The organism is Chryseobacterium sp. 2987 (genome assembly GCF_031456375.1).
Classification (GTDB): Bacteria; Bacteroidota; Bacteroidia; order Flavobacteriales; family Weeksellaceae; genus Chryseobacterium; species Chryseobacterium vaccae.
The window spans coordinates 173,014-230,684 of record NZ_JAVDUN010000004.1; the positions used below are offsets into that span (position 1 = coordinate 173,014).

General features: G+C 36.9%; 45 protein-coding genes (2 of these 45 only partly in view). 31 read left to right on the forward strand and 14 right to left on the reverse strand.

Features of this window, described 5'->3' with window-relative positions; genetic code table 11:
- Both J2Y40_RS13525 and J2Y40_RS13530 read right to left on the reverse strand, forming a co-directional pair.
- Nucleotides 1–268 carry the 5' end (the start) of an amino acid permease gene (locus J2Y40_RS13525; protein WP_309999453.1) on the reverse strand. 1,157 nt of this gene lie to the left of the window's left edge, so 268 of the gene's 1,425 nt are visible here — the first part of the coding sequence; the start codon lies at nucleotides 266–268; the stop codon falls past the left edge of the window.
- A gap of 118 nt (nucleotides 269–386) precedes the next feature.
- Nucleotides 387–680, reverse strand: a complete 294-nt coding sequence (locus tag J2Y40_RS13530) for a helix-turn-helix transcriptional regulator (RefSeq protein ID WP_309999455.1) — start codon at nucleotides 678–680, stop codon at nucleotides 387–389.
- Between the two features lie 186 nt (nucleotides 681–866).
- On the opposite strand from J2Y40_RS13530, the gene ccoN reads away from it, so the two are divergent.
- From ccoN to J2Y40_RS13555, 5 genes are all read left to right on the forward strand, one after another.
- Entirely contained in the window at nucleotides 867–3,146 is a 2,280-nt protein-coding gene (gene ccoN, locus J2Y40_RS13535) for a cytochrome-c oxidase, cbb3-type subunit I (RefSeq protein ID WP_309999457.1), read from the forward strand.
- Between the two features lie 18 nt (nucleotides 3,147–3,164).
- A complete protein-coding gene (locus J2Y40_RS13540; protein WP_309999458.1) occupies nucleotides 3,165–4,052 on the forward strand; it encodes a cbb3-type cytochrome c oxidase N-terminal domain-containing protein in 888 nt (295 codons plus the stop codon).
- A gap of 292 nt (nucleotides 4,053–4,344) precedes the next feature.
- Nucleotides 4,345–9,372 (forward strand): translocation/assembly module TamB domain-containing protein, encoded by a 5,028-nt coding sequence (locus J2Y40_RS13545; protein ID WP_309999461.1) that lies wholly within the window; start codon nucleotides 4,345–4,347, stop codon nucleotides 9,370–9,372.
- Nucleotides 9,372–11,699, forward strand: coding sequence for a BamA/TamA family outer membrane protein (locus J2Y40_RS13550; protein ID WP_153395564.1), 2,328 nt, complete (start codon nucleotides 9,372–9,374; stop codon nucleotides 11,697–11,699). Before J2Y40_RS13545 ends, J2Y40_RS13550 begins: the two co-directional genes overlap by 1 nt.
- 1 nt (nucleotide 11,700) lies before the next feature.
- Nucleotides 11,701–12,636 carry a YihY/virulence factor BrkB family protein gene (locus J2Y40_RS13555; protein WP_153395565.1) on the forward strand — a complete coding sequence of 312 codons (936 nt, stop codon included), beginning with the start codon at nucleotides 11,701–11,703 and terminating at the stop codon, nucleotides 12,634–12,636.
- Between the two features lie 68 nt (nucleotides 12,637–12,704).
- On the opposite strand, the gene argS is transcribed toward J2Y40_RS13555, so the two are convergent.
- The 6 genes from argS to J2Y40_RS13585 all read right to left on the reverse strand — a co-directional run bounded on the left by argS (nucleotide 12,705) and on the right by J2Y40_RS13585 (nucleotide 25,033).
- Nucleotides 12,705–14,789 carry an arginine--tRNA ligase gene (gene argS / locus J2Y40_RS13560; protein ID WP_309999463.1) on the reverse strand — a complete coding sequence of 695 codons (2,085 nt, stop codon included), beginning with the start codon at nucleotides 14,787–14,789 and terminating at the stop codon, nucleotides 12,705–12,707.
- 245 nt (nucleotides 14,790–15,034) lie between these two features.
- Nucleotides 15,035–15,490 (reverse strand): lipocalin family protein, encoded by a 456-nt coding sequence (locus J2Y40_RS13565; protein ID WP_153395569.1) that lies wholly within the window; start codon nucleotides 15,488–15,490, stop codon nucleotides 15,035–15,037.
- Between the two features lie 49 nt (nucleotides 15,491–15,539).
- Nucleotides 15,540–17,000 carry a SusD/RagB family nutrient-binding outer membrane lipoprotein gene (locus J2Y40_RS13570; RefSeq protein ID WP_153395571.1) on the reverse strand — a complete coding sequence of 487 codons (1,461 nt, stop codon included), beginning with the start codon at nucleotides 16,998–17,000 and terminating at the stop codon, nucleotides 15,540–15,542.
- Nucleotides 17,001–17,004: 4 nt separating this feature from the next.
- The gene (locus J2Y40_RS13575) at nucleotides 17,005–19,959 is read right to left on the reverse strand and encodes a SusC/RagA family TonB-linked outer membrane protein (protein WP_153395573.1); all 2,955 of its coding nucleotides are present in this window, start codon (nucleotides 19,957–19,959) and stop codon (nucleotides 17,005–17,007) included.
- A 418-nt stretch (nucleotides 19,960–20,377) separates the two neighbouring features.
- Entirely contained in the window at nucleotides 20,378–22,012 is a 1,635-nt protein-coding gene (locus J2Y40_RS13580; protein ID WP_153395575.1) for a SusD/RagB family nutrient-binding outer membrane lipoprotein, read from the reverse strand.
- 12 nt (nucleotides 22,013–22,024) lie between these two features.
- A complete protein-coding gene (locus tag J2Y40_RS13585; protein ID WP_153395577.1) occupies nucleotides 22,025–25,033 on the reverse strand; it encodes a SusC/RagA family TonB-linked outer membrane protein in 3,009 nt (1,002 codons plus the stop codon).
- Nucleotides 25,034–25,334: 301 nt separating this feature from the next.
- Between J2Y40_RS13585 and J2Y40_RS13590 the strand changes: the two genes are divergently transcribed.
- Complete coding sequence (locus J2Y40_RS13590; protein WP_309999468.1) at nucleotides 25,335–25,919, forward strand: ribonuclease HII; 585 nt, start codon at nucleotides 25,335–25,337, stop codon at nucleotides 25,917–25,919.
- 87 nt (nucleotides 25,920–26,006) lie between these two features.
- On the opposite strand, the gene yidC is transcribed toward J2Y40_RS13590, so the two are convergent.
- Together yidC and J2Y40_RS13600 are read right to left on the reverse strand one after the other, a co-directional pair.
- On the reverse strand, nucleotides 26,007–27,806 hold the full coding sequence (gene yidC, locus J2Y40_RS13595; protein WP_309999470.1) for a membrane protein insertase YidC: 1,800 nt from the start codon (nucleotides 27,804–27,806) through the stop codon (nucleotides 26,007–26,009).
- Nucleotides 27,807–27,992: 186 nt separating this feature from the next.
- Nucleotides 27,993–29,600, reverse strand: coding sequence for a CTP synthase (locus J2Y40_RS13600; protein WP_153395583.1), 1,608 nt, complete (start codon nucleotides 29,598–29,600; stop codon nucleotides 27,993–27,995).
- A gap of 153 nt (nucleotides 29,601–29,753) precedes the next feature.
- Here J2Y40_RS13600 and J2Y40_RS13605 point away from each other — a divergent pair, with 153 nt between their 5' ends.
- The 6 genes from J2Y40_RS13605 to J2Y40_RS13630 all read left to right on the forward strand — a co-directional run bounded on the left by J2Y40_RS13605 (nucleotide 29,754) and on the right by J2Y40_RS13630 (nucleotide 36,324).
- On the forward strand, nucleotides 29,754–30,356 hold the full coding sequence (locus tag J2Y40_RS13605) for a CDP-alcohol phosphatidyltransferase family protein (protein WP_309999473.1): 603 nt from the start codon (nucleotides 29,754–29,756) through the stop codon (nucleotides 30,354–30,356).
- Nucleotides 30,346–31,149, forward strand: coding sequence for a phosphatidate cytidylyltransferase (locus tag J2Y40_RS13610; protein WP_153395587.1), 804 nt, complete (start codon nucleotides 30,346–30,348; stop codon nucleotides 31,147–31,149). Before J2Y40_RS13605 ends, J2Y40_RS13610 begins: the two co-directional genes overlap by 11 nt.
- A 3-nt stretch (nucleotides 31,150–31,152) precedes the next feature.
- Nucleotides 31,153–32,190 (forward strand): patatin-like phospholipase family protein, encoded by a 1,038-nt coding sequence (locus J2Y40_RS13615; RefSeq protein WP_309999476.1) that lies wholly within the window; start codon nucleotides 31,153–31,155, stop codon nucleotides 32,188–32,190.
- A 394-nt stretch (nucleotides 32,191–32,584) separates the two neighbouring features.
- Nucleotides 32,585–33,343 carry an SDR family oxidoreductase gene (locus tag J2Y40_RS13620; RefSeq protein WP_153395591.1) on the forward strand — a complete coding sequence of 253 codons (759 nt, stop codon included), beginning with the start codon at nucleotides 32,585–32,587 and terminating at the stop codon, nucleotides 33,341–33,343.
- Nucleotides 33,325–34,626, forward strand: coding sequence for a phosphatase PAP2 family protein (locus J2Y40_RS13625; RefSeq protein WP_309999477.1), 1,302 nt, complete (start codon nucleotides 33,325–33,327; stop codon nucleotides 34,624–34,626). The genes J2Y40_RS13620 and J2Y40_RS13625 overlap by 19 nt, the downstream gene beginning before the upstream one ends.
- Before the next feature lie 3 nt (nucleotides 34,627–34,629).
- Nucleotides 34,630–36,324, forward strand: coding sequence for a bifunctional alpha/beta hydrolase/class I SAM-dependent methyltransferase (locus tag J2Y40_RS13630; RefSeq protein ID WP_309999478.1), 1,695 nt, complete (start codon nucleotides 34,630–34,632; stop codon nucleotides 36,322–36,324).
- A gap of 588 nt (nucleotides 36,325–36,912) precedes the next feature.
- Here J2Y40_RS13630 and J2Y40_RS13635 read toward each other — a convergent pair.
- Both J2Y40_RS13635 and J2Y40_RS13640 read right to left on the reverse strand, forming a co-directional pair.
- Nucleotides 36,913–37,479 carry a YceI family protein gene (locus J2Y40_RS13635; protein ID WP_309999479.1) on the reverse strand — a complete coding sequence of 189 codons (567 nt, stop codon included), beginning with the start codon at nucleotides 37,477–37,479 and terminating at the stop codon, nucleotides 36,913–36,915.
- Between the two features lie 72 nt (nucleotides 37,480–37,551).
- Complete coding sequence (locus J2Y40_RS13640; RefSeq protein WP_309999480.1) at nucleotides 37,552–37,962, reverse strand: hypothetical protein; 411 nt, start codon at nucleotides 37,960–37,962, stop codon at nucleotides 37,552–37,554.
- A gap of 56 nt (nucleotides 37,963–38,018) precedes the next feature.
- Here J2Y40_RS13640 and radA point away from each other — a divergent pair, with 56 nt between their 5' ends.
- The 5 genes from radA (at nucleotide 38,019) to J2Y40_RS13665 (ending at nucleotide 42,539) form a co-directional block, all read left to right on the forward strand.
- A complete protein-coding gene (radA, locus tag J2Y40_RS13645; RefSeq protein ID WP_153395601.1) occupies nucleotides 38,019–39,368 on the forward strand; it encodes a DNA repair protein RadA in 1,350 nt (449 codons plus the stop codon).
- Nucleotides 39,369–39,380: 12 nt separating this feature from the next.
- Nucleotides 39,381–40,502 carry a helix-turn-helix domain-containing protein gene (locus J2Y40_RS13650; RefSeq protein WP_309999482.1) on the forward strand — a complete coding sequence of 374 codons (1,122 nt, stop codon included), beginning with the start codon at nucleotides 39,381–39,383 and terminating at the stop codon, nucleotides 40,500–40,502.
- Nucleotides 40,503–40,573: 71 nt separating this feature from the next.
- Nucleotides 40,574–41,242 (forward strand): class I SAM-dependent methyltransferase, encoded by a 669-nt coding sequence (locus J2Y40_RS13655; RefSeq protein WP_309999483.1) that lies wholly within the window; start codon nucleotides 40,574–40,576, stop codon nucleotides 41,240–41,242.
- Nucleotides 41,239–41,946 (forward strand): VanW family protein, encoded by a 708-nt coding sequence (locus J2Y40_RS13660; RefSeq protein ID WP_309999485.1) that lies wholly within the window; start codon nucleotides 41,239–41,241, stop codon nucleotides 41,944–41,946. The genes J2Y40_RS13655 and J2Y40_RS13660 overlap by 4 nt, the downstream gene beginning before the upstream one ends.
- Entirely contained in the window at nucleotides 41,943–42,539 is a 597-nt protein-coding gene (locus tag J2Y40_RS13665; protein WP_309999486.1) for an ACP phosphodiesterase, read from the forward strand. The genes J2Y40_RS13660 and J2Y40_RS13665 overlap by 4 nt, the downstream gene beginning before the upstream one ends.
- Before the next feature lie 637 nt (nucleotides 42,540–43,176).
- Here the strand turns inward: J2Y40_RS13665 and J2Y40_RS13670 are convergent.
- A complete protein-coding gene (locus J2Y40_RS13670) occupies nucleotides 43,177–43,677 on the reverse strand; it encodes a DUF6702 family protein (RefSeq protein WP_309999487.1) in 501 nt (166 codons plus the stop codon).
- 70 nt (nucleotides 43,678–43,747) lie between these two features.
- Here J2Y40_RS13670 and J2Y40_RS13675 point away from each other — a divergent pair, with 70 nt between their 5' ends.
- The 10 genes from J2Y40_RS13675 to J2Y40_RS13720 all read left to right on the forward strand — a co-directional run bounded on the left by J2Y40_RS13675 (nucleotide 43,748) and on the right by J2Y40_RS13720 (nucleotide 53,094).
- Complete coding sequence (locus J2Y40_RS13675; RefSeq protein ID WP_309999882.1) at nucleotides 43,748–44,326, forward strand: HupE/UreJ family protein; 579 nt, start codon at nucleotides 43,748–43,750, stop codon at nucleotides 44,324–44,326.
- 58 nt (nucleotides 44,327–44,384) lie between these two features.
- The gene (locus J2Y40_RS13680) at nucleotides 44,385–46,769 is read left to right on the forward strand and encodes a M1 family metallopeptidase (protein ID WP_309999488.1); all 2,385 of its coding nucleotides are present in this window, start codon (nucleotides 44,385–44,387) and stop codon (nucleotides 46,767–46,769) included.
- A gap of 57 nt (nucleotides 46,770–46,826) precedes the next feature.
- On the forward strand, nucleotides 46,827–47,546 hold the full coding sequence (locus tag J2Y40_RS13685) for a hypothetical protein (RefSeq protein ID WP_153395613.1): 720 nt from the start codon (nucleotides 46,827–46,829) through the stop codon (nucleotides 47,544–47,546).
- Between the two features lie 166 nt (nucleotides 47,547–47,712).
- Nucleotides 47,713–47,865, forward strand: a complete 153-nt coding sequence (locus J2Y40_RS13690; RefSeq protein ID WP_309999489.1) for a bacteriocin-like protein — start codon at nucleotides 47,713–47,715, stop codon at nucleotides 47,863–47,865.
- A 145-nt stretch (nucleotides 47,866–48,010) separates the two neighbouring features.
- Nucleotides 48,011–48,289 carry a co-chaperone GroES gene (gene groES, locus J2Y40_RS13695; RefSeq protein ID WP_153395615.1) on the forward strand — a complete coding sequence of 93 codons (279 nt, stop codon included), beginning with the start codon at nucleotides 48,011–48,013 and terminating at the stop codon, nucleotides 48,287–48,289.
- A 34-nt stretch (nucleotides 48,290–48,323) separates the two neighbouring features.
- Nucleotides 48,324–48,683 carry a four helix bundle protein gene (locus J2Y40_RS13700; RefSeq protein ID WP_153395617.1) on the forward strand — a complete coding sequence of 120 codons (360 nt, stop codon included), beginning with the start codon at nucleotides 48,324–48,326 and terminating at the stop codon, nucleotides 48,681–48,683.
- A gap of 54 nt (nucleotides 48,684–48,737) precedes the next feature.
- Entirely contained in the window at nucleotides 48,738–50,363 is a 1,626-nt protein-coding gene (gene groL, locus J2Y40_RS13705; RefSeq protein ID WP_309999491.1) for a chaperonin GroEL, read from the forward strand.
- Between the two features lie 232 nt (nucleotides 50,364–50,595).
- Nucleotides 50,596–51,291: a hypothetical protein gene (locus J2Y40_RS13710; protein WP_309999493.1), complete on the forward strand. Its 696-nt coding sequence runs from the start codon at nucleotides 50,596–50,598 to the stop codon at nucleotides 51,289–51,291.
- A gap of 206 nt (nucleotides 51,292–51,497) precedes the next feature.
- A complete protein-coding gene (locus J2Y40_RS13715) occupies nucleotides 51,498–52,124 on the forward strand; it encodes a hypothetical protein (protein WP_309999494.1) in 627 nt (208 codons plus the stop codon).
- Between the two features lie 115 nt (nucleotides 52,125–52,239).
- The gene (locus J2Y40_RS13720; RefSeq protein WP_309999496.1) at nucleotides 52,240–53,094 is read left to right on the forward strand and encodes a hypothetical protein; all 855 of its coding nucleotides are present in this window, start codon (nucleotides 52,240–52,242) and stop codon (nucleotides 53,092–53,094) included.
- 192 nt (nucleotides 53,095–53,286) lie between these two features.
- Here the strand turns inward: J2Y40_RS13720 and J2Y40_RS13725 are convergent, their stop codons facing one another.
- Nucleotides 53,287–53,544 (reverse strand): XRE family transcriptional regulator, encoded by a 258-nt coding sequence (locus J2Y40_RS13725; RefSeq protein ID WP_110367960.1) that lies wholly within the window; start codon nucleotides 53,542–53,544, stop codon nucleotides 53,287–53,289.
- Between the two features lie 511 nt (nucleotides 53,545–54,055).
- Here J2Y40_RS13725 and J2Y40_RS13730 point away from each other — a divergent pair.
- From J2Y40_RS13730 to J2Y40_RS13745, 4 genes are all read left to right on the forward strand, one after another.
- Nucleotides 54,056–54,589: a hypothetical protein gene (locus J2Y40_RS13730; protein ID WP_309999498.1), complete on the forward strand. Its 534-nt coding sequence runs from the start codon at nucleotides 54,056–54,058 to the stop codon at nucleotides 54,587–54,589.
- Between the two features lie 151 nt (nucleotides 54,590–54,740).
- A complete protein-coding gene (locus tag J2Y40_RS13735) occupies nucleotides 54,741–55,835 on the forward strand; it encodes a hypothetical protein (protein ID WP_153395627.1) in 1,095 nt (364 codons plus the stop codon).
- 238 nt (nucleotides 55,836–56,073) lie between these two features.
- The gene (locus J2Y40_RS13740) at nucleotides 56,074–57,006 is read left to right on the forward strand and encodes a kelch repeat-containing protein (RefSeq protein WP_309999501.1); all 933 of its coding nucleotides are present in this window, start codon (nucleotides 56,074–56,076) and stop codon (nucleotides 57,004–57,006) included.
- Between the two features lie 141 nt (nucleotides 57,007–57,147).
- Nucleotides 57,148–57,671, forward strand: partial view of an HTH domain-containing protein gene (locus J2Y40_RS13745; RefSeq protein ID WP_309999503.1) — the 5' portion only. The gene runs 433 nt beyond the window's last position; the window shows 524 of its 957 coding nt (coding positions 1–524); its start codon is at nucleotides 57,148–57,150; its stop codon lies beyond the right edge, outside the window.

Sequence of the window (57,671 nt, forward strand, 5' to 3'; positions counted from 1 at the left end):
AATATTTATAGGCAAAATAGCTGAAACTTCCTGAAACCGGCTCATGAACCACCATTTCGCCCAGCTGGCGCATGATAAAAAAAGCAATGATCCCTGCCAAAGCATACCCAAGAATAACGGAAGGGCCAGCCAATACAGCTGCAGGACCTATCCCGAGAAATAATCCGGTACCAATGGCACCTCCGAGGGCAATTAATTGAATGTGTCTGTTCGTTAAACCTCTTACCAGAGTACCATCATTAGGTCCGGTTTTATTTTCGCTGCTCATAGAATGAATTATGCCTTAAATATATAAAACTTTACAGAAATTCACGTTCTATGACGCTTACCGAACATACAAAATACTCAGTATTAAATAATTAAAAAGAAAAAAAAGGCAGATTTCCTTATAAAAACTCTTTTGGAACTGCGATATTATTCTTTTTCATATACTCTAAAAGTCCCTGATAACGGTCTTCATACCCATCTGTTCCGCATTTATGCGAAATACTGCATATATCGGAAGGCTTAATTTCCAGAATATCGGAAATCTTGGTCAGTATTTCCAGATTGATTTTCACCTTGGAATTTTCAATATCAGAATAAGCTTTCTGGGAAATTCCCATTTCAAAAGCCATATATTCCTGCGTAAGATCTCTACTCCGCCTTATTTTCCTTATGTTTTGGCCACATACTTTCATCCTTTTTGTTTTTAGTAGTTTTTGGTATAGTTTAGAAGATTATCTACTAGCCTCTAACAAAGTTAATAAATACCTTTGGCAAAACATTATACACGTTACATGATATTTATTTTTTCACATTAATTCATGCTGCTCAAGCCGGATTTCGGAGAATAAATATCACTTCAGTACAACACACTTGGAATTATGGAGACGCAAAAATTTAATTATGACAATAATATTGTCAGAGCATTCCTCTATGCTACAATCGTATTCGGGCTGGTAGGTTTCCTGCTGGGACTTACGGCCGCACTGATGCTTTTCTATCCTGAACTTCCTGAATTTTTATTCGGAACAGATGACACCACCATCCAGAGTTTGAGAAGCGGTAATATCCAGGGGCTGATCAATACACAGGGAGCCATGGGCTTCGGAAGAATCAGAATGCTTCATACGAGTGCTGTTATTTTTGCTTTTGTGTGTAACTCGTTTTTCTGCGGTGCTTACTACAGTATGCAGAGGCTGCTGAAAACAAGGATGTACAGTGATACCTTATCCTGGATCCATTTCTGGTCATGGCAGTTTATGATTGTTACTGTAGTAATCACGTTCTTAATGGGAATCAACACTTCCAAGGAATATGCTGAGCATGAATGGCCTATCGACATTCTGATCACGTTCTCATGGGTGGTTTTCGGAATCAATATGTTCGGAACTATTGCCAAAAGAAGGGTAAGACACCTTTATGTAGCGATATGGTTTTATCTGGCAACATGGATTGCTGTAGCCATGCTGCATATATTCAATAATCTGGAAATTCCTTTATCATTTACAAGCTGGAAATCCTATTCTGTATATGCGGGAGTAAAAGATGCCCTTGTGCAGTGGTGGTACGGCCATAATGCAGTAGCATTCGTACTGACCACTCCCGTACTGGGTCTGATGTATTATTTCATGCCGAAAGCGGCTCAACGACCGGTCTTTTCATACAAATTATCTATTATTCACTTCTGGTCACTAATTTTTGTATACTTATGGGCAGGCCCTCACCACCTTCAGTATACAGCGCTTCCGGCATGGGCTCAGGCCGTTGGTACAGGGTTTTCTATTATGCTTATTGCTCCGTCATGGGGTGGAATGCTGAACGGTCTTCTTACGTTAAGAGGAGCCTGGGATAAAGTAAGAGAGAATCCGATCCTTAAATTCTTCGTGGTAGCCGTTACCTGCTACGGGATGGCCACTTTTGAAGGACCACTTTTAGCCACAAAATCTTTAAATAAAATCGGGCATTATACCGACTGGGTAATCGGGCACGTACACTTAGGAGCTCTTGGATGGAATGGTTTCATGGCATTCGGAGTAGTTTATTACCTCGTGCCAATCATGTGGAGAACTCCGCTCTGGTCTAAAAAATTAGCCAACTGGCACTTCTGGCTGGGAACATTAGGAATTATTTTCTACGCAGTTCCGATGTATATTTCAGGATTCACTCAGGGATTAATGTGGAAACAATTCAATCCGGACGGAACTTTATTATGGAAAAACTGGCTGGATACGGTAACTGCGATTATTCCTTACTTTAAAATGAGATTCCTGGGAGGTGTTCTTTATCTTACCGGAGCGATCCTGATGGTGGTGAATGTAGTGAGAACTGTAAGAAAAGGATCATTCCAGAAAGAAGTTCCTGCTGAAGCGCCTGCCCTTGCAGATATTGGCAGCACAAGAAAAGAAGGCGAAGGTGTACACCTTTGGCTGGAAAGAACTCCCGCCCTGCTTTCTATCCTTGCATTCATTACGATAGCTATTGGAGGGCTGGTAGAAATTGTTCCAACACTCTCGCTTAAACAGAGTGTACCAACCATCACCGCGGTAAAACCTTATACTCCGCTGGAACTGGAAGGAAGAGATCTTTATATCCGTGAAGGCTGTAATTCCTGCCACTCACAGATGATCAGACCATTCCGTGATGAGGTTGTTAGGTTTGAAGGTAAAAACGGACAGTATTCCAAAGCGGGAGAATTCGTTTACGACCGTCCATTCTTATGGGGATCTAAAAGAACCGGACCGGATCTTCACAGAGAAGGAGGCCGAAACCCTGATTCATGGCACTTCAAACACATGTATAACCCAAGAATTACGTCTGCAGGTTCCATCATGCCGCGTTTTCCATGGCTGATTACCAATAAACTGGACCGCACGCAGATGGTAGATAAATTAAAACTGATGAAGAATTCTTTCGATGTACCATACACCAAAGCAGAAATAGATTCTGCAGGAAAATGGGCAGATAACCAGTCTAAAGCGATCGTAAAAAGAATTTATGCAGAGGCAACGGACGTGAAAGATCAGATGGAAAAAGAAAGATCAGCTAAAGGTGCAGGCTTTGTACCGCTTGAGCAAAGAGAGATTATTGCAATGATCGCCTACCTTCAGAGACTGGGTACCGATATTAAAACAACGCAGATCCAAACGGCAAGTGCTGAGTAATTATTAAAATGTAAAGCAATGAAAACGAGAACCCCTATTTCAGTATATATCGCGGCCATGATAGGCTTAACGATCATGGCGTTTGAAATGTTCGCCGGAGATTCAGGATACTTTTCTTCTCCATTTTTCTGGGCGCTGCTGTTAATTGCCGTTATCCTTCTGATGATTATGAATTCTATTGGAGATCTGGTTGAAAATGAAAGTTTCAACAGGTTATCCGAGGAACAAAAAAAACAGTATCTGGCAGAAAAAAATATTCCGTATTACCAGAAACTATGGAATTCGGCCTTTAAGAAACAGTCGGCTACAGAAGAAAAAGACATTCTTATCGATCACGGTTTTGATGGGATCACAGAGCTTGATAATTCACTTCCTAAATGGTGGATCGGTCTTTTCTGGTTCGGATGTATCTTCTGTGTGGTGTATATGACGGCTTTTGCTTTCACAGATTATGCCCACCCGGAAGCTGAATACGACAAAGAAGCGAAAACCATGCTGGCTTCCATTCAGGAATATGAGAAAAATGCTCCCCAGATCAATCTGGAAACCGCAAAATACAGTGCAGATTACATTGCAGAAGGGCAGGAACTGTTTAAAACTAACTGTGTAACCTGCCATGGTGACGGTGGGAAAGGAGGAATCGGTCCGAACCTTACCGATACGCACTGGATCAACATCAAAGAGAAAAGTTTATTTAAAAATGTATTCTGGATGCTTGAAAACGGTTCTCCAAATAATCCTACCATGAGGCCTTTCATCAAAGACGGAACCATTACGGGAAGAGATGCTGAAAAGATCGCTGCTTATGTTTACCACATCAACCAGGAAACATCACCAATTACCCAAGCTCAGGGAGGAGCTGCTCCGCAGGGTGAAGAAGTGAAGTGGGAAAACGGAAACGAATAGAAAAATTTATTATCTCAAATATATCAACTATACCACGCCCCCTTTGAAATTACACTAACATTTGAATTTCATTTTTGCTAACCTTTTCAACATTAAAAAATGATACAAAAGGGGGCTTTTAAAGAATAAAATCCAAGTCTTGGCTCGTCTTTATCAACTAATTCACTTGACGACTACTAAACTAAATTCCATAATAGGACAGCCAAGGCAGGATTTTTGCATATGCAAAATGGTACCACAACAAGGAACTAATTAATTAGTATTACTATCTTTGTTACAAACCTCATCGCATTTGAAACTGAAAATCAACACAAGAAAAATCTTAAGGCGTATTGTAATAACCTTTATTTCAATATTGGTTTTACTTACCCTGCTGATACTCAGCCTCAGACTTCCAGCCATTCAAAATTTCATCAAAGACAAACTGGTTGTATATCTTGAAAAAAAGATAAAAACCAAAGTAAGCCTTGAAAAAGTCTACATAGGATTTCCCAACAGCCTTGTGATGCAGAACCTTTATCTGAAAGGTCAGGATGTAGACACCCTTCTTGCTGTCAGAAAACTGGATGTAGGTTTAAATATGCTGAAGCTGATCAATTCCACGGCAGATATTACGTCTGTGGATCTTGAAGGAGCCCGCGCCAATGTGGTACGGAAACCGGACGGAAGTTTCAATTTCGATTATATCATCAATGCTTTTGCTACCAGCGACAAAGAGGAAAGCCCTTCCAAACCTTTTATTATTTCTCTGGATAAGATCAATTTAAAAGATATTGGCGTTACTTTCAACGACCAGCAATCGAAGAATGATATCAAATTATATTTCAAATCCTTTGATACAAGGGTAAAAACTTTTGACCTCAGCAAAAATACCTATGCTGTTAATGACATTAATCTTGACGGTCTGAAATTAAAATTAAAGCAGGACCTCATAGAGGAAGTTGCTAAAAAGGTTGAGAAAAAAGTAGATTCCCTGAACGACAAAAAACCGATGAATATTGGTTTGAGAGGAATTAAACTCACCAATTTCGATATTGATTACGGAGACGACAATACCAAAACTTTTGCTAAGGTCTTATTCAAGGAACTGAGTACCAAGGTCAACAAACTGGATCTTGAAAATAATGCCTACCATATTTCAGATATCGTGCTTTCAGGAGCAGATATCAATGCGAACCTTTATCTTCCGGCTCAGAATGCCAATCCGAAAAACACCAAGGAACCTGAAGTTTCAAAAGTTTCCGATAAGGATAAAGCGATGAAAATTATTCTTGGAAAACTCGTTCTTAACGATGTAAAAGCTGTTTACAACAATACCGCCATTGCTCCAACAAAGTCCGGAATGGATTTCAACCATCTGAATTTTTCAAAAATGAATGTGGAAGTAAGAAGCTTTAAAATGGAGAACAATACTTTTGCAGGGACAGTCAATTCAGCGGAAATTCAGGAATCGCGCGGGCTGGATATTCAAAAATTCAATACGGATTTTGTGTATGCTGAAAAAGAAGCTTACCTGAAAGATCTCTACCTTCAGACCCCGAAAACAATTCTCCGCGATGAGGTGATTTTAAATTATGACTCTATTGATCAGCTTACGTCTAATCTGGGTGTTGTAAAAATTGCAGCCAACATCAAAGATTCAAAAATAGGGTTTTCCGATATTCTGAATATTGTTCCTGCACTGCGCAGTACAGTTCCGTTCAACAAATATCCGAATGCAGTGTTGAATGTAAATGCCAATGTAAAAGGAACTGTAAATGATCTTCTGATCCAGAATTTAAAGGTTTCCGGACTGGACCAGCTGCGAGTGGCCACCTCAGGAAGGATCAAAAATGCAATGAATCCTGAGCATTTGTATTATGATCTGAGAATCGGGGAATTTTCTGCTGACGCGAAAACAGTCTTCAATTTGGTTCCGAAAAATACCATTCCGTCTACGATTTCCCTGCCGTCCCATTTCAGCATCAAAGGAAATGCAAAAGGAACGACCAAAGTCATCAAGACAGACCTCAACCTCTACTCTACTCTGGGAAATGCAGCAGTGGTTGCAGATGTTGATATGACGCGGAAAAATTATGAAAAATATAATGTAAAAGCCAATCTTCAGGCTGTACAGATCGGGAAAATCATTCAGAATAAAGATATTGGCCCTGTGACCGCACAGGTTTCAGCCAAAGGAGAAAGTTTTGATTTTAAAAACGCTAATGCTGATCTGAAAGGCCATGTTGCCTCAGCCGTATATAAAGGTTACCGGTACCAGGATATGGATCTGACCGGTACTATCAAAAAAGGAGCTTACCATATTATTCTTAACTCAAAAGACCCGAACGCCAATCTGAATTTAACTGCTTCCGGAATTTACGATGACAAAAATCCTACGGTGAAAGTCAACGGTGAGGTCATCAAATTAGATGTCAATAAGCTTGGCTTCTATGAAAAACCGATGATTATTGCAGGAAAGATCGACGGAGATTTCACTAATCTTGATCCCAACAATCTGAACGGTTATCTTAACCTTAAAGATTTTGCCTTTTCAGATACCAAAGAAGTATATCCGGTGCAGGAAGTAAATGTAAAGGCTTCTTCCACGCAGGATTCAACACAAATCATTTTCAATTCCCAGATTGCGGATGTCTCTTTAAAAGGAAAATATAAGCTTACCCAGATCTTCGGCTCTTTAATGCAGACCATCAACCAATATTACCAGTTCCAGAAGCCGGGGAAAACGGAGAAAGTAGATCCGGGGCAATTTTTCACCTTCAATGCTAAGATTAAAAATGATGATCTGATCCGGAAATTTGTACCGGAACTGAAAAGTTTTGAGACCATTAATTTAGCAGGAAACTATGATGCGGATTCTCAGAAAATAGAGATTGACGGAGCAATTCCACAGCTTCTGTATGGTGAAAATACCATTGAAAATGCCACTCTGAAAGTAACCAATGAAAATCAGGCTCTTCAATACGGTCTTAATGTAGCGGCTTTAAAAAGTTCAAGTTTCACGCTGAATAAAGTCAGTGTAAACGGTGACGTGGCAGACAATATCATCAATTACAATATTACGACTAAAGACGCCAAAGATGCCACGCAGTTCCTTATTGCCGGAAATGCAAAATCATTGAATGACATCACAGAAATTTCACTGAAGCCGGATGGTTTAAAATTAAATTACTCAGACTGGAATGTTGCAGAAAACAATAAAATCCAGATCAGCAGCAAAGGAATTTTAGCGGATCATTTCATCCTTTCCAATGGGGGCAGTGAGATTTCCCTTCAGTCAGAAAGTGAAAACCCTGAAAGCCCGTTAAATGTTTCCCTGAAAGATTTTAAAATTGAAACAATAACGGAACTGATTAAAAAAGATACGGTTTTGGCCCGCGGAACGATCAACGGAACGGCTCAGCTTCGCAATTTGACCAAAAATATGACCTTCACTTCGGATCTTAACGTTTCTGATCTGATCGTTTATGGAAGTCCTGTAGGAAATCTTGCAGTGAAAGTCAATAATACTTCACCGAATATTTTAAATGCTGATATTGCCCTTTCCGGAAATAATAATGACGTAAAAATCCTGGGTGACTACAATACTTCTTCCAGCACATTTGACCTGAATATGGCAATCAATCAGATTCAGATGAAGAGTATTCAGGGATTCTCCATGAATGCAATTACAAATACGGAAGGTTATCTTTCCGGGAATTTAAAGATCACCGGAACAGCCGATAAACCGAATATTTTAGGTAAAGTAAAATTCAATGATGCAGGGCTTGAAATTGCCAAAACAGGCAGTGATTTCAGAAAGCTGAATGACGAAATTGACTTTACCAGCCGTGGTATTGAATTTAACAGGTTTAAGATCAATGACAAGGACGGCAATTCTTTAGTCGTTAACGGGCAGGTTCTCACTCAGACTTACAGGGATTTTGCCTTTAATCTTAACGTGAATGCCAAAGATTTCAAAGTTGTAAATTCAGAAAAATCCAATGACGCGATCATGTATGGTGTTCTTGCTATTGATGCAGGGCTTCACATCCGCGGAAACCTTGATCTTCCCAAAGTAGACGGAAGGCTGAGCGTGGCAGACAATACAGATTTTACTTTTGTTCTACCGCAATCCAGTCCTTCGCTTCAGGAAAGAGACGGAATCGTGGAATTCATTGATCAGGATCAGGTGGTTCTCAATAAAACGATCAAAGCTGATTCTCTTAATGCGCAAAGCCGTATCAAAGGAATGGATGTGAGCGTTAATATTGAAGTGAGCAAGGAAGCTAAATTATCAATCATTATTGACAAAGCCAACGGAGATTTTGTACAGCTTCAGGGAGAGGCTGAACTGACCGGAGGAATTGATCCTTCAGGAAAAACAACATTGGTTGGGGTATATGAAGTGGAAAAAGGAAGCTATGATCTTTCTGTGAGTTTCCTTAAACGTAAGTTTGATATTCAGAAAGGAAGCACGATTACCTGGACTGGTGAACCTACAATGGCTCTCATGGATATTACGGCCGTTTATAAAACAGAAGCTCCTCCGATTGATCTTGTAGAACAGCAGATCAGTGGTGAAGCGGCCTCCACCATGAACCAGTATAAGCAGAGAGTTCCGTTCAATACTTTATTAAAGATGAAAGGAGAACTTCTAAAACCACAACTAAGTTTTGATATCACCACAGACGAGAAAAACAACGCGATTTCCTCTAATGTAAAAGATGTTATCGATCAGAAACTGATCCAGCTCAGAACTCAGGAATCCGAACTGAATAAACAGGTTTTTGCGTTGCTTCTTCTGAATCGTTTTATTGGTGAAAATCCATTTGAAAGCGGTGCAGGAATGTCAGCTGAAACAATGGCAAGACAAAGTGTGAGTAAGATTCTTTCCCAGCAGCTTAATAATCTGGCCTCCGGCTTAATAAAAGGGGTGGATCTTAATTTTGGTCTGGAATCTTCGGAAGACTATTCTACCGGACAAAAAAATACAAGAACCGACCTGAATGTGGATATCAGCAAAAAATTACTGAATGACAGGCTGAAAGTGACTGTAGGAAGCAATTTCGGACTGGAAGGACAGGCCCGCCAGAATGAAAATATGACCAATATTGCAGGAAATGTTTCTGTAGATTACAGTCTTTCCAAAGACGGAAGATATATGCTGCGTGCTTACCGTAAAGATGAATATCAGGTGGCTCTTCAGGGGCAGATCATAGAAACCGGGGTTGGATTTATCATTACCCTGGATTATGACAAGTTCCGGGAGATTTTCCAGAAAACCAGAGAGAAGAAACCGAAAAAGAATCAGAATAATCAAGTTGTAGAATTTAAGTAATGAACCGTAACTTCCATACCTATTGTAAATATCTGTTGATTTCCGGACTGGCATCAACAGTCATTTCCTGCAGCAATACCAGATTTCTGAAAGAGGGCCAGATGCTCTACACAGGCGCTGAAGTAAAGATAGAAAGTGATACCATCTCTAAGAAGGAGAAAAAAGAACTACAGTCTGCACTGGAAGCGAATCTTATTCCCAAACCCAACTCTACATTCCTGGGAATGCGTCCTAAGCTGTATTTTTATAATATTGCGAAAGAACCTAAAAAGGATAAAGGCTTTAATTACTGGCTTAAATATAAAGTAGGTGAAAAACCCGTATTGCTAGGTGATGTAGACCGTGAATTCAATAAAGATATTATCGTTAATTATTCTGAGAACAAAGGATATTTCAATGCGAAAGCCACCTATGATACGGTTTCTAAGAATAAGAAAGCTCAGGTCATCTATAAGGTAAGGCCGGGTGCCAGATATCTGGTGGAAGGGGTAAAGTTCCAGAAAGATTCAACTTTAGTTAATCAGGAAATTCAGAATATAGCTGATAAAACCTATCTTAAAAACGGAAGACCTTTTGATCTGGATGTCATCAAAGCCGAACGTGAAAGAATTGACAATGGTTTGAAGGAACGAGGTTTCTATTATTTCCACCCTGATAATATTATTGTACAGGCAGACAGTACCGTAAGCAAAAACCATAAGGTTGAACTTAATGTAAAGCTTAAAGATAATACTCCGGATCTGGCAACCCAGCAATTCAGCATTGATAAGGTAGTTGTATTTCCTAATTATAATATTCAGGATGTAAGAGCCGGAAAGTATTCTATTCCGATGGATAAAGATTCTCTTTCCAAATATGCTTTTGATGACATCTACGTTATTGATCCGCAGCATAAGTTCAAACCGAAAATTTTCGACAGGGCTTTATACTTTAAAAAGGGAGATCTTTACAACCGTTCCAATCATAATCTTACTTTAAACCGGTTAATCAGTCTTGGTGTTTTCAAATTTGTAAAGAATGAATTTATTGTCGCTGATTCGCTGAGTCATAAATTTGATGCTTATTATTTACTGACGCCAAGGCAGATCCAGTCACTTCGTCTTGAAGCGCTCGGAAGAACCAACTCCGCGAATTATGCAGGTAGTGAGCTTAACCTCAACTGGACCCACAGAAATTTCTTCCGTGGAGCAGAACAGTTTAAGGCATCTATTTACGGAGCTTTTGATTTCCAGATGGGCGGACCTGAAAATGCCAATAATATTTTCCGTGGAGGAACGAATGTACAGCTTTCTATTCCACGAATTGTAGCACCATTCCGTTTTCATTCTTCCAGCGAGTTTGTTCCAAGAACGAATATTGCTTTAGGCTATGAATTCCAGAACAGAACAAAGTATTATACGCTTAATAATTTCACCGGATCATTCGGATATGTGTGGAAAGAAAACGCCAGAAAAGAACATGAACTGAAAGTAATTGACATCACTTTAGTGTCTCCGGCTAAGGTTACCGCTGAGTATGATTCAATTTCAAGAAATAATCCTGCCATGCAGCGTATCGTCAAGAAGCAGCTGATTTTTGGTCCTACCTATTCTTATACTTACACGAATACGATGTATCCGAAAAAGAATACCGTTTATTATAAAGGAACGCTTGATCTCGCAGGAAACATCACAGGATTAGTTACGGGAGCGGATGTAAAAAAGGATAAGGAAAAAAAGATTTTCGGAATTCCTTTCAGCCAGTATGTAAAGATGGAAAATGATTTCAGGTTTTACCATAAGTTCACTGAAAAATCTTCCCTTGCAACCCGTTTCATCGGAGGAATTGCTTATCCCTATGGAAATTCAGAATTTATCCCTTTCTCCAAACAGTTTTTCTCAGGAGGAAGCAATAGTATAAGAGCTTTCCGTGCAAGAACTTTAGGGCCGGGAAGTTTTGATCCGAGAACAATAGATGAAGGGACTTATTTTGATCAGTCCGGAGACATTAAGCTGGAATTAAATGCTGAATACCGTGCGAATCTATATAAGTTTTTAAATGCAGCTGTATTTGTAGATGCCGGAAATATCTGGCTGATCAATAATGACGACAAAAGACCGGGAGCTAAATTTTCAAAAGAATTCCTGAGTGAAGTTGCCGTAGGAGCCGGAGTAGGGCTGAGGCTTGATTTTTCAATATTAATTTTAAGACTTGATCTTGCCATGCCTTTGAGAGTTCCTTATTATGAAAAAGGAAACCGTTGGGCATTTGACAAAATCAATTTCGGAGACCCAAGCTGGAGAAAAGATAATCTTGTACTCAATATAGCCATCGGATATCCTTTTTAATATGATTAATAATGTAAAATTTTACTGGGAGGTCCTTCAGGAAACCTTCGCTGAATGGAATAAGTCTTCCGCATCGAAAGATTCGGCAAGTCTGGCCTATTATGCTATTTTTTCCATTCCGGGATTATTGATCATTATTATCTGGATTGCCGGAAATTTCTTTGGTGAAGAAGCGATTCGGGGTGAAATCAGCCATCAGATCGGCGGCATTATGGGAACAGATGTTGCCAAAAGCATTGAAAATATGATCGCCGGTGCCCTGATTGATAAACAGAATATTGTTATGAAAACGGTAGGTGTAGGGTCACTTGTCTATGGTTCCACTACTTTATTTTTCCAGCTTCAGCATTCTCTGAACAGCTTGTGGGATATACAGTCAGCTCCTAAAAAAGCTTTAGTGAAATTTCTTCTGGACAGGGCCAATTCTTTAGGTATGATCCTTATTCTTGGCTTTTTATTAATGATTACAATGATCCTGTCTTCATTAATCAGTGTTTTTAATAAATTAATTACCCAATATTTCGGTTTTGAAACGTATATGCTGGTAGAAACCGTTAATTTCGCAGCAGGATTCGGATTTGTTATGCTCCTTTTTGCGCTGATGTTTAAGGTTCTTCCGGATGTAAAAGTAAGCTGGAGACCCGTATGGAAGGGGGCTTTTCTTACGGCTGTGCTGTTTACTCTGGGAAAATTTTTATTAAGTCTGTATTTCGGAACGGCAAAACCTACTTCCGCTTTTGGAACAGCAGGAACCGTGATCTTAATTATGATGTGGATTAATTATTCCTGTATGCTGGTTTTCTTTGGGGCAGAATTTACTAAAGTCTACGCTTATAAAAAAGGGTATACAATTGTTCCTTCAAAACACGCAAAATGGAGTGATGCCAAATTGTATGAGGAGAGGATGAAAAGAGAGAATGCAGGGGATTTAGGATGATTAGGATATTTAAATAGTGTTTTAATAAAAATAAAAAACCTCCCGAAATCATCAGGAGGTTCATTTTTTTACATTCTGTTTACGGTTCCGATTCCGAGGAGGGCCAGCGATTTTTTGATTGTTTTCGCGGTAAGGTCTGATAAATTCAGACGGAATTTTTTCACCTCTTCATCTTCAAGCTTCAGAATAATATTGCTTTGATAGAACGAGTTATAAGATTTAACCAGATCATAAACATAATTAGCTACTAATGCAGGGCTTAAAGCTTCTGATGCTTTTGCAACTACTGCTTTATAATTGGCAAGAAGCATAATCAGTTCTTTTTCATATTCATTTAAAGCCACTTCTGAAATTTGCGTGTAATCTCCTTCTGCTTTTGACAGTAAAGACTGAATACGGGCATAGGTATAAAGAATAAATGGTCCTGTATTTCCGGAAAACTCTACACTTTCGTCAGGGTTAAACAGCATTTTCTTCTTTGGATCTACTTTCAGCATGAAATATTTAAGAGCCGCCAATCCAATAACTTCATAGGAAGCTTCTTTTTCTTCATCAGAAAGTCCTTCCAGTTTTCCTAATTCTGTGGTAATTGATTTTGCCGTCTCATACATTTCCTGCATCAGATCATCTGCATCTACCACGGTACCTTCACGGGACTTCATTTTTCCTTCAGGAAGTTCTACCATTCCATAAGAAAGGTGATATAAATGGTCTGCCCATTCGTAACCTAATTTTTTCAGGATTTTAAATAAAACCTGGAAATGATAATCCTGTTCGTTTCCAACAGTATAGATCAGTTTCTGAATATCATTATCTTTAAAACGCTCTACTGCTGTTCCTAAATCCTGTGTCATATACACAGAAGTACCATCGGAACGTAACAATAGTTTCTGATCAAGACCTTCATCGGTAAGATCGCACCACACTGAGCCGTCTTCCTTTTTGTAAAGAACTCCTTTGTCAAGCCCTTCCTGAATAAGATCTTTTCCAAGCAGATAAGTATTGCTCTCATATTGAACCTGGTCAAAATCAACTCCTAGTCTCTTATAGGTTTCATTGAATCCTTTGTATACCCAGGAATTCATTTCTTTCCAAAGATCTCTTACCGTTTGGTCACCGTCTTCCCAATCCACAAGCATTTTCTGAGCCTCTTTCATTACTTCGGAAGAAGGTTTGCAGATCTCTTTAAGATTAGACTTTTCAGCTTCAAGTTTACCCTCAGCTTCTAAAACATCTCTGAAAATGGCAAGAAAGGTATTACCCTGTTTTTTGATCAGTTCAGTTTCTTCTTCTTTTACTGATTTTACTACTAAGCCGGGTATTTTAGATAGAAGCAGATCATTTTCCAAAGCGTCCTTTAAATGAATCTCAAACTGGGGATGAAGATTTGAAACTTCGCTATAATCCAGACTGTTGAGCAGTTCTTTTTGATTTGCTTCAAGGGTATCTATTTTATCATTTAAGTTGGCAACTTCTACCTTCTTATTGGTATCAAAAGTGTCAAAGCTATTCTTTCTGAAGTCTTTATAGATCGTATTTACCTGTCTTTTCAGTTCTTTATCAAACTCTACATAATAATTTCCGACAAATTTATCTCCTTTTGTATGGGTTGTTTCCGGAGTTTCTCCATTTCCGAATTTTTCCCATGCCAGCATAGATTTACAGATATGAATTCCTCTGTCGTTAATAATTTGAGTTTTGATAACGTCATATCCAGCTTCTTTTAAAATCTGTGCTACAGAAAATCCTAAAAGATTGTTTCTGATGTGCCCCAGGTGAAGCGGTTTATTCGTGTTCGGTGAAGAGTATTCCACCATTACAGTAGAATTTTTCTTTTCCACAGTATCAAAATCTCTGTTTACGGATCTGAAGTTATCCACAAAAAACTGGTTATTAACTTTAACGTTAAGGAAACCTTTTACCACATTGAAGCTCTCAAACAAGTCTGTCTGCTCCGTTAAGGCCTCACCTAATTCCACCCCGATGCTTTCAGGGTTTTTCTTCAGCTGTTTTACCAGGGGAAATGTAACAATGGTAAAATCGCCTTCAAATTCTGTTTTATTTTCCTGAACTTCCAGATTGATGTCTTTTAACTGATATACATTTAAAATAACCTCCGAAAGTTTTTCTTCTATACTATTTTTAATATTCATGTCTGTAATGATTTTTCCAAAGGCTTATATGGAATCACCTTATCTGATCTCAAAATTTCGAAATACAAATTTAGTGAAATAAAAAAGACTTCATTGACGAAGTCTTTAAATTTTTGAATTAGGGATTAAGGCATCCATCATCCCATCTCCGGTATTCTCTAAGAACAGTATCTAAGATAGCTGAACTCTCAAAAAATGAAAAAGTTTTATTCCATAAAAAAACCACCCGAAGGTGGTTTTATCTATTATAGTTCTCTTTTAAAAACTAAGACAGCTTCATCATTACCAGGCTGATTATCTAAGTTCTTACTATTATCACGAATTCTAAGTTCGGTTGTTGAATAGGTTTTAATTTCCTTTCTCATGGTTTTATCCAGACCTTCTTCATCGGTATATTCAAGAGTCAGAACGTTATATAATTTATCATAAGTCCATTTCCCTGTAAAAGAATCAACAAGCGTACAATCATCTGTAGTAGCTGAAGACTCATACCTATCATAAACTCCTGAGAAGTCATTGTTAATTACGATCAACCCTTTATCCTCACAATCATTCAGCATAATGTTTTTGCCTCTGAATTCATACTTATAGGGTCTCCAGGTTCCGTTGACAGTTACCACTTCATCAACAACACTATTATCACTATCACTGGAGCAGGAAATTACTCCCATTAAAAGAAAAATTCCAATAAAATATTTCATAAAATAAGTTTTTTCGGCAAAATATTTGTCCGACGATTATTAGTTTAGTTTAAAATTTATCCCAAAATATCTTTGTAGATACTTTATCTCCCCCAATTTTAGATGCTGCAGCAGTAACGTTAGCATTGTTCAGAAGGTACTCCTGATCGGAATAAAGCATTCTGATTGGAACGGCTTCCGCTCTGGAGTTTGAAGGATTTACAAATACCGGAAAATCTAGTCTTCTTGCGAAATCCCAAGCCTGGAAACCTTTATTGAACATAGCAATCCAAGCCTGTTCTCCAATAGATTTTTTCCAATTTACCACATCATATGGATTTGCTGCAATATAGGTTGCTGCATTTGCATTACTTACCCCATATTCATCCATTGACGCTTGGATAGCTTGAGTATACAAAGTTGGTGCAGCACCTCCTACGCTAAATCCTCTTTGTGCTGCTTCAGCTCTCAAGAAGGTAATTTGTGTATAATCTAATAAAAATCCCTGAGCATTTTCTCCTGAAATAGCATTTGTAAAGTGAGAGAACTGACCAAACACGTTTTGTCTGGCATATCTGCCTCCTACATAATCACCCCCTATTGTTGTAAACCAAATAGCTCTTCTTGGATCACTTTTAGCATTCATAAAGTTAATTAAAACATCTGAAGGAACAAAATCATTTCTACCAGATTGAATCACGTCCTGATAAACAGGATTAGATAATAACCCTGAAGGGAATGTTTGTAGTCCGAAGTTATCAAGTTTATCAACAAATAAACCACCAGTAAAAGCAGCCTCGGCATATGTTTTAGCCAAAGCAGGTTCAACATCTGCCAGCGTAACAGCCATTTTAAACTTCAAAGAATTTCCCATTTTCTTCCACTTCACCATATCTCCTTTATAGATAAGATCTTTATCATATCCTGTCTCAGAAGTATTAATCAAAGCAAGAGCAGCATCAATTCTTTTAATCAGGTCTAAATAGATTGTCTTAGCATCATCATAAGGAATTTCAGCATTTCCTGGATTTTCAGCGGTTGCCTTTAATGCACCAAAATAAGGGATATCTCCATAAGTATCAACTAAATTAGCCCAGGCATATACATTTACCAATTCAATCATGGCAATGTTATTATTTTTTTGCACAGGACTTCCTCCTTCTGACTCAAGAAATCTTCTTGCATCCCTTAATGCCGATAGTACGCCTGGTGAAGGAACTGTGGCAGAAGAAGATGACATCATACGATTATAATGGTTTCTAGGTATATTCCTGGTTTTGATATCATATCTGGACTCCCCAGTATATGTTGTCTGTGACCATTGCTGAGTAAAAAACCGGGTAACATTACGGTTAACACTAACGTTCAATATCTGGTCAAGCAGAACTTGTTCAGCACTCGCAAAAAGTACACCGGAAGGAACTTCTGTTGGGTGTTTAGGATCTTCATTTAGTGACGTAATTTCTCTTTCACACGAAGTAAAAGCCAGTGCTAATGAAGTAAAACCTATAATTAAAAATATTTTTTTCATTTTTTTAGAATTTTAAAGTTATATCTATCCCTATATCACGAGTGGTAGGTAGCACCCCAATAGACTGTCCTTTGGCAGCTAGTCCATTACCTGTTCCGGCTTCCGGATCAGCGTAAGGCAGGTTTTTATGAATAATCCATAAATTTCGCCCTACGATAGATATTTTTGCATCTCTGATAGATGTATTTGCTAATATTGATTTTGGTAAGCTGTATCCAATACTCGCTTCTCTCAACTTCACATAGGAAGCATCATAAACAAACCTTTTATCTGGCATAACATCGTATCCGTCTACACTTCCTGCACTGGTTGGATCTCCAGCAGGTGTAGTATTAATACTTCCGTTTGGATTGACACCCGGATTCACAAATCCGTTTTCTCTGTAATCAGCTGTCTCTTGGTATAACCCTGTTGCTATTCCATAAGCCATATCCGGAGAATATACATCCCCGCCCTGTTTCATATCAATAAGGAAGCTTAGAGAAAAATCTTTATAGCGGAAGCTGTTTCTTATTCCTCCTACCCAATCAGGGGTAATATTTCCAATTACCTGATTATCATTGATTAAATAATTACCTGTTGTAGCATCTACAATTTTATTTCCATTAGCATCATACTGATAATCTGACCCAACCAAAGCTCCAAATGCTTGTCCTACACGGGCATTCAAAGAAACTCCGTTCTGATAGGTTGCCATTAAGTAGTTTTGAGAATTTCCATTGAGTTTAATTACCTTATTCTCGTTTTTAGACCAGTTGACATTAACATCCCAGGTAAAATTATCGGTTTTGAATGGTGTTCCGTTCAATTGCACTTCTACCCCTTTATTATCAATCTGTCCGGCGTTTACCAGGAATGTTCTATATCCTGTTGCAGAAGAAACCGGTAAATTCATAATCTGATCAAGAGTCTTTGTTTTATAAATAGCCACATCAAATCCTAATCTGTTTCTGAAGAATTGAGCTTCCATTCCAAATTCCACTTCCTTAGACTTCTGCGGCTTTAAATTTGGATTAGCAAGGAAAAATGGTTGATCAAATAAACCTTCACCTCTTGCTTTGAAAGTATTTACTAATCTGTAATTGGTAGTAGAAGAACCTACTTCAGCATAGTTTCCTCTGATTTTCCAGAAGCTTAACCATGGCTGTTTAACAAATTCTGAAAGGATAATAGCTCCTGTAACAGAAGGGTATGAATAGCTATTATTATCTTTTGGCAGGTTAGATGATTGGTCGACACGGAATGTTCCGTCAACAAATAAGAAATTTTTATAACCAAATGATGCTGTCGCATATAAACTTGAAGTCACAAATTTGGCATAATTTTCATCAGGAGGTAATATTGTTCTCACAGAATTAGAGATGGCGAACAAACCAGGCTTTGAAAGGCCTCCTTCTGTGCTCATAAATATATTGTCAATTAAATTTCTTCTCACGTTTCCTCCTGCAATACCACTCACATTCAGATCAGGAGTAATGTCAAATTTGTAATTGGCAAATAAATCAAAGTTCATCTCGGTATTCTTTACATTGGTTCTTGAGTATCCTGAACCTACGTTCAATCCGGATGCACCAAACACCTGAGGTAGGGAGCCGTTCATTAATCTTTCTTCTACAACCATCTGTAAATCATCGTAAGACAGCTTACCTGTAATTCCGAAGTTCTTGGAAACGTCGTATTTTAACTGTGCATAGCTGAATATCCTTGTTCTATCGTCAGACTGGTAACTCTGATATCTTTGAAAATAAGGGTTGTTCCAATATTGTGGTGTTGGATCATCAGATGCCGATCTGTTCCATGAAAAATTGCTATGTCCATTGTTTTCATAGGCATTTCTTAGTGCTACAACATCTACATTCGTTTGCCACCATTGCCTGAAACCTGAAACAATATTATCTGAATACCCTGTTTCATTTCTTCCTTTGGTACCCTGAAGGGTTAACGTTGTGAATACGGAAGCATGAAGTTTGTCTGTAAAGTCGTGGTTAAACTTAGCAGAGATTGTATTTTTTTTCAACTCGGAGTTGGGCATCAGACCATTGGAAAGCATATTTGAATAAGATAAAGACAAGTTGGAAGTCTTGTTTCCTTTTTCAATGGTGATGGAATTAACATATGTGACTGGTGTTTCAAAAAATTTGATCGGGCCGTTTTTAGCGGCTACCCAAGGGGTTGCTTTCCCATAGTTTGGTGATGAAGGATCATATGAATCCCACTGATAAACCAGAAGATTAGGGTTGAAAGCAGGTCCGTAAGAGGCATCATCAACAAAGTTGGCATAATTATATCCTCCAGGTCCCGGATCTTCATTCCAGGATTCTCCTCCATATCCGGCACCATATTTGGTCTGATATTTCGGGAAAGTAGATTTATCAATAAATCCAGCTGTGATTCCGGAAGTTAGAGTAACTCCCCAGCTGCCATCATTACCTCCTCTTCCACTTTTTGTAACGATAAGGATAACCCCATCACTTCCTCTCTCCCCGTATAGAGCAGATGCCGCTGCACCCTTCAGTACGTTAATGGATTCGATATCTTCTTGATTGATATCTGACAGAAAGTTACCATAATCGAATATGGAACCTGCCACAGTATTATTATTTACCGGTGAGCCGTCAATAACAATAAGTGGAGATCCACCGGACAATGATTTGTATCCTCTGATAAGTAGATTGGCAGATCCGCCAAAGTTGTTGTTGGTATTTACCTGAAGGCCGGCTACCTTACCTGAAAGAAGTGATGCTACGTTCCCGGTATTCGTTGTCCCACCGGTTAATTCTGCAGCTTTTACTTCCTCTGAAGCATATCCTAAAGATTTCTTCTCTCTTTTAATCCCGAGTGCGGTTACTACCACACCCTCGATCTCCTTTGCTTTTATGGTATCCTTCTCCTGAGCATGAACTACAGCAATTGAAGAGGATACTACCAAAGCAAGAAGACTTGTTGTTAGTTTCTTCATATCAAATTTATTTTGTGACTGTACAAATTTGTAAAACTTTATTAAAATCACAAAGCAAAATGTGAAAAAAATATCAATTATTCAAAATTTATTATTTTTTACAACTTTTAAATTATTAAATTATGTTAAAATCAAATTATTTAACAAAGACACATCATTTTAGTAATATTTTTTTTCACAATACCACAATGTGTTTTTTATTGATATTATCTATACCCAATATTCATCAATCAACTTAATAACGAGCTGAAATTCATTGCATTAATTCATAAAAACACCCCAAACTCCCATTGATGTGAAAAATAAACAATGTTATGCATATGATTTTTTTCCAATAAAAAACAGTGCAGAGAAGTCTTTACGACACAAAAAAACCGCCCGAAGGCGGCAAAAAAATATGTAAAATTTGTTTATAAAATTAGTTCTTATTCCAAAACGGAGTAAACTGGTTTTTAACGAAAACATCTCCTCCTGACATAGCAGGAACATTAGCTGCATTAGCCGCATATTCCGAGAATGGATAGATCAATCGATATGGTTTATTAGGCTGTTGAGCAGTTACCGCCATTGGTGTCCACGGATATCCTGTTCTGTTATACTCAATAAACATTTCCGTAGGATTGATGTTGGTTAATGCAATCCATTTCTGGGTCATAATCGCCTCAATTTTTTGCTGGGTAGAGCCTGTCCATCCTAGTCCAGGTCTGGCATTGGCAGCAGTTATATATGTATTTGTTGTACTTGCACTTGCTCCCAACCATGTAGCATTAGATCTAATAGCTGCTTCAAACTTAGCTTGTGCCCCAAATGTAAAAATAGCAGGCCATCTCAACGCTGCTTCAGCTTGTAACAGGTTACTTTCGGCACTTGACATCAGTACTCCACCACGTCCGTTGTTTACTTCAATTACATCATCCCAGGTTCCCACAGCTGCAGATCCGGCAAAATTACCTATCCCCAACTTCGAGGTATTTGTATTACTGATAGGTGCTCCCGGCTGGCCAGGGACAGCTCCTTGTCTAATTCCTTTCAACCCGGTAAAAGGAGTTCCATTGGAATCTACAGATGTAACATTGGTAAATAATCTGCTTCTTCTAGGATCTTTTAATCCTGTGAATTTAGAATAATTAGGATCATTCAATATTACATTTCCTTCCAAAGCATTGGCTATGTGTTCTGAAGCAACAACAAGCCCATAGTTTTGAACCTGTGTTCCTGCTGATGTTCTGGCCCAGGTAAGTATATAAGGATTCATTTGATCGTCATTAGAAGCACTATATCCAGGGTTCACTACTACCTCTTCATTAATAAAATCAGCACCAACTAAAGTTTGCAGTTTTGTATCTCTATAAGTAGCCAGATCTCCTGTAACTTTAGACATTCTGATTAGCAACCTTAATTTAATTGTATTTGATAATGCTTTCCATTTATCCATGTCCCCATGAAAAACAATATCTGCAGTATCAGGATCTTCAGCGTTCTCTTCTTCTGCAGCAATAATAGCATTCGCCTCTTCTAGACTGGTAATCAATCTTTTATAAATATCTGAATCCAAATCATATTTGGGTGTCATATTATCTCTTCCTTTGAAAGCTTCTGAATAAGGTGCATTTCCATAAAGATCTACAATATACTGCATATAAAATGCCTTCATAATTTTGGCAATAGCAACATAATTATCTTGTTTGTGATCAGCATTAGCATAGTTCTCGATCTGATTAAAGTTGGCCAGTCTTGGATACAATCCCCAGATTCCCGTATAAAAAGTGTTATCTATTGATCCCAAATTAAACTCTCTGGAAAAAGCACCTCCAAAACTATAGGTATTTCCAGCCCAGCTGTTCATCATCAAGTTTCCAAACTGCACCATTGTTCCAGCCTGTGTCCTATATGCCGTACTGATAGCCCCCGGAAGCATTAGGTCCGGAGTAATCTGTTCTGCCTGTATTGCATTAGGATTATCATTAACATCCAGATAATCATTGGAACAAGAAGCCACGGCTATGCTTAATGCAAGAACTGACAGAGTTGTTAAAAATTTATTCTTTTTCATTTTATTCAATAGTTAGAAAGTTACGTTTAAGTTAAAACCAAAGTTTCTGATCGTAGGGTACTGCCCTGTAGAGGCTAAACCTGCAGCATTTCCACTGGTTGTAGCTGTTTCCGGATCAGCATAGTTTCTGTTGCTCTTTGCATAAATCGCAAAAGGATTTCTGGCATAAACTCCTATAGTCAATGAATTAATAAATGTGCTTTTTAATATTGATTTTGGAATATCATAGCTAAGTGCAATCTCTCTTACTTTAAATGCAGTTCCATCAATTACATGCTCCTCACCCACTCTTCGGAAATTACCATCCGTAAAATAAGCATTGGTACCAAAATAAGAAGGATCGTTTCCTACCGGTGTTGTATTAGGAACATACTGCCCATTAACTAACTGAACTGAGTTAGGAACCACATATCCCTGATTTCTATCAAATGTAGCGGTCTGTTCAAGATGTCCTGCATAGGCTAACAATTCTTTAGAAAGAGGCACAAAACTATTTCCGGTTCTGTAATCAGCAACAGCACTTAATGTGATTCCTTTAAATTTGAATGAAGTACTGAAACCTAAAATATAATCCGGGTTAACTTTTCCTAAGACCTCTAAAGTTGATGTTGTTAAAGGATTACCATTTCGGTCTACAATAATATTTCCATTTGGATCTCTTTGATATTTTGTTCCTTTGATCATTGGGAAATCTTCTCCTACTACAGCATAAATACCTACTGTTGGTCTTGAAATTACATTTAACGGAGTTTCTTCAGAGCCATCTGCTAAGGAAAGAATTTTCGTTCTGTAGGTGGAATATGATCCTCTTACCTTCCATTCAAAATCTTTTGTTTTGATTGGTGTAAAGCCCAGATCCAATTCAAATCCCTGGTTACGGCTATCCCCAATATTGCTTAGAATACTGGAAATTCCTGACGCAGAAGAAGTAGTAACAGAAGTAATCATATTGCTGGTATCATTTCTAAAGACTGATCCTTCAAAAGTAATACGATCATTTAAGAACCCTAACTGCAACCCGGCCTCTTTAGAATTATAGAATTCAGGCTCGATATCGGGAGCATAGAATGAAGTTGTTGGCAGTGATGAAGATAAATTCCCAAAAGGATATCCCGTTGGGAAAGCACCAACACGGTCCAGACCATAAACAGGAATAGTCTGTACATTTCCAACTCTACTCAATGACACTGTTACTTTTGCATAGTTCAATATCTTCCCTTTTAAGCTTGCAAATGCTTTTGTAGGAATAAAAGATCCTCCCACGGAATAATAAGCAAATCCTTTATTGGTAAAAGGTAATTGATTTCCATCAAAATCTCTAGGATTTAAACTGATCAGGGAACTTTTTTCATACCTGAATGTAGTGTTTAAAAATAAATAATCCTTGTAAGCAAGGTCTAGGTTAGCAAACCAGGCATAAGATCTCACTTGGGTTTTACCATTATCCAGTTTATAGAAAGGATCCGGATTAAGGACATTATTGATATGATACCATCCCGGAATTTTAAGATTTGTTCCCCCTACCTGTGTAGAAGATGTTGTATTATCCTGGATATTGTGTCCTACATTAAGCTTCATATTGATATCATCCGTAAGCTCGTAGTCAAAATTAGCCATTAAGTCTCCATAATACCTAAATGAAGAACCTACCGACTTATAATAGCTAGATACTATTGGCTCTCTGGCAAAAGTTCCATCACTTGGAGAGTGCCCATCTAAATATGTTCCAGTACCTTCATATACTCTGTCATAGGCAAATGCATTCAGGTGGCTTTCAGCAATAGAAGATCCTGACGCTATAGTTCCGGCATAAGTAAAGGAGATATTTTTATTTAAATTATATTCAAGATTAATCAATCCGGTGAACATCCTGCTCTTATTGTTATACCTTTCATTATCGATGGTCCAATAAGGGTTTGTAATATACATTGAGTGTCCTGCATCCGGCAGAGAATATCTGAACTGTCTGATATCTACATTGGTAGGCGTCTGTAATAACTGATCATATAACCCCCCTGAAGTTTCAGAAGTACTTAAATCTAAATAGTTAACATTCCCATCAATTCTGAATTTGCCTAATCTTTTCCCCGCTTTTAAAATAAAGTTATTTCTTTTAAGATTATCATTCTCAACTACGAAATCATTTTGTGTTCTGTTGGCTGATAAAAACACATAAGAATCGGACCCTCCCGCAGAAACAGAAACTCCATTTTGGAACAATACTCCTGTTTTAAAGAAATTGCCTACATGGTTTTTCTTTGGCGAAAATGTTGTTCTAAGAAACTGATTATCTGCTTGAGGTAAGCCAACCACCAAATCCTGGCCTCCCAGTGCAGAATTATAAGCAGGTCCCCAGGCAGAGTTCTCATAAGGGGTCCATGTTGTTCCTCCGTATTCTGTAGTATCAAATGCATCTCCAGGCCATCCTTGTCCATATAGTTTCTGGAAAATAGGTAATTTGTACACTGAAGAAAAATCTACAGAGTTCGTTAATGAAATTTGTAATTTTTCTGACCTTGACCCTCTCTTGGTGGTTACAACCAAAACCCCGTTACTTCCTTTTTCTCCATATAGAGCTGCTCCCTGCATTCCTTTGATCACGTTAATATTCTCAATAATTTCAGGAGGAAGATTTTGGAAAATCCCCATTGTGGAAATTACACCATCAATGACAACCAACGCCTGGTTATTTCCGGAAATTGATCTTGGACCTCTTAAAACTACTCTTGCCGTAGAGTTAACAGAGTTATTGGTTGTGTTAATCTGCAAGCCCGAAACTTTTCCCGTAAGAGCCTGAACCGCATTTGGGTTATTCGCCTGAGTAATTTCAGCAGCATTCACTACCTGATTGGAAGAGGTAACAGCATCCTGTCTTTTCTTGATACCTAATGCTCCTGTTACAACTACTTCCCGGATCTCGGTAGTTCTCAACGTATCACCTTGTTCAGTATTTTGTGCATTGGCTACTGCAAAAGATGAAGTCAGAACTATAACTAAAACACTTGTAGTTAATTTCTTCATAGTTAGTTAATTATTTTTATGATTTACAAATATGTAAAAGTTTCTTAAAAAGAAAAAATTTTAAGTTAAAAAGTTTTAATTTAATATAATTATACATAATAAAATTAAAATACATTTATGATTTATCAATAAAAAAAACAATACGTTAAATACTTAAAAAACTCAATATTTATCAACATTACAATTATTCACCCAAAATGAAACATTATATCTATAAATCACCAATTCGAAAATACAACCTGCATTTTTATAGAATTTATAATTTCATTACTTTTACATGCATTCTATACAAATACTATTCATGGAATTATTGCAAAAATGGACAGACCTCTATATTGAGGCAGGGTGTGATGAAGTAGGAAGGGGATGCCTAAGCGGACCTGTTGTTGCAGCAGCCGTTATTCTGGATGACAGCTTTAAGCAGGACCTCGTTAATGATTCGAAAAAACTTACGTTTAAAACAAGAATGGATCTGGACAGCTATATAAAAGATAACGTGAAAAGCTACGCTATTGCTGAACTTCCTCCTTCATTCATTGATGAACACAACATCCTTAATGCGAGCATCCATGCTATGCACCGAGCTTTGGATCAATTAACCATAACCCCTGAACTGATCCTTGTTGATGGAAATAAATTTCATCCATACAATTATATTCCTCATCAATGCATCATTAAAGGAGATTCAAAAGTTTTATCTATTGCGGCGGCCTCTATCTTAGCAAAGAACTATAGAGATAAGCTGATGATAGAGCTTCACGAGGAACATCCTGAATACGGCTGGAAAACCAATTTCGGTTATGCTACTAAAGCCCACCAACAAGCTCTTATCAAACACGGCACAACAAAATACCACCGTCAGTCTTTCAGATTGAAGTACGATTAAAACAAAAACGGACCTCCATTTAAACTGGAGGTCCATTTATAAACAAAAAAAAAGAGAAGCAGATTTTGCTTCTCTTTTTTATATAGATTATTTCTTTTTATTTCTCTGCTGCTCCTGAGCTTTTTGCTGCTCCTGAGCCTTTTCCATCATCTCACGCATTCTCTTCTGGAATTTTCCTTCAGTCTTAGGCTTTTCTTTATTAGCCTGAATCTGTGCATGAATTTTCTTCTCATCCAGAATCCAGTATTTAATTACCAGAATGATCAGGATGTTAATGGCATTCGATACAAAATAATACCATGAAAGACCGGATGCTGATGTATTTAAGAAGAACAGGAATGTAATCGGGAAGATATACATTAATACTTTCATGTTTGGCATTCCTTCCTGTTGAGGCTGCTGCATATTTCCAGAAGTCATTACCGTATAGATAAGAATCACCACTGTACACGCCAATGCGAAAACACTTAAATGATCTCCAAGGAATGGAATTTTAAACGGAAGCTTAATCAAATCATCATAAGCGGTAAGGTCTTTTGCAAACCAGAATCCTTGTCCTCTCAGATCGATAAAGTTCGGGAAGAAACGGAATAAGGCATAGAAAATAGGGATCTGCACCAATGCCGGAAGACATCCTGCCATCTGATTTACGCCTGCTTTTCTGTAGATTTCCATCGTAGCCTGCTGCTTCTTCATTGGATCTGCATCTTTCAGCTTTGCATTTACCTCATCAATTTCGGGACGGATCACTTTCATCATCGCACTTAATTTGTGCTGCTTATACATGATTGGTGAAAGGATCAGCTTTACAATAATAGTCATTAAGAAGATTACCCAACCCGCTGTTAATCCCCATTCTGCGATAATATTGTACATCGGCATAAAGAATCCTCGGTTCATCCAGCCAATGAAAGACCATCCCAAAGGAAGAATTTCGTCGAAGTTTTTGTCGTAAGATTTCAATAGCGGTAAATCCAATGGCATGAAGTACCAGGTAAAATCCTGATTCAGTTCACTGCCTGTCATTTGAACAAATCCTTCAAAATTCAATTTCTTCAGGTATTCCCCCTCTTCAATATTTTCCTGGTTTCCTTTACTGTGTGTAAAACCATTTTTAGCTTCAATTACAGAAGAGAAGAACTGCTGTTTTACTCCAATCCAGTTAAGGGTTTCTTTTTCTTCTTCCATGGTTGTTCTTCCATCATAATCATAGTCTTTATAATTATTGAAAGCATAGGAGAATTCCGAGTGAGACTGCTCCTGAGCTCTACCCTTTTCTAAATTTCTTACACTGTAATCCCAGATGAAATCTGCTTTATTGTCAGCGGTAACATTAGCGAGGCCTTGTGTTCTTACTTTAAAATCCAGAGTATATTTTGGAAGCAGCGTATAAACGAACTGAATAACAGCTCCGTTATAATTAGCTGTCATTGTTACAGCATTACCATTTACCGCAGGAGAGAAAACTAAATCTTTAGTATTGATAACTTTTCCCGTTTTATCCTTAAACTGGAAACCGTAGTTTGAATTATTTTTATTGATCAGGTAAAGCGGAAGATCTGCTTTATCTGTTTTATGATCGTATGCTTTATATTCCGAAAGCTGTACTTTAGAAACCTGCCCTCCCAGACTTGAGAATTCAACATTCAATTCTTTATTGGACAGAGCTGCTGTCTGAATTGCGTTCGGAGTGACATTTGGATTGATATTGCTGGCCTGATTCTGTTTTACGGCATTTTTCACCTGTTCAGTTTTCTGCTGTTGGGCTTTCAACTGCTCTTCTTTCGACTGTTTGTTCTGGAAATAGAACATCGCACCGAAGAGAATCAGGCATAAAACCGCGAAACTAATCATTTGACTTTTATCGATTCCGTTGTTTTGTTGCATTTTATTTTTATTAAAAATTTTAAACTTTAATCCGTAATAATAATATTACTTTTTTGAGCTGACAAAAATACTGTTTTTTTATCAAAACTCTATGCTTTACTGCGTTACTATATAATAAACTCAAGCTGAGAATAATCAGCCTGAGTTTATATGTAGACGTTTATGATAAAAAATTACCTTACTTCTTTATTTTTTTTCACAAGCTTTGATGAAAGCTCTGAATAAAGGATGCGGTGTTGCTACCGTACTTTTGTATTCCGGGTGGTACTGCACTCCTACATAGAAAGGGTGTTCAGGCAGCTCAAGGGCTTCTACCAATCCGGTTTCAGGATTCGTACCTGTTGCCAGGAAACCGTTCTTTTCAAATTCCTGAAGATAGTCACTGTTGAATTCATAACGGTGACGGTGTCTTTCGGAAATATTTTTGTTTCCGTAGATTTCAGATAATTTAGAACCGTTTTTCAAAGCACATTTCCATGCTCCCAGACGCATTGTTCCTCCTTTGTCTATTACATTTTTCTGCTCTTCCATCAATGAAATTACAGGATCAGGAGTTGCAGTATCAAATTCTACAGAATTGGCTTTGGTATGTCCAAGAACATTTCTGGCAAATTCAACAGTCATGATCTGCATTCCTAAACAGATTCCAAGCATCGGAATTTTATTTTCTCTGGCGTATTTCGCCGTAAGAATTTTTCCTTCAATTCCTCTGTCTCCGAATCCCGGAGCTATAAGAACACCATTTACCCCTTTCAGAGTTTCCTTAATGTTATCTTCTGTAATATCACCGCTGTATACCCATCTTACTTTTACTTCAGTTTCAAGATCCGCACCGGCATGTTTAAATGCCTCAGCAATAGAAATATAGGAGTCCTGTAAAGAAACATATTTTCCTACCAGGGCAATTTCTACTGTTTTCTTAGGATTCTGGAATTTTTTAAGGAAATTTTTCCAGTCTTTAAGATCTGCATCTTTATCGCTTTTCAGATCCAGCTCTTTCAATACTACATCATCAAAGTTCTGCTTCTGAAGATACATCGGAACCTCATAGATGGTTTCCATATCTTTACATTCAATCACGTTCTCCAAAGGAACATTACAGAATTGGGCCAGTTTCGATCTCTGATCTTTTGGTATTTTATGTTCTGTTCTGCAAACTAAAACATCTGCCATAATTCCGCTTTCCATCAACTGACGAACGGAATGCTGTGAAGGTTTTGTTTTCAATTCACCGCTTGAAGCCAGGTAAGGAAGCAATGTCAAATGGATTACCATAGAATTGCTTTCACCCAATTCCCATTTCAGCTGGCGAACGGTTTCAATGTAAGGAAGAGACTCAATATCTCCTACAGTTCCTCCGATCTCTGTAATGATGATATCGTAGTTCTGTTTTGAAAGGATCTTGATTCTGCGCTTGATCTCATTCGTGATATGAGGAATTACCTGAACTGTTTTTCCAAGGAAGTCTCCTTTTCTTTCTTTTTCAATTACAGTCTGATAGATTTTCCCTGTGGTAACGTTGTTGTTTTGGGAAGTAGGAGCATCAAGATAACGCTCGTAGTGACCTAAATCCAGATCCGTCTCCGCACCATCTTCGGTTACATAGCATTCTCCGTGTTCATAAGGATTCAGTGTTCCTGGGTCGATGTTGATATAAGGATCTAGTTTTTGGATCGTTACATTAAAACCGCGTGATTTTAGTAGAAGTCCCAGAGAAGCAGACACGATTCCTTTTCCCAAAGATGAAGTTACACCTCCTGTCACAAAGATGTATTTTGTATTCTTTTTACTCATTAGATTAGGTTTGTGCAAAGTTAGGGGAAAAAGAAATACAAAGCAATTTTTTACATTTTGAAAATTGAAAATCCCCCTTTCAATCATTATGAATACTGATTAAAAAATTTATCTATATTTGATCTCAGCAAATGACAAAAAGCCATAACAACCATGATTTCGGTATATAAACTCAAACCCAGATTTCAGCAGCTGCTCACTCCGGTTCTGTTATTTTTACATAAAAACAAGATTACAGCCAACCAGATTACCATCAGCTCTGTCCTGTTATCTGTAGTGATCGGAATTCTGTTCTGGAATGCTGACATTTCAAAATGGTTTTTCCTAAGTCTTCCAATCGGACTTTTAATAAGAATGGCACTGAATGCATTAGACGGAATGATGGCCCGGAAATTCAACCAGACCAGCAAACTGGGTGAAGTTCTGAATGAAGTAGGTGATATTGTTTCAGACGTCATTATATTTTTCCCGTTGATTAAATTTCAGCCGGAAAGTCTATACTTAATCATTGTTTTTATTATTTTAAGTGTTATCAATGAATTTGCAGGGCTGATAGGAAAAGTAGTCGGAAAAGAGCGCCGTTACGACGGGCCGATGGGGAAAAGTGATCGTGCCCTTATTTTAGGATTATATGGACTTCTGATTTTCTTTAGCGTTGATATTTCAGGGTTATCTGTTTATATCTTCGGGTTGATTATAGCCCTTCTCCTCATCAGCACTTATACCCGTTTAAAGAAATCACTGCATGAAGCCTGAAGAAAATAAATTTGCAGATGTTCCTTTGAGAGTAAAGACATGGGGGTATATCATCGCTGTTTTTACCCTCGGAATATCACATCCTACAGCCATGAAAATTTTCGTTTCATGGATTGGTTTTCAGTGTTTTTTTGAGTTTCTGGGACTTTTTAAAATTGAATCACAGCGTTTATCAACATCTGTATTTTTAGGTATTTCTCAATTTATCCTGCTTTACTTTTTTAATATCAACGATTATCTTTTGTACAGCACTGCTTTGGCTTTTATCATTTTACTCTATTTTATTTTGTTAAAAAAGTCTGCTGTACAAATCTCAGGAGTATTTATGGCTCTTTTAATATGTCTTTTTGTTTTTCCGCATTTATTATTCATTCGAAAAATGAGTTCAGGGTTCAATTCTATTATCTTTTTAGTGGTTGTTACAGAACTGAATGATGTCTTTCAATATCTGATGGGGAAATTCTTCGGAAAACATAAGATTACTCCTAAAATCAGTCCCAACAAGACATTGGAAGGTTTTATAGGAGGGGTATTTCTTACCATTATATTAAGCAATATTCTTGGATTTTTTATTCTGAAAACAGATTTTTTCATCAACACAATATTAGGTCTGATTCTTGGAATTTCCGGATTCTTTGGTGATGTTCTGATGTCTTATCTGAAAAGAAAAGCAGGCGTAAAAGATACCGGAACGCTTCTTCCCGGGCACGGCGGACTTTTGGACAGGATGGACAGCCTGATCTTCAATGCTCCTCTTTTTTTCTGGATCCTTCCCATTCTCCTAAAAAGTTAAGCCATGAATGGAAAATTTGAAAAAGCTTTGATATTCTCAGGAGGCGGAACAAGAATGATGATCTACCTCGGAATGTATGCTGCACTGGAAGAACTGGATATGAAACCCGATGTTCTGATCGCCACATGCGGAGGAGCTTTTGCAACTGCGGTTATTAATGCTTTTCCTGATCATCTTTCCCGAAAGAACTATCTGAAATCAGAGGAATATTTCCGGTTTGTAACCAATACCGTTTTAACACAGCATAAAAAACTTTCAAAAATCGGACTTTTTACGCTGAAAAAAATACTAGACACAAGGAACGCCCCTTATATTGAAGATGTTTTCAACCGGTATCTTGTTGAAATGCATCAGGATCTATCTACAAATTTCCCCACCTTAAAAAACATTTCATTCTCAAAAGAAATCCCGACTTTAATCATCGGCTCAGAAATTCTTTTTACTCCGGAAGAAACCGGGCAACCCCGAAATAACAGAAAACTGTATCAAAAAATAATTTTCACCGATACAGAAACCGCCGATAAAATCATTCCCGAACAGATAATCATTAATTCATCTAATTTTAAAAACAGTACAATTACAGAACTTCCTCTGGTAAAAACAGATGTTTCTCTCCTTGAAAGTGTGAGAATCTCCGTTTCCGATATGTTTTATGTAGCTCCAGCTTTTCTTCAGGGAAAATATTTTGCCGGAGGAGCTGTTGATCTTATTCCGGTTGAACTGGCCAGACATCTCGCTAATATTGTAATCACGGAAAAAAAACAATCGTATACCCTAGCGGAAGAAGCATTAGTACGTTCCGTTTTTGGATTGAGCGGAAATAAACGTCTTTCAGAAGTCCAAAGCATGCATCCTGATTTTCAAATTGATACCCTTACCATCAAAGAGAGCCTGAAAGGACATTATCTGAAGAAAAACATCAACTGGAGTAAATTTGAAATTGGATTTTCTTTTCCACAAACGCATCAGCAGTTTAAGGAAGACATGGAAAAGCAATGGCAGTATGGTTTTGACCAGACGATGAAAAGCATGAGAAGGTAAATAGGGTTTCTCTTTTATATTTTGGCTAAAACTGTTGAAAATTTTATTTTTTTGCGAGCCAGAAACAATAAAATTCACGCAAAGATTTCTATTTATACCGCTGATTTTAGAGAGCAAAGAAATGCGACTTTATCGCTGATGAAGCTAATGGTTAAAACGCTCGCTTCATCGAATCAACTCTATTGACTCTACTCTTTGCTCACTTAAAATCATATTGCCTATAAATTGGCACTTTGCGTTTAAGAAAAACCTTATCCATTTATTTATCTGATAAGGCTTATTATATCTGGTTATATAAAAATTTACACTCTTACATTTACCAAAACTTATTAAAATTCGTTGGTTTGGCAGATAAAATTTATTTTTACGTAATATTGAACATCACAAAAGGCTTATGAACATTTTTATTGCAGGCGGAACTTCCGGTATAGGCTATGCGCTGGCAAGTCATTACCTTTCAAAAGGCCACTATGTAGGGGTTTGCGGAAGAGATCTGTCCAAAATACCTGAAAATAATAATGATGAGAGTTTAAAATCATTTCAGGCAGATGTTTGTGATTTAAATTCAATTTTATCCACATTGGAACTGTTTCTTGTGGATAACCATAATCTTGATATTTTCATCAACTGTGCAGGAAGCTATGCAGAAGATGTTGCCGGAAGAATTTCCTATGAAGAAGCAGAAGCAATGCTGCAAACCAACATTCTGGGAACGGTGAATGGTTTTGAAGCAGCAAGAAGAATGATGAAGGGGCAAAACAAAGGTAGTATTGCGGTTATTGCCTCTGTTTCAGGGATATTGAATTATGAAAATTCAAGTCTTTATACCAAAACAAAACGTTCGGTGATTCAGGTTGCGGATGCCTACAGAAGAGCCTTGAAACCTTTTGGAATTTCTGTAACGACTATTGCGCCCGGCTATGTGGACACTGAAAAATTAAGACAGCTCAATCATCATGATTTGAGCAAAAAACCTTTTCTCACAGATGTTAATACTGCCGTTTCCGTAATTACCCAAGCGATAGAACGCAAAGTAAATTTCATTATTTTTCCTTCAAAAATGAAATGGATGATGAAATCCTTATCCGTTCTCCCTTCTTCGTTCCTTAATCTAATCATGTTCAGGAAAGCCAAATGGATGAAAAACGACTGAAAATAGAGCAAAAATTTTCGGCTTTTATACTTTGTGCCATTGTTTTTACAGTAGTATACAATTATACAGCCTTGCATCTTTCAAAGCAGGAAGCAATTCCTTCATTTGTTTTTGATTTTGAAAAATATATTCCGTTCCTGCCATGGACAATCATTCCTTACATGACCAGTGGATTATTTTTCGTCCTGGTATTTTTTCTTTGTAAAAATAAGGAACAGCTTACAGCTCTCACCTACAGAATACTTTTTGTAACCATTATGGCTGGGATTTGCTTCCTATTGTTCCCATTGAAATTTTCTCTGGAAAAACCTCCAACAGATCATTTCTTACTGGGCTACCCTTTCCGGTTTTTAGAAATCTTTGATTCTCCGTTTAATCAGGCACCATCATTGCATATTGCCTATGCGTTTATTTTTTGGCCGGTTCTCAGAAACGTAAAAAAACTGCGCACTTTTTTTATGCTGTGGCTCCTCTTGCTTGGACTTTCTACCCTTACCACATATCAGCATCATTTTATTGATATCCTATCAGGATCAGTTCTTGCTCATTTCAGTTTTATCCTCTTTCCCTATCGTAAAAATGATTTTCGATACCGGAACTTCCAAATCGCCAATTTTTATTTTCTGTCGGGATGGATCATGGCTTCAGCAGCATTCATACTCTACAAAAACTCTGGTGCTACAGGATTGCTGATACTTTGGCCTGCTATTATGTCAATTGTAATAGGTTATCATTATCAAAAAAATACTGTCCGCTTTTTAAAAGATAAAAATGGAATTATTTCTTTGTGGAGAAAAGTTTTTTACGCTCCATACCTTATGATATACTGGGTATTATGGAGGTTTTTCCGAAAAAACAAAAAGCCCTTACTGATTGCTCCGGGTATTTATATTTCATCAAGACCAGATCATAAAGATCTTTCTTGTTTTACGACCAGCAATCACACTATAATCTACGATCTGTCAGCAGAAATGGAAGAAATTTCTAAATTGAAAGTATTACCTGACTATCATTCTGCTCCATTTCTGGATATTGGGATCCCTGACATTGAACAGACCAAAACATTAATTGCAGAAATCACAGAACATTATAAAAAACTTCCTGAAGGCGGGCAAATCCTCATCCACTGTACCATGGGCTTTACCAGAAGTTCGATGGTAGGAATTCTGGTAATGAAAAATATTTTATCTTTACCTTTAGAGGAAGCAATAACCACAATGAAATCCCTGAATAAGAATGCTATCATTCATCCTTATCTTCAGGAGTTTCTGAAAAAAAATTAAATTATGAACAACGGACATTTTAAAAGTTTTGATAACAGTCCTATTTTCTACCGGGAATGGAATTATCAGCCCGGCCAGAAAAGCATCATTATGATCCACCGGGGACACGAGCATTCAGAAAGGCTGAATGATATTGCACAGGCTCCACAATTTTCAAAATACAATATTTTTGCCTTCGATCTTCGCGGGCACGGCCATACAGAAACCAAAACCTCATCTGTTTTTATGGATTACGTGAGGGATCTGGATTCATTTTCCAAATTTATCATATCAGAATATGGTATCAATATCTCTGATATATTTGTTGTCGCCAACAGTATCGGCGGGGTTGTTGCTTCAGCCTGGGCCCATGATTTTGCACCGGCTATTGCAGGAATGGCTCTTCTGGCCCCAGCTTTCAGAATTAATCTTATTGTTCCTTTGGCTAATGAAATGATTACACTGGGAACCAAACTGAAAAAAGGACTGATCATTAAAAGCTATGTGAAATCTAAAATGCTAACCCACGATCCCGTTCAGCAAAATGCCTACGATACAGATCCGCTGATCTCAAGATCTATAGATGCAGAACTTCTTATTGACCTGGCCAAAGCCGGAAAGCGCCTTGTAGACGATGCTGCAGCCATCGATACTCCAACCTTGATTTTAGCTGCAGAAAAAGATCATGTGGTATTCAATAAAGATCAGAAAATCTTCCATGACCGCCTGGATACGGACCTGAAACATTATGAAGTCCTGCCCGGATTCTTCCATGGTATTTTATTTGACACCGGAAAAGAAAAAGTTTATGATAAGATCGCAGATTTTGCGGAAAAATCTTTTAGTAAAACTCAAAAATCAGCCTCTCTTTCTCCCGATCCGTTTTCATTAAAAGAATATGAAGATCTTAAAAATAATGTAGGCAATAACCTGAATTTTAAGCTTCAGAAAATGTCTCTGGGAAAAATCGGAAAAATAAGCAATGGGATGGCCATCGGTCTGAAATACGGTTTTGATTCCGGAGCTTCACTGGATTATGTTTACCAGAATCAGCCGGACGGAAAATTCGGTTTTGGTAAAATGATGGATAAGAATTACCTCAATGCCATCGGCTGGAAAGGGATCCGTATCAGAAAACAGCACCTGATTCAGCTTTTGGAACAGAACATCAAGTCTCTGAAACAGGAAGGCAGAAAGATCAAAATTCTTGACATTGCCGGCGGAACAGGAAATTATTTATTCGATATCAAAGAAAAATATCCCGATGCTGAAATCGTGATCAATGAATTTGTAAAAAGCAATATTGAGATCGGTGAAAAAGTAATTCGTGAAAAAAACTATCAGAACATCCGTTTTACCAATTTTGACTGCTTTGATCCTGAAACGTATCACCAACTGGATTTTGAACCGAATATCACCATTATTTCCGGGATCCTAGAACTTTTTGGTGATAATGAAGCAGCTTCCAGAGCAATCCGTGGAGCGGTCTCCATTTCTGAAAAGAATTCTTTTGTTGTTTACACGGGACAGCCGTGGCATCCGCAGCTGAAAATGATTGCTTATGTTCTGAACAATCATCAGAATAAAGACTGGATCATGAGAAGGCGTTCGCAAAAGGAGCTCGACAGAGTTATGGTTTATAATGGGGTACGGAAAGAGAATATGCTGATTGATGATTTTGGAATCTTTACGGTTTCCTCCGGTAAAGTTAATTTTTGAATCTTTGCAGAACCATTGATCAATGAAAATATTCCTGAATTTAATAACTTGAATAGCCCTAAATAATTTTTTTATTTTTCTCGCGAATCTGGCAGATTGAGCAGGTTTTGAAAATTTGCTGTATAGGTTTTGGCTAAAGCCAGCGGATTGTTTCTTTTTATTTGGGTGGACTAAAGTCCACCTCTATTGAATAATTCTACAGCCTACATTAAAAGGTTTTTAGAAAAGATTTTTGTTAACGTTTATAGCCCCGCTGATTTTATTTGATATCAGAAATAGCTGAAAACCTTTGGTTTTCTTGCGACTTAAAAGCATTATGATGGTTTAAATCCTTGCGTCTATTGCGTCTATCCAAAATGCTCATGAACCATTAAGGGCTATAAAGAATTAAGTTTTGTTAAGAAAAATCTGATAGATTTTTTGATAAGACTGTTTAACGTAAAACAGCACTTCATCTTCATAAGGCTTACTGTTTTAATTTAAACCTCACAGATGTTTGGGTTATAACAGATCCTTCACTGAATAAATCTTCAATAAAAAAGGTTTTCCAGTTATCTGAAAAACCTTTTTATTAATAAGTTGTATGAATTACTGTTTCACCAGCTCAAAATATACGTTTACGTCTACATCTTTGGCAACACCTGCTCCTGTAGGATCATATTTGATGTCATAGTCAAGACGGTTAATGGTAAATTTAGACTGGATTCCCATAATTTCTTTTCCTTTCTGGTTTTTGGTGATCCCTCCAAATGTTACCGGAACACTGATATCTTTTATTACTTCTTTAATTCTCAGTTTTCCTTTTAAGATATATCCGTTTTTATCCTTAGCAATAGAAGAACTGTAGAAAACCATTTCCGGATACATTTCACCATCAAAAAAATCCTTGCTCTTAAGATGGGTGTCTCTCATTTCCACACCAGTATTAATGGAATTCACCTCTACCGCAAAATTGAAAGAAGCGTTATCCAGGTTGGCTCCCTCTGTGGTTATTTTCCCACTAAATTTATCAAAACGTCCCTGCACAAAACTGATTCCCATATGCTTGATATTGAAATTAACAGAAGAGTGCATTGGGTCCACTACCCATCCGTTCTGGGCAAATCCCACAATGCTTAACAACGTAAATACGAAGGATAAAAATACTTTTTTCATTATAATTATAATTTTACATTAATTTTATTGAGTAAAGATAAGATATAATAGAAATCTTCTGCTTGATCTATGTTATTTTTTAATTTTTGTTGAATTTATTTTAGAAAAAACAAAATCAAAAAGAAGGATGACAAGAAATACAATGATTGAATTCACATACAACAGCAGGTCAATAAGACTATCATCAGTATGTTGAGTAAAATAGGCCAATGGATTTACCTGAGACCACAACAGCATCACCAGATAAAGAATTTCAAACAGAACAGCCACTTTCCAAATGGCATCGTAGCTTCTTTTAAAGATCAGGATGGTTGCAAAGCTTATTCCACTGATGATGAGGCCTCCTACAAATACGGCAAAACCGTGTAACGTGTGACTTGAAGGCGGCATTCCTATCAGCTTCACCGATTCCCCAACCAGCCCTGCGTTCAGAAAGGTCATAATTCCTAAAATAAGAATGCTTTTCAGTAAGATATTTTTCATTGCTGAAAATTAATTAAAATTTCAAAATCAAAATTCATTTTCTTTAACTTCGCAGTATGGCAAAACTGAAAACAGCATATTTCTGTCAAAACTGCGGAACCCAATATTCCCAATGGATGGGGCAGTGTAAAAACTGCGGGCAATGGAATACCCTGGTGGAAGAAGTCGTTGAAAAAACGTCATCTAAAACTCCGCCTTTCTCAAAATCAAAACAACACGTCATCAACATCATTGAGGTTGAAACCAGTGAAGAACCGAGAATAAAAACCCCCTCCGAGGAACTGAACCGTGTTCTGGGCGGCGGAATTGTCTTAGGTTCAGTAACTCTGATCGGAGGTGAACCGGGAATCGGTAAATCTACGCTTCTTTTGCAGCTGGCCTTGAAAATGAAGAAGAAAATTTTCTATGTTTCGGGAGAGGAAAGTGCTTCCCAGATCAAAATGAGAGCAGACAGGTTAACGGATCTTCAGAACCCGAACTGTTTTCTTTTTACAGAAACATCCCTTGAAAAGATCCTTCACGAAGCTAAAAAGCTGGAACCGGATTTTATGATTATTGACTCTATTCAAACTCTTCAGTCGCAATTAATAGAAAGTTCGCCGGGCACTGTTTCCCAGATCCGGGAATGCTCCAATGAGATCATTAAATTTGCCAAGGAAAACAATACTCCCGTTTTCCTGGTAGGCCATATCACCAAAGACGGCCAGATTGCCGGGCCAAAAGTACTGGAGCATATGGTAGATGTTGTTTTGAATTTCGATGGTGACAGAAACCATCTTTTCAGACTGCTGAGAGCCAATAAAAACCGTTTTGGGTCTACTGCTGAAATCGGAATTTATGAAATGGTTTCCCAGGGATTGAAGGAAATCAAAAATCCTTCGGAGATTCTTATTACCAAAAAATTTGAAGAGCTGTCCGGAAATTCTGTTGCTGTAACTTTAGAAGGAAACCGGCCGATGCTGCTGGAAATTCAGGCTCTGGTAAGTACGGCAGTCTATGGTACTCCGCAAAGAAGTTCCACCGGATTTGATGCTAAAAGACTGAATATGCTTCTGGCTGTTCTTGAAAAGCGTGCAGGGTTTCAATTGGGGGCAAAAGATGTATTTTTAAATATAACCGGAGGAATCAAAACAGATGATCCTGCATTAGATCTTGCTGTGGTAGCTTCCATCCTTTCGTCCAATGAAGATATTGCTATTTCTGAACATTATTGTTTTGCGGGAGAAATCGGATTAAGTGGTGAAATTCGTCCTATTGCTCAAGCCGAACAAAGAATCACGGAAGCAGAAAAATTAGGCTACGAAAAGATTTTTGTATCCAACCTCAACAAAATTCCGAAAAGAAAATTCGGAATCAAAATAGAGGAAGTAAGTAAAATTGAAGATTTCCACGAAAGGCTCTTCTAATATCCGATAAATATGCTGCTCGAAAATATTCAGAAGTTTGTCCTTGTCCTGCTTTATGGCGGTCTGACCCTGCTTTCATTTACATTGCTGATCAATCCTATGAAAGTCAACAGAAAGGCCAACTTATTCTTCGGGCTGTTTCTTTTATTATGGTCCAGCTATTGGGTATTGGATGTTTTGCATATCTGCGGAATTACGCCAGAGACCTGGTTTTCATTTTTCGTGTATTCCATACAGATATTTACGCCTATCTTTTTGTTTTTCAGTGTTATATTTTTTATTAATCCGGATTATAGATTTAAGATAGCTGATCTGGTGTGCCTGATCGTTCCTTTGATCTGCTGGATATTATTATTCTGTTCAGAAGGACATCCGGTCATTTATCATATCGTATTATTTATCAATATCGCTCATAATCTTCCTTATATTGCCCTTATTTACTTCAGGATCAGGAAGCATCAGAAAAGAATTGAAACCATTTCAGCTGATACGGAACCCATTGACCTGCAGTGGCTGATCAAGCTGAGTTTTCTTCTTTTTATAACCATCATTATAACGGTTGGCTATGAGCTGTTCAATGCTTTTATCTATAAAATGCATCAGCATGTGGTGATGGATCTGCTTTTTTTATTTATTGTGTACAGCACGCTGTATTACGTTCTCCGTCAAAAAGAGATTTATCCTGTAAATAAAAGCCAGCGTGAAGAACTGCTCTCTATTGAAATGGAGAGTGAGGAGGAAGAAACAACAAGAAAAAAGTTAATTTCTGAGCATGAATTTGAGATGTTGAAACAGCGGTTAACTGTTTTAATGGAAACAGAAAAGCCTTATCTGGACGGTGATCTCAATTTACTGAAACTCTCCGATATGGTTCAGATCAATGCCCATCAGCTTTCCTATCTGCTCAATAACGGCTTTCATGAAAATTTCTTTTATTTTGTTAATAAATACAGGGTACAGCACGCTAAGAAGATGCTTATTGATGACTCCAGCCAGAAATGGTCTATATTAGGAATTGCTTTTGAATCAGGCTTCAATTCAAAGACTGCTTTTAATACAATTTTTAAAAAGATGACTGATATGACACCGTCTGAATTCAGAAAACATCATGCAGATTCCCAGCCTAAATCCTGACCTTCAAATAATCTGAAATAAGGTTGATAAAATGCTCCGGATTAGTTATTTTCACAAAAGAATTTAAAATCATGAAAACCAATATCCGGGAATATTACAATAACCTCGCAGATACCTACGATGAAAACCGTTTCGGGAATTCTTACGGGAACTATATTGACCGGCAGGAGAAGGTATTTTTAAATTCATTTTTCCGTCATACAAAATATTCCAAAATATTGGATCTGGGCTGCGGAACGGGCAGGCTTCTTGATTTTGCAACGCACGGCACCGATTTCAGTGAATCCATGCTCAGTATTGCCAAAGAGAAACATCCTGATAAAATAATTTCAGCAGGAGAAATCTCAAAAATCCCTTTTGACACTTCATTTGACTGTATATTCTGCTTTCATGTGATCATGCATCAGACGAAAGATGAAACCGGGAAATTCCTTGATGAATGCAGGAGAAAATTAAATAACAACAGTATTCTGATCTTTGATTATCCTACAAAAGCCAGAAAAAAAACAGTTTCGCCTCAGCAAGACTGGCATGCAGGCAACAGTTTTACCCCTCCGGAAATTTCACAGTTGGTAAAAGACGACTGGAAAATCAAAAGCACGACAGGCATTTTACTTTTCCCTGTCCATCGGATTCCAAAAAGCATAAGAAAGTTTTTCCTTCCCATTGATATTCTGCTCTGCCGGACTTTTCTGAAACGATGGGCTTCCTACCATATCACTGTACTTGAAAAAATATGAAACGGCTGCTAAAAAAAATAATTCCTGATCATTGGAAGCTGCAGATAAAATTACTGCAGCGGTACATTCATGAACAACGGACCAGGCATCAGTATGTGAAAGAATACCGGCAGGAAGACATTGGATTCTACAAAAATGAATTCCGACAAAGCATCAAAAAAGGAGAATTTATTGAAAATAAGATTCACAACTTAAAAGTAGTCAGCGAAAAAATTAATAATCTTGTGATTCGTCCAAACGAAGTATTATCTTTCTGGAAGCTGATTGGAAAACCTACTTCGGAAAATAATTTTAAAGAAGGACGAAATCTTATCCGGAATAATATTTCTAGCGGAATAGGAGGCGGAATCTGTCAATTTTCCTCTATTCTTTATTATGCAGCCCTTCAGTCCGGGTTAAAAATTGTGGAACGATATCCACATTCGGTTGATATTTATAAGGAACATGAACGTTTTACCCCATTGGGGTCCGATTGTACTGTAGTTTATGGCTATAAAGACCTTCAGATACAGAACAACTTTTCGTTTCCTGTTCAGTTCCGGAGTTTTATCCATGATCACGAACTTCATCTTGTCTTAATTTCCCCGAAAAACATTCGTTTGAATGAAATCAATTTTCAATATAATGAAACAGGAAAGGGTGTTTGGGTGGAAACTTTTGCAGACAGCAGGTTATTGTTTAAAAATTTTTATATTCGATTATGAATTATTTAGCGCATTCTTTTCTCACCTTTTCAGACGGACAAATTGTAGGACAGTTTCTGGAAGATTTTATCCGGAACAGGGACCGGTTTTCTTTTCCGAAGGAAATCCAGGACGGTATTACCCTGCACCGGGCAATAGACACTTTCACAGACTCCCACCCTGCCATTCATGAGGCAAAAAAAGCATTTTCTCCTTTGGTGAGGCTGTATGCCGGAGCTTTTGTGGATGTTGCCATGGATTATTTTGTCGCCAATGATCTTACATTACATTCTTTGGAAGGCTGGAAAGCTCATTCCTTAAACGTATATAAAGTTCTTCATGAGCATGAGCAATGGCTCCCTGAAAATTTTAAAAAAATGCTGGAAAAGATGGAGGAAGATGACTGGCTTTATAACTACCGTGAAGACTGGGGAATTAAATTCAGCATCCGCAACGTTTTGAATAAAGCCCGATATCTGGAAAAAGACATTCCTGTTTTTGAAGCTTTCCTGGAAAACAAATCTTTTCTTCAGCAATGTTATAACGATTTTTTTCCTGATCTGCTTGATCATACCAAAGAGATCAATACACAACTTCAAATGGATCATGAATAAAAAAACACCTACCTGCAAGTAAGTGTTTTAAATGATTGTGTTTATTAGAATCTTCGACCTTAAATCCGGTAAAACGGGAACTTTTTTACCTTATTTAACTCTTCGAACTAAATTTTTTCTTAATCTGTGGTTTTATTTTGCGTTTGATGTTTTTTATTTTGTCTCAACCACCTTTTACAGGTCTATGAACCTCATCCATAAGTTTTTATCCCTACTTAATCTAAGCGGTTTTATGTTATTAAAAAAATCGCAGTAAAGAATGTTTTTTTTACAGAACTCTTCTGTTTTCCTTACTCCTTCTCACCCCGTTGTTTTTTTATTAGTCAATTATCATTTTTCAGATTGTATGACCTCATGAAACAAGATTCAGAAATCTCCAACTAGGCATAAACAAATATAGCTTTTTTTAAACAAAAAACAAATATTATATAAATTAATAAATCAAAAACAATTTATAACATATAATTAATCAACAAAATGCATGAAAAAATATAAATAATTCAATAATTCATTTTCGAAAATAAAATCCATTTAAAATTATTAATCAATATTTAGTGATTTAATATTTCATTAATAACTCAAAAAGACATAAAATACCTGAAGAAGACCTTTACAGAAATAAAAAATTAACATCTGATTAAAACTGGCGGTAGAGATAACGGTTAGGATACGTTAGTTTTTCACTCTCTCTTTTCCCTTGTATGATGATGTGTACAATATTGATCTGATCATCAAATAAGTTATAAAGAAAACTTACCGCAGCTTCTACTTTTTTGGGAACGGTGACTGTTTCAGACTCCATATAAACGTTTACGGATTCACTGTCTTCTTCATAGCCAACATAATTTATTTTCAGAAATTTCCCGTCTCCTTTTAATTTGAAATACTCTGCGCAATATTTCTGCAAGGCTTCATTGAGTTTTGTTTTATATTTTTCATCATTAAAATGGAAAGCGCCTCCATATTTTTTGCTGAGTCCGTTTTCCAGGTCATCCAGAAAAAACCGTCCTGTAATCTCAAAAGTCTTTGATTTTACATTATAATTGATCTCAACTGAACCTACATGATAAGGATGCTTCGCTTTTGTAAAAGAAAACAGGAATACAATGGGAAGCAGAAACAGCCATAAAATCTTCATAAATCCGGACATTTAAAATTTGTTCCGAAATTAATCATTATTTTCGTACGCATTATATTTTTACGTTATGATGCAGGATTTTCTATTCTATTTAAACCTTGGCTGGGAGCATATCATTTCATTGGATGCTCTGGATCACCAGTTATTTGTTCTGGCTTTGATTGCCGTATATTCCTATAGTGACTGGAAAAAAATTCTGATCCTTGTGACTGCATTTACAGTCGGACATTCCATTACCCTTGCTTTAAGCATTCTGGATGTCTTCAGATTTCCTTCTGCATGGGTAGAATTCCTGATCCCGCTCACGATTGTCCTTACTTCCCTGGATAATATCATCATGAAAAACCAGAAACAGACCCTGATGCGTGCTAATTATTATCTTGCTTTGATCTTCGGGCTTGTTCACGGTATGGGATTCGCCAACACAGCAAGAGTAATGATTGTCAAAAGCCAGAGCATTGCGGTTCCTTTATTAGGTTTTAATATTGGTCTGGAACTGGGACAGATTGTTATTGTGGCTGCAATTCTGGTTGTTCTTTTTATGCTTCTCCATATTTTTAAGGTCAATAAAAAAGACTGGATTCTTTTTGTATCCTCCGGAGTATTTGCGCTCTCATTGAAGATGACTTTAGAAAGAATTCCTTTTTAAGCTTTCAATTTCTCATTTAAATATTATTATCTTTGATCATCCTTAAATCATTTCGGTCATGAAGCTAAAAGCAGCCGTCCTTTCATTTGCTGTATTTACGTATACAGGAATCACCGCACAGAATATCCTAAATAATCCGGGAAGCAACCATGGAAATAAGTTTGAGCAGCTGGGAACTATTCTTCCTACGCCTAATATTTACAGAACTGCCTCGGGAGCACCGGGTCATGGATACTGGCAGAACAGGGCAGATTATAATATCACGGCTTACCTTGATGAGGATAAAAGAAACCTGAAAGGATCTGAAACAATTACCTATTACAACAATTCTCCGGATGATCTGGACTATCTTTGGCTTCAGCTGGACGAAAATGAACAGTCTACAGTAAAAAATGCAGGTTACCCAACCTCCTCTACCCTTCCTTCATCAATGAATGACAACCAGTTGAAAGTAACCGAACTTCCGGAAAAAGACAACGGTTATGGTGTTAATATTGAAAGAATAACAGACGCTTCCGGAAGCCCGTTGAAATATACAGTCAACAAAACGATGATGCGTATTGATCTTCCGAAGGTTTTAAAGAAGGGTGAAAAAATTGTCTTCAAAATAGACTGGAACTACAATATACCGAACCGTATCCAGATGGGTGGCCGTGGAGGCTATGAAAACTTTAAGGAAGACGGCAATGATCTTTATACCATGACCCAATGGTACCCAAGAATGTGTGTTTACAGTGATTTCCAGGGCTGGCAAAACCACCAGTTTACGGGAAGAGGTGAATTTGCTTTGGTATTCGGAAATTTTAAAGTTTCAATGAATGTTCCGGCCGATCATATTGTTGGCGGAACCGGAGAATGTAAGAATTACGAGCAGGTACTGACTTCCGACCAGATGTCCAGATACCGCAAAGCTGAAAATGCTGCAGAACCGATTGAAATTGTAACGCTGGAAGATGCTAAAAAAGCAGAGAAAAATCATTCAAAGCAAAGAAAAACCTGGGTATTTGAAGCTAACGATGTGAGAGATTTTGCCTGGACTTCTTCAAGAAAATTTGTCTGGGACGGAATGAGAGTAACCATTCCTGAAAACAATAATAAGGTAATGGCGATGAGTTTTTATCCGAAAGAAGCCTATGGTCTGTACAGAAAATTCTCTACCAAAGCGGTTGCCCATACGATTAAAACCTATTCAGAATTTACCATTCCTTACCCCTACCCTGTTGCGCAGTCTGTAGAAGCGGCCAACGGAATGGAATATCCGATGATCTGTTTCAACTTCGGGAGAACGGAAAAAGACGGAACATATTCTGAGGGTACTAAAAACGGAATGATCGGGGTAATCATTCACGAGGTTGGTCATAATTTTTTCCCAATGATCATCAATTCCGATGAAAGACAATGGAGCTGGATGGATGAAGGACTGAATACGTTTACCGAATATCTTACGGAAGAAAAATGGGATAATAAATTCCCGTCAAAAAGAGGACCAGCCTGGACGATCGTGGATTATATGAAGCTTCCAAAGAACCAGCTGGAGCCTATCATGAGCAACTCTGAAAATATTATTCAGTTTGGGCCGAATGCCTATTCAAAACCTGCTACAGGACTTAATATTCTTCGTGAAACAATCATGGGAAGAGAGTTATTTGACAAAGCTTTTAAAACATATGCCAAAAGATGGGCTTTCAAACATCCTGAACCTGCCGATTTCTTCCGTACCATGGAAGATGCCAGCGGTGAAGACCTTGACTGGTTCTGGAGAGGATGGTTCTACGGAACAGATCCTGTAGATATTGCTATTGATAAAGTAACGATGGCTGCACCAGATCTGAATACCCCTCCGAAAGAGGCCAAAGAAACAAAATATAAAGTAGAAAAACCTCTGCAGAATGAGTTTGAAGATATTTCAAAGATCAGAAACAGGGAAGATAAAAATATTTCATTCTATGTAGATAAAGATAAGGAAGCACAGGATTTCTATTATCGATATGACAGAGGCCAGGAAAAAGTAAATCAGGACAAAGAATATACCACCAAAACTGAAGCAACTCCTGCTCTGGATACAAAAGATAAAGAGAGGTTTAAAAATATGACCGGATACCAGATTGATTTCGTTAATAAAGGCGGACTGGTAATGCCAATCATCCTTGAATTTACGTTTGAAGACGGTACTAAAGCCTATGACAAATCATCTGCCCAGATCTGGAGACATAATGAACAGAAGGTTTCGAAGACGTATTATTTCGACAAAAAAGTAAAATCAATTCAGCTTGATCCTATGAGAGAAACTGCTGATATTGATACTTCCAATAATTTCTGGAGCAGCAATGGTACAGACAGTCAGGTTTCGAAATTCCAGTTATTCAAACAGAAGCAGGACGGCCCTGTAAGAGGTGGCTCAAACGGCAAAACCAACCCGATGCAGGCCGCCGGAAAAAGTTAACAGCCAGCACTTTGTAACTTTTACAATACCTAGCACTACTTATTGATTAAAAAAATTATGAAAAATTTTCTTTTCCTTTTAATCATAAGCAGTGCTAATTTATTTTCTCAAAGCCTGCTTACTCCTAAACAAAACAAGATAGATCCGAAACTGATCAAAGATGAAGTTTCAGAATTTTCATGGTATGCTGAAAATGCCGGAAATAAAATGGAGATCGGGAGTATCATTAATGAATTAAAAAAAATCAACAAAACAGATCTGCTCATTAAAACTACTGTTAAAATGAAGCAGATGAATGGAAGCTGGATAGATTCCACGATCGTAAAAACAGCGGATTTTCAACCGGTTTATCATTCCTCTTATAATCCGATGAGAGATATGGTACTTCAATCCGGGAAAAACAAAATCACCGGATATTACCTCGACAAAAAAACACAACAGAAAGAAACTATTGATATGCCGGGGGAAAATTATTTCGACAGCAGCAGCTATCCTTCTCTTCTCCGGTATCTGCCGCTTAAAGAAAACTACACCGCGGAACTTTCTATTTTTGATTATAACCCGGCTGCCAAAAAAGGAATCATAAAAGCCTACATATCAGGAGTACAAAAAACCGATCTCAACGGAAAGAAAGTCTGGGCTGTAAAAACAACGGATGATATTAGTGATAAAACATCAACCGTCACTTATTACATAGATCCCGAAACAAGAAAAGTCCTGAAGCAGGAAATAGATATGGGAGGAAGAAAAATGATGATGGAACCTATTCAGCGATAATGATTTTCCAGAAATCCAGCAGATACCAATCACCTGAACGGGGCTACATACTGTACACGGCATGCAGGGCAAAAAGCTTTACCTTTGGAATACTTCATAACACCAAATGTCAAAGCTCCTGATTGACTTTAAATGTTCAGGAATACAGAACAATAAAATATATGGTATGAAAAATCTAAAATCATTAAGCAAAGAAGCCCAAAAATCTATTCATGGCGGCGGAAGAATTGTCTGCTGCGATTACAACAATCAGGGAAAATGTATCTTATGGATCGGCCGGGACAGTATTGTCCTTAATCTAAGGAATCATTCAATGTAAAACATCAGCCGGAAATTTTCCGGCTTTTTATTTTTCTGCCAAATTTTCACACTGAGTAATAAAACTCTGCCATTTCATCCACCCCCTGCCTGTGGCATACATTTAGAGAATTACTAGAGAGAAATAATTAAAAAATAAATATATTATGTCAGTAAACTTTAAACCATTGGCAGACAGAGTTCTTATCGAGCCGATTGCTGCAGAAACTAAAACAGCTTCAGGTATTATTATTCCGGACACTGCGAAAGAAAAACCGCAAGAAGGTACTGTAGTGGCAGTAGGTCCTGGTAAAAAAGATGAGCCTACAACTGTTCAGGTAGGTGACAAAGTTCTTTATGGGAAATATTCAGGTTCTGAATTAAAGCTAGACGGGAAGGATTATTTAATCGTAAGAGAGGCTGATCTACTAGGAATTATTGGATAAGATACAGTAGGCATTAGGCTATAAGCAATAGGCAATGAGAGACTACAAAAAATATGATATCTGGAAAATTGCTCATGAGTTGGTAAAAGAAATTTATACTACTTCTGAAAACTTTCCAAAATCTGAACTTTTTGGTCTTACGTCTCAAATAAGAAGAGCATCCGTCTCTATCCCAACAAATATTGCCGAAGGTTGTGGAAGATCTACAGATAAAGAATTTGCAAGATTTTTAGAAATAAGTATTGGTTCTACAAACGAAACAGAATATTTACTTCTTCTCTCTTGTGATCTGGGTTTTACAACCGAAGAAAAATTATTAAGCCTTAATCCTAAACTGAATTTAATCAGACAAAAACTTATACAACTTAGAAAAAAATTATTAAATAATAATTAACAGCTTCAAGGCAAAAGCTTATTGCTTACTGCCTAAAGCTTAAAGCTTAACATTATGGCAAAAGAAATAAAATTCGATATTGAATCAAGAGACGCTTTAAAAAGAGGTGTAGATGCATTGGCTAATGCAGTAAAAGTAACTTTAGGTCCTAAGGGAAGAAACGTAGTGATTGAAAAATCTTTCGGTGCTCCACACGTAACGAAGGATGGTGTTTCTGTAGCAAAAGAAATCGAACTTGAAGATAAAGTAGAAAACATGGGGGCTCAGATGGTTAAGGAAGTAGCTTCCAAAACCAATGATATTGCTGGTGACGGTACTACTACCGCTACGGTTCTTGCTCAGGCTATCGTAAGAGAAGGTCTTAAGAACGTAGCTGCCGGAGCTAACCCAATGGATCTTAAAAGAGGTATTGACAAAGCGGTAACTGCTGTTGTTGAAAACCTTAAATCACAGTCTCAGGCTGTAGGAGATTCTACAGATAAAATTAAGCAGGTGGCTTCTGTTTCTGCTAATAATGACGAAACCATCGGTTCTCTAATCGCTGAAGCCTTCGGAAAAGTAGGTAAAGAAGGAGTAATCACTGTAGAAGAAGCTAAAGGTATCGATACAACAGTAGATGTTGTAGAAGGTATGCAGTTTGACAGAGGATACCAGTCGCCATACTTCGTGACTAACCCTGAAAAAATGTTAGCTGAACTTGAAAACCCATATATCCTTTTGGTTGAGAAGAAAATCTCTTCTATGAAGGAATTGCTTCCTGTTCTTGAGCCAATCGCACAAGGCGGTAAGTCTTTATTAATTATCTCTGAAGAAGTTGAAGGGGAAGCTTTAGCTACATTGGTAGTAAACAAATTAAGAGGTTCTCTTAAAATTGCTGCCGTAAAAGCTCCAGGATTCGGAGACAGAAGAAAAGCAATGCTTGAAGATATCGCGATCCTTACAGGTGGTCAGGTGATCTCTGAAGAGCAAGGTTTCACCATGGAGAACATTACTCTGGATATGCTGGGTACTGCTGAGAAAGTAACGATTGACAAAGACAACACAACTGTTGTAAACGGTGGTGGCGACGAAGCTAAAATCAAAGGAAGAGTAGCTCAGATCAAAGCTCAGATGGAAACTACAACTTCTGACTACGACAGAGAGAAACTTCAGGAAAGATTAGCTAAGTTAGCTGGTGGTGTTGCTGTACTTTACGTAGGTGCTGCTTCTGAAGTGGAAATGAAAGAGAAAAAAGACAGAGTAGATGATGCCCTTCACGCTACAAGAGCAGCGGTTGAAGAAGGTATCGTTGCCGGAGGTGGTGTTGCTTTAGTAAGAGCCATCAAGTCTTTAGAAAACCTTTCAGGTGCTAATGCAGACGAAACAACAGGTATCAAAATCGTTAAGAGAGCGATTGAAGAGCCATTAAGACAAATCGTTGCCAACGCAGGAGGTGAAGGTTCCGTAATCGTTGCTAAAGTAGCAGAAGGAACTGGTGACTTCGGATACAACGCAAAAACTGACGAGTACGTAAACATGCTTGAAGCAGGTATCATTGACCCTACCAAAGTAACAAGAGTTGCCCTTGAAAACGCAGCTTCTGTTTCAGGTATGCTTCTTACAACTGAATGTGTAATCACTGAAGTGAAGAGCGCAGAACCAGCTATGCCAATGGGTGGTGGAATGCCGGGAATGATGTAACAGCGTGTCGCTGAGACAATTTAATATATAAACCGTTCTACTTTTGTGGGGCGGTTTTTTGTTTGGATTATGGTTTTCCGTAGGGAAATAGTATATTTATATTTTATATTTAATGATTGACAAGTAGAAAGCTAAAATCAAAACAATATTAGCATAATTATATATATTATATTGACGCAATGTGTAAATTTGGTTGTTAGCTGACATATTTATAACAACCTCTTTTAAAATAATGCCTTTAGTTAGAAAATCAGAGCAAATAAATATTGATTATTTTCTGCAAGAGTCTTATGGAAAATTATATACAGATTACATTCCAACTGCGATTTCATCTAGAAGATTTCAAGTTATCAAAATATCAAACGATAAATCTTCAATAAAATTAATAGATAGGACACAATTAGATTTATTGTCATTAATAAATGGTAAGTTAACAACATACCATAAAATAGAATATTTTGAAATTACTGGAACTTACTCAAAAAATGAAAGAAGTGGTAATTTGACTTATCTTTTCGAATTTATTATATATGAATTAGGATATAATATTCTATCTGATAAGAAACATTCAACACCAGGATCCAAAGAATTTTGGCAGGCTCAAATACGAAGAAAAAATTTCGATATTTATCGAATAAACATTAAAACAAATTTCAAAAGAAAAGCAAAAGATTATAATGAAAATGAAATTTGGGGAGAATATATAAGATCACCATTCACCAGCTACATCGAAACATTAGAAGAAATAATTGACACTGAAGCAATTCTTCATGAAGATTTAAATAATGAGACTTTACCTGACTTAGAAATTGAACAACTTGATTCAGAGACTATAAACAAATTGGAATCGGAATTTGGCATTGAGAAAAAAAATGAAAAACTCAATATGGAAGACATTAGGCTAATTGCTCAAAAATATGTCAGCTAACATTGTATTGGCAAAATATAGAGAAAAGTCTAAAATTGAAAAGCAGATTTTCCATTCCATTCATGCTTTTCAATTCTGTATTTTTTTGTAAGTTAGTAGTATTGAAAAAACATTCGCTATGTTTGGTCAAAAATTGAACTAAAGTTCAACTTTAGCCCGCACATCGCCATTACTTTTTCCGTTATGTGATATTTCATCAAAACTTCATGGATAAAAAGAATCAAAGATTAATTGAATTAATTAAAACCACTCGGAAGGAGTATGCTTATAAATATTACATAAGTGTAATTCCTAGCTTTTTGTCAAAAAAATTTATTGCATACTGTTCAATGAAGGAAGATTTAGAAATGTCTCTTGAATATATAAGAATTTTGAAAACGAACCCAGATCCAATTATAAAATCTTCATTAACATATTCTCTTATTTCGCTATATGGAAAGTGTTACACTGATGCTTCAAAAAATAAATTCCCAAAATTAGAAGCAAAAAACTTTATCGAAAAAGATTCTGAATTAATGGCTACCCATGATTTTCTTATGAATTTAAGACATCAATTTATTGCTCATCGTGGAGATACTGAAAGTGAAGTTGGAATTGCCTATATGCTAATTCCTAAAAATAAGAGTCCTGAACAATCTCAAATGAGATTTAGACAATTAAAACAGCACTCATTTTCAAATGAAGATTTAATTAGGTTTGAAAATTTAATAAATTATTCTATTGAATATTTAAAAACAGCCATTCAGAAACATGGCCAAAAAATATATAATGCAATGTTTAAATTATTTACACCAGAAGAAATTGTTATAATGTCAGTAAATAATACTAAATAAAAAAACACCACACAACATTGTATCGGCAAAATGCGAAATTAAAATCTGAATTGAAAAATCCATAACTTTTTTGCCATCAATATTTTTCCGTTAAGAATAATTTTATAAGACTAATATGAATACATTTAAAGAGTTTAAATTTGAAAGAAAAAAGGGAATCGTTTGGGTTTGTGATGTAATAAAGTCATCAAGTTATTTAAACTCAAATGATTCTGTAAACGATATTGAAGAGTACTTACCAAGACTTTACTGGACAGCTAATAATCTTGTTAATTCATTTGGAGGAACATTTATTAAATGGACAGGGGATGGTTTTTTAGCTTGGTTTGATGTTGATTTAGACAGAAACAAAAGGAAAATTGCTGATAAAGTATTTAAGGCTGCTTGGCATTTAACTTTTTTAAATAATGTGACTCAATTAGGTATAAAACCTCAAAGTAAGTTTGGTATAAGGCATGGGGTAACTTATGAAAAAGATGGATTGTTATTTGAAATTCAAGAACATGGAGATAATCACTCTCTTGACCTTATTGGACGAGCTGTTGTATTAGCCTTTAGGCTTTCTGGAATACAAGCGAAATTTCCAAGCATAGTAACAGAAAAGGAAATTATTTCAGAAAATTTTTCTTATTGTAAATTTATGAATTGGAACCCAACTGAAAATGATATTTTAAAATTCTTTAAGGGAGAGAAATTAGGTATAGAGGAAATCATGATTTCCTCTGATAAAGTAGCAGAGAGTAATTCAGAAAATATAGAACATTTAAAAAAGAAATTAAACAATTTAATTAATGAAGTAGATAATAATATTTCAACGGATAAAGAAATAGAAGAATGCCTTTTAAAATTTTTAGAATTAATGAAGATTGGACCTGACTGGTGTAAAGATGTTATAAATTTAGAATTAGATTTCAATAGAAAAATGTTAGAAACAATAAAAGAAACAAAAACATTTTTTAATAAACAATAAAATCTCATAACAACCATTTTTCAAAAGCTAGGATTCGTGCAAATAAAATTTATTGCCATCCCGCCTTCGCAAAGCGCAATGTGTTATTCTCTAATAAAAACAAATCTCAAATCTCGCCACGCTGCTCAAAGTCGGGAGATTTTGAGCCAATAAAATAAAATAAGCTCCGAAGTCAAGACTTCAGAGCTTATTTTATTTATCCAATTCAGAATAATATTCTTCAAAATCAAAAACAATATCAAATAATTCTTTGGGGTGTATTCTTAGTCCGGTTGCAATTTCAATGAAAGTACTGAGTTGACAATCAATCTTGTTATTAGCAACATCGCTAATTCTTGCAGCTGTAACATTACATCTTTCAGAAACCTTAGAATAAGGAGTTTCACCTTTTATTTCCTTTATTTTTTCTGAGACCATTCTTTTGATTTCATCAGTCTTAAACTCGTTCATAATCGCACTGTTTAGTGCAAATTGTAATTATTAGCATAAATTATCATTACCGAATTCGGTAATATAAAGATATTTTTCTTATATTTGGAAAAGATTACTCATTAGAGTAATTTTGCGATACTTCAAAGAAATATAGAAGCTATTGCTTAGAATCTCGACTTGAAAACTGGTAATTTAAAAGCAACGAGACGATAAGCTAGAAGCTCACGACCTAGGCGTGGGCTCTCTTATCTGTTGCACGGTATACCAGTACCTCAAGTCGGATATTGTAGAGTCTCATGCCGTTTTTATTTTCATGCTGTTCTGCTTTTCTACAATCATTTTTTCTAAGCCTGCTTTACCACATAAAGTATCATGATACGGTACAATGGGGTGTACAATCCATTGCGGCTTTAGGGCTTTTAGAAAGACACAAATTCTATCATATTCATTAGGCTTGTAAGGGCAGGAAGTTCAGGTAGGCTTCCTCCTTTACAGCCAGTAAAATCGTACACTAAAAAAATACAGACTCATGAAAAAAACCAGAACAGACTTTACATCCCGGCTGGGGAAAGGCCGGAAGAAGCACTGCGGCTTACAGCAGATGGAGACGTTTTTTCAGCTCAATGACCTGGCAGCATCCAAAGAACTGCTAAACAACATTATGAATTATGCTGTTAAAAGAAATAGCTGGATAAAAGAAGATCCGTCCGTCATCTTTCATTTTCACCAGGCGATGCGGTCATTCATCCGTGCAGGCTACTTCATCATGCTGAATGAAAAGAAATGGGCTCTCAATACCCAGTTGGAAGAGGTCTCTCCGTTGGTTCTGGGCTTGCTTTCTGAGAAAGAATACCAAAATCCTCTGCTGGTCTTTAAAAAAGCATTCAAGGAATACAGCATCAAGGAATTTGATTATTTTATTTCCGGAATGGTCTATTTCTCACTGGGCATCTATGACCATCTTCCGGAAAGGAATATGATAAGCCCGTACATTCATCTCACCAAAATGCTGGATGCAGCGTACCTTCTTCTGGAAAGGAAAGAGTTCAAAAGTTTGATCTAAAAAAGATAGCATTTGACACTCTTCATAAATTCTTCAGAAGATTCCGAAAACTTAATACTATTTTTAAATATTTTCAGAACATTAAAGAATGATTTATCTTTGACTGCTTATTCATAAAACTTTAAACTAATAATCACATCTGAAAACTAAAATGGAAGAGATCTTTAAAAGCTACGAAAAAGAAATATCCAAAAAACACAGCTTTGGTTTTACTCCTGCCTATAAAGAAGAATTCAGAACACCAGTCAGCGAAATTCTTTTCATTGCCATCGCAGAAAAAACATTTGAAAGACTGGGTTGGGATCTTGTGTATAAAGATGATTACAATATAGAAGCAAAATATAAATGTACAGGTTGGATGAATGAGCGTTGGACTGAAATTATTACCGCTACTTATAAGAACGGTGCAGTATCAGTAAAAAGCGAATCTTTAGGAAGCGAAATCTGGGATAACGGAAAAAATTCTAAAAGAGTTAAGCTGTTTATTTATGCTTATCAGGAAACTTTAAAAACGTTCAACCTGCAAACTCTTAAGGATCTTGAAAAGGAAATAGAAAGGAAAAACAATTGGGATGATTATATAATTCCTGAAACTTTACCACAACCCACACCAACAAAAACACCCAATATAACATTACCCATTATGGGTGGAATATTCATTTCGTTACTAACCAGTTTTCTGGTGGCATTGCTTTCGGTAAAAGGACTTTACTTCATTGGATTATTTGAATTCCTTGTGGCAACAGCCCTTGTCTTTGCAATGAAGTATGTAATTAGATTTTCAAACTATACTGATTTAAATAAGTTGCAATACCTTTTTGGTGCGATGATCCTTTTAACCTATATCTCAAACGAATATTTTCAATATGAAATAATTCTAAATACAAATAATCTTGAGAGAATTGGATTTTTTAATTTTTTACAAATAAGATTTTCACAAGGCTTTATAGTAAACAAAATAAATACTGGATGGATTGGCTGGATCGTTATTTGGGTGATACAACTTGGGTTAACTGGTCTTTTTGTTTACCTTAAATTAGTTAGGGTACTTACAAAATATGTTATTGAAAGAGTTCCGCCAGAAGTCGTTGATTTCACATTTTATCATCTGCTAAAAGATAGGTCAGAGGAAGAAGTAAGAGCAGAACTTGCTAAAAAAGGATGGTCAGACATACAACATCAGAATGAAGCTTTTGAAGCAATTGGAGGTTTTCAAAGTGTAGTAACATTGAATAGACTTAAATAATGTTCAATCCTTTATTCTCCTCCCCCACGCAAAGCATAAATTTTTAAGTTTTAATATCTCCGTTACCGCACGATTATATTATTAGAATGTTTAATTTATAATACTATAGCCGCACTAAAGGATTCGTGCGGCAGCAGTATACCAAAAATAACACCAAAGAATTCTCTTCAACTTTTTCCTATCTTTAAACCACGCTATTCAATTAAAGAGACTTAAATAAAAATAAATACTACTATCATTGAAAAAGTTATTAATTCTTTCATTTTTAGGTTCAATATTAGTTCATGCACAAACACTTCAGTTTAAAACTCTCGCCAATATGTCTGTAGGCAGGGGCGGCACAACCAGTGTAATTGTGAATGACAATATCTATGTGAGCAACGGGTATCAGGAAGACAGTGGTAATGCAAAATTTATTGAAAAATATAATATTACCAATAACAAATGGAGTGTTCTCAATTCTACTCTGCTTCCCAGAAGATTTGCCAATTCGGAGACTTACGATAATAAAATTTATATTTTTAACGGCTGGGGAAACAGCCATCTTGAAATTGTAGACCTTGCAACCAATACAATAACGAAGGGAGCTACCAATCGCTCTTACACAGGAAATGCAGGTTCTGCAATCTATAATGGCAAAATATATGTGTTTGGCGGCAGCGGGCTAAATGGAGCTGCAACTACTGTATTTTCTAACAAATTCCAGTATTATGACATTGCTTCAAATACATGGAATCCCTTACCCGATATGCCCACAGCCAAAGAGACAAGAGGCAAAATTGTAAATGATAAACTTTATGTAATTGGTGGTTTTAATGGTACCCCATCCCGTCTGATCAATGTTTACGACCTCAAAACTAATCTTTGGGTCGATAAATATACCATGCCTGTTGGGATAGCCGGACACTCATTAGCGGTATCCGGTAATAAAATTTTCATTATAGGTGGTTTTAATAATCAAAGCTTTCTCGCCTATTTTGATACTACAACCAATAAACTCTATCAGCTATCCTCCAATATGATTCCCAGAAGATACCCTACAGTGGAAGTATATAACAATAAATTATACATCATTGGTGGAAGTACAACGTCTCTACTCAAATCATCAATTAAAAGTACCCAGGTAGCTGATATTAATGAAAGTGTGCTTTCTTCAACGGTAAACAAGTAAGATCACTATAACCATATGAAAGGATTCGTTCGGCAGCAATGGAAGTATACAGAACGAGTTGAGCTATTAGCATTGTCCAATATTCTATTTAACATAGGGAAAACTTGTGTATATTTGGAGATATAACAGTACACAAAACCAATGACCATTAAAGAAGCTATAATAAAAGTACTTGAAGATAATATCGGTGCATTTACATATATTGAAGTCCATGATTTAGTTAACGCTAAAAATTATGTTGATTGGTCCAATGCAAAAACACCAACCGATACAATTGGAGCACAATTAGGACATTTTATTAGAAAAAATGATACTCGTGTAAAAAGATTTAAGTCTAAAAATGGTTTTCTATATTATTCTTCAAAAAACGAAAATCAAATTAATTTAGATGTTCCAATTGAAAAAATCAAGGAATCTGTTGTTAGAAAAGATAAAAAATCATTTCACGAAAGACACCTTCATAAATTATTAGTAAGTTACCTAAAAAGTAGAGGCATTTATGCTAAAACAATTTTTCATGAAAAATCATTGAATACAAAAGATGACCATCAAAAATGGGTTCATCCTGATATGGTTGCGATTGACTTTGTTAATCTGAAAAATAAAAACTCAAATGCTTTAATGAAATTGGTAAATAAAGCTGATGCTTTTAATATTACCTCATA

Coding starts and splice junctions, on each gene's coding strand:
- J2Y40_RS13685 (WP_153395613.1), top strand. CDS start 46,827: ATGAAAAATTTTCTTTTCCTTTTAATCATAAGCAGTGCTAATTTATTT.
- J2Y40_RS13690 (WP_309999489.1), top strand. CDS start 47,713: ATGAAAAATCTAAAATCATTAAGCAAAGAAGCCCAAAAATCTATTCAT.
- J2Y40_RS13635 (WP_309999479.1), bottom strand. CDS start 37,479: ATGAAAAAAGTATTTTTATCCTTCGTATTTACGTTGTTAAGCATTGTG.
- J2Y40_RS13670 (WP_309999487.1), bottom strand. CDS start 43,677: ATGAAGATTTTATGGCTGTTTCTGCTTCCCATTGTATTCCTGTTTTCT.
- groL (WP_309999491.1), top strand. CDS start 48,738: ATGGCAAAAGAAATAAAATTCGATATTGAATCAAGAGACGCTTTAAAA.
- J2Y40_RS13615 (WP_309999476.1), top strand. CDS start 31,153: ATGAATGGAAAATTTGAAAAAGCTTTGATATTCTCAGGAGGCGGAACA.
- J2Y40_RS13680 (WP_309999488.1), top strand. CDS start 44,385: ATGAAGCTAAAAGCAGCCGTCCTTTCATTTGCTGTATTTACGTATACA.
- ccoN (WP_309999457.1), top strand. CDS start 867: ATGGAGACGCAAAAATTTAATTATGACAATAATATTGTCAGAGCATTC.
- yidC (WP_309999470.1), bottom strand. CDS start 27,806: ATGCAACAAAACAACGGAATCGATAAAAGTCAAATGATTAGTTTCGCG.
- J2Y40_RS13725 (WP_110367960.1), bottom strand. CDS start 53,544: ATGAACGAGTTTAAGACTGATGAAATCAAAAGAATGGTCTCAGAAAAA.
- J2Y40_RS13655 (WP_309999483.1), top strand. CDS start 40,574: ATGAAAACCAATATCCGGGAATATTACAATAACCTCGCAGATACCTAC.
- J2Y40_RS13700 (WP_153395617.1), top strand. CDS start 48,324: ATGAGAGACTACAAAAAATATGATATCTGGAAAATTGCTCATGAGTTG.
- J2Y40_RS13625 (WP_309999477.1), top strand. CDS start 33,325: ATGGATGAAAAACGACTGAAAATAGAGCAAAAATTTTCGGCTTTTATA.
- groES (WP_153395615.1), top strand. CDS start 48,011: ATGTCAGTAAACTTTAAACCATTGGCAGACAGAGTTCTTATCGAGCCG.
- J2Y40_RS13710 (WP_309999493.1), top strand. CDS start 50,596: ATGCCTTTAGTTAGAAAATCAGAGCAAATAAATATTGATTATTTTCTG.
- argS (WP_309999463.1), bottom strand. CDS start 14,789: ATGAATATTAAAAATAGTATAGAAGAAAAACTTTCGGAGGTTATTTTA.
- J2Y40_RS13675 (WP_309999882.1), top strand. CDS start 43,748: ATGCAGGATTTTCTATTCTATTTAAACCTTGGCTGGGAGCATATCATT.
- J2Y40_RS13555 (WP_153395565.1), top strand. CDS start 11,701: ATGATTAATAATGTAAAATTTTACTGGGAGGTCCTTCAGGAAACCTTC.
- radA (WP_153395601.1), top strand. CDS start 38,019: ATGGCAAAACTGAAAACAGCATATTTCTGTCAAAACTGCGGAACCCAA.
- J2Y40_RS13570 (WP_153395571.1), bottom strand. CDS start 17,000: ATGAAAAAAATATTTTTAATTATAGGTTTTACTTCATTAGCACTGGCT.
- J2Y40_RS13605 (WP_309999473.1), top strand. CDS start 29,754: ATGATTTCGGTATATAAACTCAAACCCAGATTTCAGCAGCTGCTCACT.
- J2Y40_RS13530 (WP_309999455.1), bottom strand. CDS start 680: ATGAAAGTATGTGGCCAAAACATAAGGAAAATAAGGCGGAGTAGAGAT.
- J2Y40_RS13650 (WP_309999482.1), top strand. CDS start 39,381: ATGCTGCTCGAAAATATTCAGAAGTTTGTCCTTGTCCTGCTTTATGGC.
- J2Y40_RS13640 (WP_309999480.1), bottom strand. CDS start 37,962: ATGAAAAATATCTTACTGAAAAGCATTCTTATTTTAGGAATTATGACC.
- J2Y40_RS13550 (WP_153395564.1), top strand. CDS start 9,372: ATGAACCGTAACTTCCATACCTATTGTAAATATCTGTTGATTTCCGGA.
- J2Y40_RS13735 (WP_153395627.1), top strand. CDS start 54,741: ATGGAAGAGATCTTTAAAAGCTACGAAAAAGAAATATCCAAAAAACAC.
- J2Y40_RS13715 (WP_309999494.1), top strand. CDS start 51,498: ATGGATAAAAAGAATCAAAGATTAATTGAATTAATTAAAACCACTCGG.
- J2Y40_RS13590 (WP_309999468.1), top strand. CDS start 25,335: ATGGAATTATTGCAAAAATGGACAGACCTCTATATTGAGGCAGGGTGT.
- J2Y40_RS13665 (WP_309999486.1), top strand. CDS start 41,943: ATGAATTATTTAGCGCATTCTTTTCTCACCTTTTCAGACGGACAAATT.
- J2Y40_RS13620 (WP_153395591.1), top strand. CDS start 32,585: ATGAACATTTTTATTGCAGGCGGAACTTCCGGTATAGGCTATGCGCTG.
- J2Y40_RS13540 (WP_309999458.1), top strand. CDS start 3,165: ATGAAAACGAGAACCCCTATTTCAGTATATATCGCGGCCATGATAGGC.
- J2Y40_RS13575 (WP_153395573.1), bottom strand. CDS start 19,959: ATGAAGAAACTAACAACAAGTCTTCTTGCTTTGGTAGTATCCTCTTCA.
- J2Y40_RS13720 (WP_309999496.1), top strand. CDS start 52,240: ATGAATACATTTAAAGAGTTTAAATTTGAAAGAAAAAAGGGAATCGTT.
- J2Y40_RS13565 (WP_153395569.1), bottom strand. CDS start 15,490: ATGAAATATTTTATTGGAATTTTTCTTTTAATGGGAGTAATTTCCTGC.
- J2Y40_RS13660 (WP_309999485.1), top strand. CDS start 41,239: ATGAAACGGCTGCTAAAAAAAATAATTCCTGATCATTGGAAGCTGCAG.
- J2Y40_RS13610 (WP_153395587.1), top strand. CDS start 30,346: ATGAAGCCTGAAGAAAATAAATTTGCAGATGTTCCTTTGAGAGTAAAG.
- J2Y40_RS13585 (WP_153395577.1), bottom strand. CDS start 25,033: ATGAAGAAATTAACTACAAGTGTTTTAGTTATAGTTCTGACTTCATCT.
- J2Y40_RS13730 (WP_309999498.1), top strand. CDS start 54,056: ATGAAAAAAACCAGAACAGACTTTACATCCCGGCTGGGGAAAGGCCGG.
- J2Y40_RS13630 (WP_309999478.1), top strand. CDS start 34,630: ATGAACAACGGACATTTTAAAAGTTTTGATAACAGTCCTATTTTCTAC.
- J2Y40_RS13600 (WP_153395583.1), bottom strand. CDS start 29,600: ATGAGTAAAAAGAATACAAAATACATCTTTGTGACAGGAGGTGTAACT.
- J2Y40_RS13580 (WP_153395575.1), bottom strand. CDS start 22,012: ATGAAAAAGAATAAATTTTTAACAACTCTGTCAGTTCTTGCATTAAGC.